Source organism: Peribacillus sp. NPDC096540 (assembly GCF_050278525.1).
Classification (GTDB): Bacteria; Bacillota; Bacilli; order Bacillales; family DSM-1321; genus Peribacillus.
In genome coordinates, this window is sequence record NZ_JBNNTG010000002.1 from 229,912 (window position 1) to 287,582 (window position 57,671).

At 37.8% G+C, this 57,671-nt stretch carries 53 protein-coding genes and 2 pseudogenes (2 of these 55 only partly in view); 40 read left to right on the plus strand and 15 right to left on the minus strand.

The features are described from left to right. Positions 1-521 carry the 5' portion of a glycerophosphodiester phosphodiesterase gene (locus tag ACQKMR_RS03170; protein WP_427695984.1) on the minus strand. The gene continues 298 nt to the left of window position 1, outside the view, so only the first 521 of its 819 coding nucleotides appear in the window; it begins with the start codon at positions 519-521; its stop codon lies off the left edge, out of view. A gap of 248 nt (positions 522-769) precedes the next feature. On the opposite strand from ACQKMR_RS03170, the gene ACQKMR_RS03175 reads away from it, so the two are divergent. Then, positions 770-2,086: an MFS transporter gene (locus ACQKMR_RS03175; RefSeq protein ID WP_427695985.1), complete on the plus strand. Its 1,317-nt coding sequence runs from the start codon at positions 770-772 to the stop codon at positions 2,084-2,086. A gap of 55 nt (positions 2,087-2,141) precedes the next feature. Here ACQKMR_RS03175 and ACQKMR_RS03180 read toward each other — a convergent pair whose 3' ends face one another. Beyond that, on the minus strand, positions 2,142-2,558 hold the full coding sequence (locus tag ACQKMR_RS03180; protein WP_427695986.1) for an organic hydroperoxide resistance protein: 417 nt from the start codon (positions 2,556-2,558) through the stop codon (positions 2,142-2,144). 197 nt (positions 2,559-2,755) lie between these two features. On the opposite strand from ACQKMR_RS03180, the gene ACQKMR_RS03185 reads away from it, so the two are divergent. From ACQKMR_RS03185 to ACQKMR_RS03200, 4 genes are read left to right on the plus strand one after another with little or no spacing between them, the layout of a single operon-like run. Continuing rightward, positions 2,756-3,139: a GntR family transcriptional regulator gene (locus ACQKMR_RS03185; protein ID WP_427695987.1), complete on the plus strand. Its 384-nt coding sequence runs from the start codon at positions 2,756-2,758 to the stop codon at positions 3,137-3,139. Next, positions 3,136-4,035 carry an ABC transporter ATP-binding protein gene (locus tag ACQKMR_RS03190; protein WP_427695988.1) on the plus strand — a complete coding sequence of 300 codons (900 nt, stop codon included), beginning with the start codon at positions 3,136-3,138 and terminating at the stop codon, positions 4,033-4,035. The genes ACQKMR_RS03185 and ACQKMR_RS03190 overlap by 4 nt, the downstream gene beginning before the upstream one ends. Continuing rightward, positions 4,010-5,962, plus strand: coding sequence for a DUF6449 domain-containing protein (locus ACQKMR_RS03195; RefSeq protein WP_427695989.1), 1,953 nt, complete (start codon positions 4,010-4,012; stop codon positions 5,960-5,962). Before ACQKMR_RS03190 ends, ACQKMR_RS03195 begins: the two co-directional genes overlap by 26 nt. A gap of 19 nt (positions 5,963-5,981) precedes the next feature. Then, positions 5,982-6,518 carry an RNA polymerase sigma factor gene (locus ACQKMR_RS03200; RefSeq protein ID WP_427695990.1) on the plus strand — a complete coding sequence of 179 codons (537 nt, stop codon included), beginning with the start codon at positions 5,982-5,984 and terminating at the stop codon, positions 6,516-6,518. 57 nt (positions 6,519-6,575) lie between these two features. Here ACQKMR_RS03200 and ACQKMR_RS03205 read toward each other — a convergent pair whose 3' ends face one another. Beyond that, positions 6,576-6,779: a cold-shock protein gene (locus tag ACQKMR_RS03205; RefSeq protein ID WP_056530714.1), complete on the minus strand. Its 204-nt coding sequence runs from the start codon at positions 6,777-6,779 to the stop codon at positions 6,576-6,578. Positions 6,780-7,303: 524 nt separating this feature from the next. Between ACQKMR_RS03205 and ACQKMR_RS03210 the strand changes: the two genes are divergently transcribed. The 3 genes from ACQKMR_RS03210 (at position 7,304) to nhaC (ending at position 11,430) form a co-directional block, all read left to right on the plus strand. Then, complete coding sequence (locus ACQKMR_RS03210) at positions 7,304-7,426, plus strand: hypothetical protein (protein WP_427695991.1); 123 nt, start codon at positions 7,304-7,306, stop codon at positions 7,424-7,426. 320 nt (positions 7,427-7,746) lie between these two features. Further along, complete coding sequence (locus ACQKMR_RS03215; RefSeq protein ID WP_427695992.1) at positions 7,747-9,321, plus strand: peptide chain release factor 3; 1,575 nt, start codon at positions 7,747-7,749, stop codon at positions 9,319-9,321. 729 nt (positions 9,322-10,050) lie between these two features. Next, positions 10,051-11,430, plus strand: a complete 1,380-nt coding sequence (gene nhaC, locus ACQKMR_RS03220; RefSeq protein ID WP_427695993.1) for a Na+/H+ antiporter NhaC — start codon at positions 10,051-10,053, stop codon at positions 11,428-11,430. A 161-nt stretch (positions 11,431-11,591) separates the two neighbouring features. Here the strand turns inward: nhaC and ACQKMR_RS03225 are convergent, their stop codons facing one another. Then, the gene (locus tag ACQKMR_RS03225) at positions 11,592-12,785 is read right to left on the minus strand and encodes an FtsW/RodA/SpoVE family cell cycle protein (protein ID WP_427695994.1); all 1,194 of its coding nucleotides are present in this window, start codon (positions 12,783-12,785) and stop codon (positions 11,592-11,594) included. 322 nt (positions 12,786-13,107) lie between these two features. Here ACQKMR_RS03225 and ACQKMR_RS03230 point away from each other — a divergent pair, with 322 nt between their 5' ends. The 5 genes from ACQKMR_RS03230 (at position 13,108) to ACQKMR_RS03250 (ending at position 19,295) form a co-directional block, all read left to right on the plus strand. Next, positions 13,108-14,208: an SDR family oxidoreductase gene (locus tag ACQKMR_RS03230; RefSeq protein ID WP_427695995.1), complete on the plus strand. Its 1,101-nt coding sequence runs from the start codon at positions 13,108-13,110 to the stop codon at positions 14,206-14,208. A 16-nt stretch (positions 14,209-14,224) separates the two neighbouring features. Further along, positions 14,225-15,784: an aldehyde dehydrogenase family protein gene (locus ACQKMR_RS03235; RefSeq protein ID WP_427695996.1), complete on the plus strand. Its 1,560-nt coding sequence runs from the start codon at positions 14,225-14,227 to the stop codon at positions 15,782-15,784. A 274-nt stretch (positions 15,785-16,058) separates the two neighbouring features. Next, positions 16,059-16,823 (plus strand): TerC family protein, encoded by a 765-nt coding sequence (locus ACQKMR_RS03240; protein ID WP_427695997.1) that lies wholly within the window; start codon positions 16,059-16,061, stop codon positions 16,821-16,823. Positions 16,824-17,190: 367 nt separating this feature from the next. After that, complete coding sequence (sigI, locus tag ACQKMR_RS03245) at positions 17,191-17,934, plus strand: RNA polymerase sigma factor SigI (protein ID WP_427695998.1); 744 nt, start codon at positions 17,191-17,193, stop codon at positions 17,932-17,934. Then, positions 17,931-19,295, plus strand: coding sequence for an anti-sigma-I factor RsgI family protein (locus ACQKMR_RS03250; RefSeq protein ID WP_427695999.1), 1,365 nt, complete (start codon positions 17,931-17,933; stop codon positions 19,293-19,295). Before sigI ends, ACQKMR_RS03250 begins: the two co-directional genes overlap by 4 nt. A 37-nt stretch (positions 19,296-19,332) precedes the next feature. On the opposite strand, the gene ACQKMR_RS03255 is transcribed toward ACQKMR_RS03250, so the two are convergent. Then, a complete protein-coding gene (locus tag ACQKMR_RS03255; RefSeq protein ID WP_034314196.1) occupies positions 19,333-19,524 on the minus strand; it encodes an alpha/beta-type small acid-soluble spore protein in 192 nt (63 codons plus the stop codon). A 233-nt stretch (positions 19,525-19,757) separates the two neighbouring features. Between ACQKMR_RS03255 and ACQKMR_RS03260 the strand changes: the two genes are divergently transcribed. The 14 genes from ACQKMR_RS03260 (at position 19,758) to ACQKMR_RS03325 (ending at position 33,596) form a co-directional block, all read left to right on the plus strand. Then, positions 19,758-21,110 carry a TrkH family potassium uptake protein gene (locus tag ACQKMR_RS03260; protein ID WP_427696000.1) on the plus strand — a complete coding sequence of 451 codons (1,353 nt, stop codon included), beginning with the start codon at positions 19,758-19,760 and terminating at the stop codon, positions 21,108-21,110. Positions 21,111-21,381: 271 nt separating this feature from the next. After that, positions 21,382-22,635 (plus strand): ATP-binding protein, encoded by a 1,254-nt coding sequence (locus ACQKMR_RS03265; protein ID WP_427696001.1) that lies wholly within the window; start codon positions 21,382-21,384, stop codon positions 22,633-22,635. A 94-nt stretch (positions 22,636-22,729) separates the two neighbouring features. Continuing rightward, a complete protein-coding gene (locus ACQKMR_RS03270) occupies positions 22,730-23,956 on the plus strand; it encodes an acyl-CoA dehydrogenase (RefSeq protein ID WP_427696002.1) in 1,227 nt (408 codons plus the stop codon). Next, positions 23,953-24,726 (plus strand): SDR family oxidoreductase, encoded by a 774-nt coding sequence (locus tag ACQKMR_RS03275; RefSeq protein WP_427696003.1) that lies wholly within the window; start codon positions 23,953-23,955, stop codon positions 24,724-24,726. Before ACQKMR_RS03270 ends, ACQKMR_RS03275 begins: the two co-directional genes overlap by 4 nt. A 36-nt stretch (positions 24,727-24,762) precedes the next feature. Beyond that, positions 24,763-26,382 carry a long-chain-fatty-acid--CoA ligase gene (locus ACQKMR_RS03280; protein WP_427696089.1) on the plus strand — a complete coding sequence of 540 codons (1,620 nt, stop codon included), beginning with the start codon at positions 24,763-24,765 and terminating at the stop codon, positions 26,380-26,382. A gap of 62 nt (positions 26,383-26,444) precedes the next feature. Next, complete coding sequence (locus tag ACQKMR_RS03285) at positions 26,445-27,014, plus strand: TetR/AcrR family transcriptional regulator (RefSeq protein ID WP_427696004.1); 570 nt, start codon at positions 26,445-26,447, stop codon at positions 27,012-27,014. 39 nt (positions 27,015-27,053) lie between these two features. Next, positions 27,054-27,938, plus strand: a complete 885-nt coding sequence (locus tag ACQKMR_RS03290) for a 3-hydroxyacyl-CoA dehydrogenase family protein (RefSeq protein ID WP_427696005.1) — start codon at positions 27,054-27,056, stop codon at positions 27,936-27,938. Continuing rightward, positions 27,935-28,717, plus strand: a complete 783-nt coding sequence (locus tag ACQKMR_RS03295; protein WP_427696006.1) for an enoyl-CoA hydratase — start codon at positions 27,935-27,937, stop codon at positions 28,715-28,717. The genes ACQKMR_RS03290 and ACQKMR_RS03295 overlap by 4 nt, the downstream gene beginning before the upstream one ends. 16 nt (positions 28,718-28,733) lie before the next feature. After that, complete coding sequence (locus ACQKMR_RS03300) at positions 28,734-29,135, plus strand: acyl-CoA thioesterase (RefSeq protein WP_427696007.1); 402 nt, start codon at positions 28,734-28,736, stop codon at positions 29,133-29,135. Between the two features lie 30 nt (positions 29,136-29,165). After that, positions 29,166-30,227: a phosphotransferase family protein gene (locus ACQKMR_RS03305; protein ID WP_427696008.1), complete on the plus strand. Its 1,062-nt coding sequence runs from the start codon at positions 29,166-29,168 to the stop codon at positions 30,225-30,227. A 4-nt stretch (positions 30,228-30,231) separates the two neighbouring features. Continuing rightward, positions 30,232-30,990: a 2-phosphosulfolactate phosphatase gene (locus tag ACQKMR_RS03310; RefSeq protein ID WP_427696009.1), complete on the plus strand. Its 759-nt coding sequence runs from the start codon at positions 30,232-30,234 to the stop codon at positions 30,988-30,990. Positions 30,991-31,026: 36 nt separating this feature from the next. Further along, entirely contained in the window at positions 31,027-31,806 is a 780-nt protein-coding gene (locus ACQKMR_RS03315; RefSeq protein WP_427696010.1) for an SDR family NAD(P)-dependent oxidoreductase, read from the plus strand. Between the two features lie 17 nt (positions 31,807-31,823). After that, on the plus strand, positions 31,824-32,603 hold the full coding sequence (locus ACQKMR_RS03320) for an enoyl-CoA hydratase/isomerase family protein (RefSeq protein ID WP_427696011.1): 780 nt from the start codon (positions 31,824-31,826) through the stop codon (positions 32,601-32,603). 15 nt (positions 32,604-32,618) lie between these two features. Beyond that, positions 32,619-33,596 (plus strand): quinone oxidoreductase family protein, encoded by a 978-nt coding sequence (locus ACQKMR_RS03325; RefSeq protein WP_427696012.1) that lies wholly within the window; start codon positions 32,619-32,621, stop codon positions 33,594-33,596. An 88-nt stretch (positions 33,597-33,684) separates the two neighbouring features. Here the strand turns inward: ACQKMR_RS03325 and ACQKMR_RS03330 are convergent, their stop codons facing one another. Next, on the minus strand, positions 33,685-34,020 hold the full coding sequence (locus tag ACQKMR_RS03330; protein WP_427696013.1) for a DUF3905 domain-containing protein: 336 nt from the start codon (positions 34,018-34,020) through the stop codon (positions 33,685-33,687). Positions 34,021-34,142: 122 nt separating this feature from the next. Between ACQKMR_RS03330 and ACQKMR_RS03335 the strand changes: the two genes are divergently transcribed. The 3 genes and pseudogenes from ACQKMR_RS03335 (at position 34,143) to ACQKMR_RS03345 (ending at position 36,107) form a co-directional block, all read left to right on the plus strand. Continuing rightward, complete coding sequence (locus tag ACQKMR_RS03335; protein WP_387587178.1) at positions 34,143-34,301, plus strand: hypothetical protein; 159 nt, start codon at positions 34,143-34,145, stop codon at positions 34,299-34,301. Continuing rightward, the gene (locus tag ACQKMR_RS03340; protein WP_169787512.1) at positions 34,301-34,447 is read left to right on the plus strand and encodes a hypothetical protein; all 147 of its coding nucleotides are present in this window, start codon (positions 34,301-34,303) and stop codon (positions 34,445-34,447) included. The genes ACQKMR_RS03335 and ACQKMR_RS03340 overlap by 1 nt, the downstream gene beginning before the upstream one ends. Positions 34,448-34,763: 316 nt before the next feature. Continuing rightward, positions 34,764-36,107: pseudogene (locus ACQKMR_RS03345) on the plus strand (IS1182 family transposase). A gap of 97 nt (positions 36,108-36,204) precedes the next feature. On the opposite strand, the gene ACQKMR_RS03350 reads toward ACQKMR_RS03345, so the two are convergent. Together ACQKMR_RS03350 and ACQKMR_RS03355 are read right to left on the minus strand one after the other, a co-directional pair. Continuing rightward, positions 36,205-37,965, minus strand: coding sequence for a B12-binding domain-containing radical SAM protein (locus tag ACQKMR_RS03350; RefSeq protein ID WP_427696090.1), 1,761 nt, complete (start codon positions 37,963-37,965; stop codon positions 36,205-36,207). A 218-nt stretch (positions 37,966-38,183) separates the two neighbouring features. Continuing rightward, positions 38,184-39,209: an acyltransferase family protein gene (locus tag ACQKMR_RS03355; protein WP_427696014.1), complete on the minus strand. Its 1,026-nt coding sequence runs from the start codon at positions 39,207-39,209 to the stop codon at positions 38,184-38,186. A gap of 303 nt (positions 39,210-39,512) precedes the next feature. Between ACQKMR_RS03355 and ACQKMR_RS03360 the strand changes: the two genes are divergently transcribed. Then, positions 39,513-41,672 (plus strand): PAS domain S-box protein, encoded by a 2,160-nt coding sequence (locus ACQKMR_RS03360; protein WP_427696015.1) that lies wholly within the window; start codon positions 39,513-39,515, stop codon positions 41,670-41,672. Positions 41,673-42,318: 646 nt separating this feature from the next. Beyond that, positions 42,319-42,561 carry an aspartyl-phosphate phosphatase Spo0E family protein gene (locus ACQKMR_RS03365; RefSeq protein WP_053345125.1) on the plus strand — a complete coding sequence of 81 codons (243 nt, stop codon included), beginning with the start codon at positions 42,319-42,321 and terminating at the stop codon, positions 42,559-42,561. A gap of 650 nt (positions 42,562-43,211) precedes the next feature. Here the strand turns inward: ACQKMR_RS03365 and ACQKMR_RS03370 are convergent. The 3 genes and pseudogenes from ACQKMR_RS03370 to ACQKMR_RS03380 form a co-directional block, all read right to left on the minus strand. Then, positions 43,212-43,867, minus strand: a pseudogene (locus ACQKMR_RS03370) (ZIP family metal transporter). 170 nt (positions 43,868-44,037) lie between these two features. Further along, positions 44,038-45,261 (minus strand): MFS transporter, encoded by a 1,224-nt coding sequence (locus tag ACQKMR_RS03375; RefSeq protein WP_427696016.1) that lies wholly within the window; start codon positions 45,259-45,261, stop codon positions 44,038-44,040. 149 nt (positions 45,262-45,410) lie between these two features. After that, positions 45,411-46,910, minus strand: a complete 1,500-nt coding sequence (locus ACQKMR_RS03380) for an ATP-binding protein (protein ID WP_427696017.1) — start codon at positions 46,908-46,910, stop codon at positions 45,411-45,413. 155 nt (positions 46,911-47,065) lie between these two features. Here ACQKMR_RS03380 and ACQKMR_RS03385 point away from each other — a divergent pair, with 155 nt between their 5' ends. From ACQKMR_RS03385 to ACQKMR_RS03395, 3 genes are all read left to right on the plus strand, one after another. Then, positions 47,066-47,503, plus strand: a complete 438-nt coding sequence (locus ACQKMR_RS03385) for a MarR family winged helix-turn-helix transcriptional regulator (protein WP_427696018.1) — start codon at positions 47,066-47,068, stop codon at positions 47,501-47,503. A 301-nt stretch (positions 47,504-47,804) separates the two neighbouring features. After that, positions 47,805-49,499: a M3 family oligoendopeptidase gene (locus ACQKMR_RS03390; protein ID WP_427696019.1), complete on the plus strand. Its 1,695-nt coding sequence runs from the start codon at positions 47,805-47,807 to the stop codon at positions 49,497-49,499. A 392-nt stretch (positions 49,500-49,891) separates the two neighbouring features. Further along, entirely contained in the window at positions 49,892-50,935 is a 1,044-nt protein-coding gene (locus ACQKMR_RS03395; protein ID WP_427696020.1) for a YkvI family membrane protein, read from the plus strand. Positions 50,936-50,991: 56 nt separating this feature from the next. Here the strand turns inward: ACQKMR_RS03395 and ACQKMR_RS03400 are convergent, their stop codons facing one another. Both ACQKMR_RS03400 and ACQKMR_RS03405 read right to left on the minus strand, forming a co-directional pair. Next, positions 50,992-51,618 carry a hypothetical protein gene (locus ACQKMR_RS03400; RefSeq protein WP_427696021.1) on the minus strand — a complete coding sequence of 209 codons (627 nt, stop codon included), beginning with the start codon at positions 51,616-51,618 and terminating at the stop codon, positions 50,992-50,994. A 204-nt stretch (positions 51,619-51,822) separates the two neighbouring features. Then, the gene (locus ACQKMR_RS03405) at positions 51,823-51,999 is read right to left on the minus strand and encodes a YkvS family protein (protein WP_064505160.1); all 177 of its coding nucleotides are present in this window, start codon (positions 51,997-51,999) and stop codon (positions 51,823-51,825) included. 459 nt (positions 52,000-52,458) lie between these two features. On the opposite strand from ACQKMR_RS03405, the gene ACQKMR_RS03410 reads away from it, so the two are divergent. After that, a complete protein-coding gene (locus tag ACQKMR_RS03410; protein WP_416116716.1) occupies positions 52,459-52,653 on the plus strand; it encodes a hypothetical protein in 195 nt (64 codons plus the stop codon). A gap of 51 nt (positions 52,654-52,704) precedes the next feature. Here ACQKMR_RS03410 and ACQKMR_RS03415 read toward each other — a convergent pair whose 3' ends face one another. Continuing rightward, on the minus strand, positions 52,705-53,196 hold the full coding sequence (locus tag ACQKMR_RS03415; RefSeq protein ID WP_427696022.1) for a sigma-70 family RNA polymerase sigma factor: 492 nt from the start codon (positions 53,194-53,196) through the stop codon (positions 52,705-52,707). A gap of 403 nt (positions 53,197-53,599) precedes the next feature. Beyond that, positions 53,600-54,427, minus strand: coding sequence for a thermonuclease family protein (locus ACQKMR_RS03420; protein WP_427696023.1), 828 nt, complete (start codon positions 54,425-54,427; stop codon positions 53,600-53,602). Positions 54,428-54,611: 184 nt separating this feature from the next. On the opposite strand from ACQKMR_RS03420, the gene ACQKMR_RS03425 reads away from it, so the two are divergent. The 4 genes from ACQKMR_RS03425 to ptsP form a co-directional block, all read left to right on the plus strand. Then, the gene (locus ACQKMR_RS03425) at positions 54,612-55,241 is read left to right on the plus strand and encodes an ABC transporter ATP-binding protein (protein ID WP_427696024.1); all 630 of its coding nucleotides are present in this window, start codon (positions 54,612-54,614) and stop codon (positions 55,239-55,241) included. Next, a complete protein-coding gene (locus ACQKMR_RS03430) occupies positions 55,241-56,026 on the plus strand; it encodes an ABC transporter permease (protein ID WP_427696025.1) in 786 nt (261 codons plus the stop codon). Before ACQKMR_RS03425 ends, ACQKMR_RS03430 begins: the two co-directional genes overlap by 1 nt. Before the next feature lie 214 nt (positions 56,027-56,240). Then, complete coding sequence (locus ACQKMR_RS03435) at positions 56,241-56,507, plus strand: phosphocarrier protein HPr (protein ID WP_061462235.1); 267 nt, start codon at positions 56,241-56,243, stop codon at positions 56,505-56,507. After that, positions 56,507-57,671, plus strand: the 5' portion of a protein-coding gene (gene ptsP / locus ACQKMR_RS03440; RefSeq protein ID WP_427696026.1) for a phosphoenolpyruvate--protein phosphotransferase. It continues 554 nt past the right edge of the window; the window shows 1,165 of its 1,719 coding nt (coding positions 1-1,165); its start codon is at positions 56,507-56,509; the stop codon falls past the right edge of the window. Before ACQKMR_RS03435 ends, ptsP begins: the two co-directional genes overlap by 1 nt.

A 57,671-nucleotide genomic window follows, 5' to 3' on the forward strand; every position in this document is an offset into this window, starting at 1 on the left:
AGAATTCTTTTTTTATCTGAGGCATAATCCCCTCTGTTGCTTAATTCTTCTGCAAGTTTTTTTTCAATTCCAGGGTAAAGAGATGGATGTTTTATTTCTATTAATATTCCAACATCAGACCGGAAATTTTCTAATATCTCGCTAAGTAAAGGAACTCTTTCGCCCTTAAAACGAGCATGAAACCAGCTTCCAGCATCCAATTTCTTTAATTCGGCTACTGTGTAATCTCGAAGGTTTCCTTTGCCGTTTGTCGTTCGATCAAGTGTAGGATCATGATGAACCACTAGGACACCATCTTTACTAAGATGAATATCGACTTCCAGGAAATCAGCGCCCAATTCAATCGCTTTATAATAGGATGCCATCGTATTCTCAGGGCAATATCCAGATGCACCGCGATGCCCAATCTTGAGGGGGGAAGGCTGCATAGTGAAGTTGTCTGGGAAGTTACTTTTCGCTTTTTTAAAGTAGAACACCAACAGAACCAGTATAGTTACCAAGATAAGAAAAAATGCTATCACCTTGCACACTCCCTTTACGAACATTAGTCAAATCTTTTTGCGATCCTTACCCCTATCATAAATAAAATAATATAAAAGACCTCTTTATATGACATACTCTTTTCATAATCATGTATTTTAAGTGGTAAGGAATCATGAATTGAATTTTTACTTTTAACATGTAGCTAATAATTGTTTTTTACTTAAAAGGATTTTATAGGAATGTATGGAATACTTATAAATTAAGTCTATGATAAGGGGGAAGGCAGATGCAACTGCAATTGAAACCGAATTCTAAAAAGTGGAAGGGGAATCTAAGTTTATATTTTTCCCTTCCAATTCTCTCTTGGGCCTTTTACGATTTTGCCAATACGATTTTTTCTTCTAATATTAATACAATTTTCTTTCCATTCTTCCTTCAGGAACAAATCGGAGAAAATGCTGTTCTTGATCAGATTGCTAGCACCTTCATTTCTTATGCGAATGCGATTGCCAGTTTATTTCTTGTTCTGTTTTCTCCACTATTTGGTGTAATGATTGACCGAACAGGAAAGATGAAGAAATATATCATAATTTTCACATTGGTTTCAGTTGCCGCGACTTTTTTAATGGGGATTTTTGGTGGTCTATGGTTGGATGGAAATCTTCTTGGTATCCCAATTTCCTTAGTAATCGTCATTATTTTATTTGTGGTAGCAAAGTTTTTCTATCATTCAAGTCTTGTTTTCTATGATACGATGATGAGCGATCTAGGCACAAAGGAGCAATTGCCGCTGATATCAGGGTTTGGTGTCGCTGTAGGCTATCTTGGAACGCTTGTCGGTCTGTCCATCTATCCATTTATTGGTAAAGGTAGTTCACATGAAGCCTTTATCCCCACTTCTATCTTATTTCTGGTTTTTTCCCTGCCATTATTCTTTTTTCTAAAAGAAACTCCAAAACAGCAAAAGGTAAAGCAACCTTTTTTTTCGGGTTATAAGGAAATTATAGCAACATTTAAAGAGATGAGATCTTATCAATTAGTATTTACATTTATGATTGCGTATTTTTTCTTAAATGATGCAATTGCGACAACTATTGGCATGATGGCTGTTTACGCGAAGACCGTTGTTGGATTTTCTTCAGGTGGATTCATTTTACTTTATCTGGTATCAACGGTATCCAGTATTATTGGTTCGTTTCTATTTGGGTACATAACTAAGGCAAAGGGCGCACGGCTTGCTGTTACGTATGTGGGTATACTGCTCCTAGTCGCCTTATTTGTGGCGGTCTTTGCCCAAACGACTCTTTGGTTCTGGATTGCTGGGAGCATGTTTGGCATTGCACTCGGGTCGATGTGGGTAACATCCCGGACATTCATTATTGAATTGACACCAGTGGAGAAAAGGGGGCAGTTTTTTGGACTCTTTGCATTCTCAGGAAAAGTTTCTTCAATAATTGGTCCTCTTCTGTATGGAACAATTACGTTAATTTTCCATGACCTCGGTACATTGGCTAGTCGGCTGGCATTAGGTTCACTGATTATCATGACGGTAATCGGGCTATACTTCCTATTGAAAATGAAGAATTTAGAAGGAGTTAAATAAAAAAGAACGAGCTCAGCAAAGGCTGGGCCCATTCTTTTTTTTGAAAATTGGAGTTTTATACCAAAATCAATGTAACTTCGAGATTCCTACGAGTTGCTTTTGAATAGGGACAGGTCATGTGAGCTTTTTTTGCAAAGTCTTCTGCTTCTTCCCGGCTAAGTTCAGGGATAGAGACATCCAGCCTGACAGCCAATTTGAAACCACCGTCTTCTTCATCATTCCCAATTGTGACATTTGCGGTCACAGAAGTATCAACTTTCTTTTTTGCTTTTTGCAGGACAAGATTCAATGCACTGTCAAAACAGGCAGCATATCCGGCGGCGAATAACTGTTCCGGGTTGGTTGCCCTCTCACCGGATCCACCTAATTCTTTCGGTGATCTTACATCAAAATCAAGAATACCATCCTCTGATTTCACATGTCCTTCACGACCACCATGTACGGTAACGGCTGCTGTATATAATGGTTTCAATGGAAACAACTCCTTTTTATATTCTTAATTTCCTTAGTTCCCTATTACAAGTTTTATTAAACAAAAGAATGAGAGGTCGGATATGAATATGAGCTATTCAAATACTTCAAAAAAATGGTTTTAAATTGGAAGAAAATGTTTTATAATGAACTGTATTAGGGAGAGTAATACACTAAGTGCTGAGAGGGGGGTTGATGATGTTTGAGTTGGATGTGCAAAGTAGAAAACCTATTTATGAGCAATTGATGGATAAGATAAAGGAACTTATGATTAATGAAGTTTTGCAAGAACATAATCAACTTCCTTCTGTTAGAATATTGGCACAGGAATTGACCATCAATCCTAATACAATTCAAAAAGCTTACAAACAGCTTGAATTGGACGGGTTTATTTATACATTGCCGGGCAAAGGAAACTTTGTGGCACCTCCTAAATCTTTGAAGAATTCCTTAAAAGAAGAGAGAATAAAATCCGAACTTACAAAGGTTCTTGCTGAAGCTCTGTATATTGGAATTGATAAAAATGAAATCTATAAGTTAGTTAAAGAAATTAGTGCATTAGCCAAGGGGGGAGAGTCATGATTGAAATTAAGCAGGTGAGTAAATTATATGAAGGAAAAGAAGCAATCAAGGACGTAACCTTAATCATACATGAAGGCTCAATATTTGGGTTGTTAGGATCTAATGGTGCCGGAAAAACAACCCTTTTAAAAATGCTTTCGGGCAATTTAATTCAGGATTGCGGCGAGGTACTTATTGATCATTCCCACGTCTTTGAAAACCGTGAAGTGAAAAATCGTTGTTTCTTCCTTCCTGACACACCCTATTTCTTGGCTAACTATACTATTATGCAAATGGCAGGCTTTTATAGTCATATTTATAGTGACTGGAATCAAGAACGTTTCTATCAATTACAGGAAGTGTTTCCCATTCCACTTCAATATAAAATACATAAACTGTCAAAGGGGATGCAGAGACAGGTTGCTTTTTGGTTGGCTCTTTCAACAATGCCTGAAGTTCTCATTCTTGATGAACCCTTTGATGGCCTGGATCCGGTTATGCGCAAAAATGTGAAACAGTTGTTGATTCAGGATGTATCTGAACGGAAAATGACAATTTTGATTTCGTCCCACAACCTCCGGGAAATTGAAGATTTAGCCGATCATGTGGGAATATTACATAAAGGGGAACTTATTATCCAAAAAGATTTGGACGATTTAAAAGCGGATGTACATAAAGTACAGATTGCCTTCAAAAATAAGATTCCTCACGGGATTTATCGCGGAGTTCAAGTTCTTAATAAGGAGAGGCGAGGAAGCGTGATTGTTTGCATTGTTAAAGGTAAGAAATCCGAGATTAAATCCCATTTTAATCAGTTTCAACCAGAAATATTCGATATACTACCCCTTACTTTAGAGGAAATATTCATTTATGAAATGGGGGATATAGGTTATGTCATCCAGAATAACCTTGTTTAATAGAGAACTGATTATCTATATTTTCAGAAGTTCCGGCTGGATAGGTTTCCTTTATTTTATCGGCCTCACCTTTGCGCTGCCTTTGGAAATTTTGACGATTGTTTTAAATGAGAATAGTGAATATGTAAAATTCGAAAATCTTTTTTCCAGTCAGCAGATGATCCAATTCGTCTTAGTCATAGTTATTCCTGTGTTGCTTGCCATCTTCCTATTTCGTTTTTTGCAGATAAAACAAGCTTCGGACTTTATACATAGTTTACCAATTACTAGACGCAGCATTTATTTTCATATGATTGGAACAGGAATTGGCTTTATCATCCTGCCTATTTTGCTTACAGGCTTAATATTGCTATTGTTCCACTCGGCAATAGATGTAGAGAAGCTGTATACCCTTGCGGATATTTGGTCCTGGATGGGAATTACATTTTTCATGGAGGCAATGATCTTTTCAGTTGCTGTTTTAATAGGTATGGTTACGGGATTATCTGCCTTGCAAGGCCTACTAACTTATATCTCGCTTGCTTTGCCGGTTGGATTATTTGTATTGTTTGTTGCTAATGTGAAGTTTTTGCTAGCGGGATTTTCTGCAGATCATTATTTAAGTGCCAATATCAATAGCATTTCTCCATTATTAGCTGCGACCGAAATGGAAAAAATGGGACTTTTCTCTGTTAATATATTAATCTATGGACTATTAATCTTGCTTTTTTTATTGATTTCGCTGTTTCTCTATGAGCGGAGGAAGTTGGAGCATGTTTCACAGGCTTTTGTTTTTCCTATGATAAAACCGCTATTTAAGTTCGGATTGACGATAAGCATGATGTTGTTTACAGGATATTATTTTAGCGAAACTACAGGGAAACTAGGATGGATATTTTTCGGCTATATTGTCGGATCATTGTTTGGATATTATCTAGGTGAAATCGTCCTGCAAAAGACATGGCGAATCCGTGTCAATCTGAAAGGATACGTATCATTTGCAGCGGTTATTTTTTTGCTTGCCGTCATCCTAAAATTAGATTTTGTTCATTATGAGTCAAAGGTTCCTGATATAAAGATGATTAACCAAATTTATATTGGTAATAATTCGCTTGATGACTCTTCCAATAGTGAGTTCACTTATTTGAAAGAAAAAGAAAATATAGAAGCGCTAAGGTTATTGCATCAGCAAATTATCGAAAAAGGTAAAAAGGCTTCCATTGGTGATGTAAATAAAAATCATTCTATATTTCTGATGTATGAACTTAAGAATGGAAAACGAATAGCTAGAGAGTATCATTTGCAAAACTACGATTCATACCTGCCACTTCTGGCGAAAATCTATGAGTCAAGTGAATATAAAAAAACTTTTAATGAGTTATTAAATGTGTCAACTGAGGATGTTTCTAAAATCAATATAACTGCGAGCGGAGAATTGGACAAATCTGTATCCATTACGGATAGTCAGGAGCTTAAAGAAGCGGTGCATGCATTATCTGAAGACCTGAATAATCAGTCGCTGGCTCAAATGACAAATTCTTTTGGAGATTATGCGTCGATTGACATTCTTTTGGAGAATAACAATATTATTTATATGAATTGGGATTCTTCTTATACTCAGTTTTCGAATTGGATGGAACAAACTGGGAAAGCGAACGGGGCTAGGTTAATGGCTGATGATATCTCTTATATTCTTGTAGCAAAAACCGATCCACAAATTTATAATTCGATTTCTGAAAGTGAACTTGTACAGCGAATTGAAAATCAGTCAAATCGCTTAAAGCTTGATCAGACTTCGGAAATCGAGTCGGCCATTGATAACGCTCAAATCGATTGGGGCGGAGATTATTCAGCTGCCTTTTATTATAAAGATAGCAGAAATATTGATATCAAGAGCTTTTCTGGCGACCATGTTCCCGGCTTTGTTTTGGATCATTTTAACAAATGAGAGGGGAGGAGGAACGATTGTGAAAGAAAATCGTTATTGCAAAACTGAAGATTTCACTTTGGTTTATCAATCCTTTTATGAGCGGATTTATTATATAGCATTAGCGGTTATTAAATGTCCTTTCCTGGCAGAGGATATTACGCAAGAAACCTATATCAAAGCCTATAAAAAACTTCATACGATTAACAATAGGGAGAAGTTAGGAGCATGGCTAGCGTGTATCGCTACCAGAACAGCAATTGATTTTTCCCGTAAGCAAAAAAGGGGATGCCGATTAATTCAGCAGGAGATGGTGGATTGGGTAGAGTGCCAGGCATGCAGACAAGTGATAGTGGAGAACGCAATTGATATTTGGACATTAAAAGAAGATGTCTCCAATCTCTTATGTAAATTGACTCAAAAACAAAGGCAAATATTGCTATTGAAGGTAAATAGAGGATTAAAAGAACATGAAATTGCCTCTATACTTGAGATAAATCAAGCAACTGTCAAAGTTAATCTATATCGGGCTAGAAAACAGTTGAAGTACGTATTAAAAATGCAGGCCGTTGCTTAAAAAGGAAAGGATGCCGTCCAGGTCGGGCGGCATCCTTTTTCATATGGTTTCTATTCTTTATAGTTTAATGACGTTCTTAGCTTGAGGTCCGCGATTTCCTTCTTCAATTTCAAATTGTACTTCTTGACCTTCATCAAGAGTCTTGAAACCATCTCCCTGAATAGCGGAAAAATGTACGAATACATCATCTTCGTTTGGTACTTCGATAAATCCAAACCCTTTGTCACTGTTAAACCATTTTACTTTACCTGTTACTGTCATTCGATGAATCCTCCTAATAATATAAAAAATATTAATGGTGACTGTTTTTCCTTACAGGAAAAAATCAATTTCACACATTATCAAATGCCCTCAATTAAGTTGAAATATCATACGAAGATGCTTGATAATATGTGAATATTTACAGAAATTATTTCGATGTGTTGTTCTATAGCGGAACCTTCTGGAGCAATTTCCGGTTTTTAGTATATACCCATCTTATTAAAGGATAAAACAAGAGGATGTAATTTATACATAATCATTGGGGAAATTAATATTATGGAGGTTTTATTAGGGGGGAGGTACAATCCTAATGATGTGGAGGATTAAATTGAACTATGACATGCTTGAACATGATATGAATCTAAGCTTGCCTTAGTGCTGGCGTGAAAAAATTCACGACAAGATGATGAGAGCAATAGCTAATATTGATTTTATTCATGAGAAAATAGAAAAATAGCTCTTGGAATCAAAGTTTTTCAATAAGATATTTGGGTATAGGATAAGAAAGAAAGGACTGAACAATAATGAAGAAATTCTTAAAAAGAGCTGTCGTTTTTGCCGCTCCTATAATATTCAGAGCAGTAAAGAAACGTTGGAAAAACAAACGTAATCAAAAAGCAATGAAGACAGCAAGAAAAGTTGGATAAACTATAAGAAAATGAACGATAACCATATGAACTTGGATAAGAGGCGCTGATATAGCGTCTTTTGTTTTGCTATAACATCAAATCCACTTAAGGTGATTCATTCACCTCTACATCTTTCCTTCATATCGTGTTAAAATAGTAAGGTTGATTGAAACGAATGCCGAGTAGCCAAGGCTTAAGCCTTATGATATATTTTTTCATACATATATTGTGTATGTTGGTTTACATACAAAGAAAGGTTGACATTCCAATGTGAAAAATCTAATTAGCCTTCCTATAAATATATTTAGTGATGACTCCAATAATGAAAGGAACATTTTATGACTACATTAAAAGACGAGGTTCAATCCCGACGGACCTTCGCAATTATCTCCCACCCGGATGCCGGGAAAACAACTTTGACAGAAAAATTATTACTGTTTGGTGGCGCTATTCGTGATGCCGGGACAGTTAAAGCTAGAAAAACAGGGAAATATGCAACAAGTGATTGGATGGAGATTGAAAAGCAACGGGGAATTTCCGTTACATCTTCAGTCATGCAGTTTGATTATGATGATTTCCGTGTGAATATCCTCGATACACCAGGCCACCAAGATTTCAGTGAAGACACATATCGTACACTGATGGCTGTTGACAGTGCCGTGATGATTATCGATTCGGCAAAAGGGATTGAGGATCAGACGGTTAAATTATTCAAAGTGTGCCGGATGAGAGGAATTCCGATTTTTACATTTATCAACAAAATGGACCGCCAAGGGAAAATGCCGCTTGAATTGCTTGCTGAACTTGAAGAAGTCCTAGGCATTGAAACTTACCCAATGAATTGGCCTATTGGGATGGGAAAAGATTTTGTCGGCATTTACGACAGGTTCAATAATCGGATCGAACAGTTCAAAACAGAAGGCGATGAGCGCTTCCTTCCATTGAATGAAGAGGGTGAACTCGAGGTGGATCATGTGCTTAAAGATTCACAGTTGTACGAGCAAACTCTAGAAGAAATTATGCTGTTGACGGAAGCGGGGAACCAATTCTCTGAAGAAAACATTGCGAATGGTAAACTTAGCCCTGTATTTTTCGGAAGTGCTTTAACAACATTTGGGGTTCAGACGTTTTTGGATGCTTATCTGCAGTTTGCACCAGCTCCTCAAGCCCGTATGACAACTTCAGGTGAAATGAATCCTGTCAGCAATGATTTTTCTGGTTTCATTTTCAAGATTCAAGCGAATATGAACCCAAAACACCGTGATCGGATTGCTTTTCTTCGTATCTGTTCTGGTAAATTTGAGCGTGGAATGAGTGTAAATTTGAGCAGAACAGGTAAACCAATTAATCTTTCTTCTTCAACTCAATTCATGGCTGATGATCGGAACACGGTAAATGTAGCAGTAAGCGGAGATATTATTGGTTTGTATGATACCGGGAACTACCAAATTGGTGATACTATAACGACAAGTAAAGATATGTTTCAGTTTGAACGGTTACCTCAGTTTACCCCAGAACTATTCATGCGGGTAACAGCTAAAAACGTTATGAAACAGAAGCATTTCCATAAAGGAATTAACCAACTAGTACAAGAAGGGGCCATTCAGCTCTTCAAAACAGTTCGGATGGAAGAATATCTGCTTGGTGCGGTTGGGCAGCTTCAATTTGAAGTATTTGAGCATCGGATGAGAAATGAGTACAATGTTGAGGTCATGATGGAGCGTATGGGTAGTAAAATCACTCGCTGGGCCGAAGACGAAAAGCTTGATGAAAACCTTCACAGCTCAAGAAGTATACTTGTTAAAGACCGTTTTGAAAAATACGCATTCTTGTTTGAAAATGAGTTTGCACTTCGTTGGTTCCAAGATAAAAATCCTGACGTGGAATTATATAATCCAATGGATTTGAAATAATGGAGAAGCCCGTGTATACGCGGGCTTTTTTTTATTAGCTTGATTATTAATAAAATATCTAAAGATTTTTCAGATAGTTCCTTAGTCTACTTTTATGGCTATATTTACCTGTTTTCCGAAAAACAGGGTACATTGTCCTGATTAATCATTTACGAGATAAAACTTTTTCAGTATTTAGTGAGGATAAATCAATTAACTAAAGTATTGGAAGTAGCAAAATTAATTATTGAATCACACAAAAGGTTATTATGATGGAATGAATTAGTGGTGAATTATTGAATGTCACTTCCTTTTTTTTGCAGTAATAATCATGAAATCATCACCTTATAGGATTAGGGATGTGCGAGTACGTTGTACTGATCAAAATATTTTTAAGTTCACAACTCATAATAGGGGAACGGTTCATTTTTACATAATCAGGGACAAGCTGTGTAAGAAAAGCGACGGTAGAATCGCCACTTTAATTCCATGGGGTCAAGAAGAGAACCTATATTTAGTTTGTGAGTGTAAGAGATAATAGGAAAAATCTGTACACCCTTTTTGGAAATATCAAATTTATTAAGAATCAAATTCTACTAAAAAAGATATTATTCAAATTTGACAATCTCCCGAAACTCATTTATATTTAGCTAGTGCTTTAGTACTTAAAAGCGTTTCAGCGAATGTGAGGAATTGGAAGGTTCATCCTTACCTCACAGAATATACAACATGAAAGTGGGGAAATTTATCATGCGTCTGGAAGATGCTAAGCTAAAACTCTCTTTACCTGAAGCACTTGGGGTTTTGGCTATTCTTTTCTTGATTATTGCAATTGGAATCATACATTATGGACTAGCCCCTCATATCCCAATTTTAGCGGCTATCCTTTTTTTATTTGTTTATGGAAAAATTAAGAAGCTTCCATTTTCGATTATGGAGTCGGCTATCGTCAAAGGTGCAATTTCTGGTATGGGAGCAATCTATATATTCTTTTTTATCGGAATGCTAATTTCAATTTGGATGGCAAGCGGGACGATTCCAACCATTATGTACTATGGATTTGACTGGATTTCTGGTGAATCTTTTTATGCTGTCACTTTTCTTGTGACTTCACTACTTGGGCTCTGTATCGGGAGCTCACTTACAACATCGGCGACAATCGGTGTTGCTTTTATCGGGATGGCTGCAGCGATGGATTTATCGTTGGCAATCACAGCCGGTGCAATTATTTCCGGTGCATTTCTTGGGGATAAAATGTCTCCACTATCCGACACAACCAACCTTGCTTCGGAAACAGTTGGAGTATCATTATTTGAACATATTAAAAATATGCTTTGGACAACGATTCCAGGTTTTCTAATTTCACTAATAATCTTTTACTTCCTTTCACCGGATATCAAAATGGGTAGCGTAGTGGAAATTGAAGCTATGACCAAAGCTTTGGAAACGGAAACGAATATAAGTATTTGGAGCCTGCTTCCGTTTGTCATTGTTTTAGGCATGGCTTTGAAGAAGGTGTCGGCGATTCCGACATTGTCGGCAGGAATTATTTCCGCTGCTATCATTGCGTTTATACAAACGCCAAATTTCACGATCAATAAGCTTGCAGATATTTTATATGGTGGTTTTGTACTCGAGAGTGGAATGGATCAGCTTGACTCAATCTTATCGCGGGGCGGAATTGAAAGTATGATGTTCTCCGTCTCGATGGTCTTATTGGCTCTGGCCATGGGCGGATTATTATTCGAGTTAGGGGTTATTCCATCTATTTTAATTGCTGTACAGGATTCATTGACGAGTGTAGCGAAAGTAATTTCTGCTACCGTATTTGCAGGAATCAGTGTGAATTTCTTAGTAGGAGAGCAGTACTTGTCAGTGTTACTGCCAGGGAAAGCATTTCAGCAAAAATATGAGGACTTGGGCTTGCAAACAAAAACGCTTGCGAGGGTGCTAGAAGATTCGGGCACAGTTGTTAATCCTCTTGTTCCTTGGGGTGTCTGCGGTGTATTTTTAACACAGGTATTAGGTGTTTCAACCTTGGAATATGCTCCATTTGCATTCTTCTGTCTGCTTTGTCCTTTTCTTAGTTTAATTGCTGGCTTTACGAAAATCGGGATTCATTATAAGTAAAAAACAGGCGGTCGATTATGACCGCCTGTTTTTTTACTTGAATTTGATTCCAGGTTATATTAATCACAGACACAGCAGTCTTCTATAATTACATAAATGCTGTAAATAAAAACCCCCAACATATTGAAAAACAGAATGCCAGGGGATAAAAAACTAGAGTTTTATTTTGAAGAAGCGATCTCATCTTTTGGGATGGACACGACCTTTTCTTTCTGTTCAAGTATATTCATTCGCATTATGACGTTTTGGAATATGCCCATTGAAACCATAAGCAGTAGTAAGGAAGAACCTCCGTAGCTGATAAATGGGAGGGTAATTCCGGTAATTGGAATGAGTCCAGTCACACCGCCAACGTTGATGCCTACTTGAATGCCAATCATGGATGATATGCCGATTAATAGCAGACTTCCAAATGGATCTTTACATTTGGCTGAGAGCATAAAACCCCTCAAGACGATAAAACCTAGTGTCAAAAGAACGAAAGCTACTCCGAATATTCCGAGCTCTTCCGCAATGATGGCCATGATAAAATCTGTGTGTGATTCAGGCAGGTACCCGTATTTTTGTACACTGTCCCCTAGTCCGACACCTGTAACGCCGCCTGAACCTATTGCGAACAATGAATTCACGAGCTGATATCCGTCTTCTCCTGCTGTACCAAAAGGGTCTGCAAAGCCGGTAAAACGAGACACTTTATTTTCAGATAAAACGGATGAGAAATTACCTGTCACAAGAACTCCTAAAGCAAAGATACCTACGAACACTAGTGTTATTAAAAAGAGTTTAAAGATACTTTTAAAAGACATGCCAGAGGAAATGATTATGGTACTTGAAATAAGGAAAATGATGGCTGCCGTTCCATAGTCCGGTTGAATCCCGATTAAAAAACAAATAAATACGAGAAAGAAAATCGGAGGAATAACGGCTTTATCAATACTATTGATACGATCCTGTCTTTTTCCGTATATAGCTGCCAGGTAAATAATCATGACCAGTTTTGAAAATTCTGCTGGCTGAATAGATTTTGTGCCCAATTTAAACCAGCTCGTAGCATTTCCTGCCGTATGGCCGAAGGTTAAGAGAAGCAAAAGGATCCCGGCCATTCCAAACATCATAAACATTAAAAACTTTTTGTTTTTGTACATCTTATAAGGAAGAATCATCGTCACAATCATTGCTAAGAATGAGATGATAAAGGCAGTTTTTTGTTTCTCAAAGAAGAAATCCATGGACTGGCCGTATCGAGCAACTGCAGTAATCATGCTCGCACTATAAATCATGACTAAACCAAACAGACATAGTAATACGACAGCGATAAAAATAGGGAAGTCGTATGCTTTAATTATTCTTTTCACTTGTGCGCTCACCTCAAATATGTATGCGCGAAAAAATCGCCTTCTTATATAGTAACGGAAAATCGACTATATAGATAATAATTTTTATCCAATATCATAATTTATCCTCTAAGACTTAATATTAAACCCCTATTTTGATAAATTTATAGACAATCTCCTAGATTACTCTTTCAAAGAAGAATCCTACTAGGTACCTTCGATAGAAAATGTGAATACTCCTTCAAAATGGAAGTAAAATATAAAATTTTACTATTATATTCCATTTGAATAGTAATAATATGTAAAGTTGCTTACAATCAAAGTAAACTGAGGGGGATAATCTATGGAGCATGTTTATTTATTCATAGGATTTCCGGGTTTCATCAGTAATCAGTTGATAATGGAGCTTTTAAGGCGTGATGAAGCTTTAAATAAAATCTACCTGCTTGTTTTGCCTGAACAAAAGGTAAAAGCAGAAGCAGAAATCAAGACTATGGAAATTGAACGGGATGGAGCAAAAGTAATATTTGAAATGGTGATAGGAGATATAACGAAAGAAAATCTGGATATTACATTTGATTTAATTCATAAACTTCAACAAGAAATTACCCATGTTTTTCATCTTGCAGCGATATATGATTTAGCAGTCCCTGAAAAAATTGCTCAGCTTGTTAATGTCGTGGGTACGAAACATGTAAATGAATGGGTTAAAGGGTTAATTAAACTTAAGCGATATACCTATTTTAGTACGGCTTATGTTGCGGGTATCCGGGAAGGGAATCTATACGAGCATGAATTGGTCTTTCCAAAAAGCTTCAAGAACCATTATGAACGGACTAAATTTGATGCCGAATTACTGGTAGAGGAGCTTAAAAAAGAGATTCCTATTACCATCATTAGACCTGGAATCGTAAAGGGGCATTCTCAAACGGGGCAAACGATTAAATTTGATGGTCCCTATTTTATCCTTAATTTTCTTGATCGGTTAAGCCTTCTTCCTTTGTTTCCATATATTTCTTCAGAGAGGGAAACAGTCGTGAACCTGGTTCCAATTGATTATATTATACAGGCTACTGCATATCTGGCATTATATAAAGAAAGTGCTGGAAAAACGTATCATTTAACCGATCCTAATCCATATACGGCTACTGAAGTTTATGAACTTTTTGTTGGAGAATTATATAAGAAAAAACCAAAAGGTGATGTACCAATGGTATTGAGTCATGCGTTTTTATCAATCCGTTCGGTGCGGACGTATCTAGGAGTTGAAAAAGAAGCCTTGGATTATTTTACTTGGAAGGGGCGGTTTAATAGCACTGAAGCCCAAAAAGACTTAGCTGGTTCTGGAATAGTTTGCCCTAATTTCAGGGATGGTGTTCCTGCTATGGTTGATTTTTATTTAAGGTATAAAAATGATAAAGAGTATCAGATTAAAATAAGATAAAACAAGGAGAGAAGTTATGGATGAATTACGTACCAAATGGGAAGTGTTTTCTCCGGCAACAGGTGAGAAGATTGCCGAACTTGATGAAACGCCACTGGATTCTATTCCTCATTTCTATACGAAATCAAGACAAGCGTTTCAGACCTGGTCAAAACTTCCTATCAAAGAGCGTCTGCAATATTTAAAGCGCCTTCGTCTACTGATGGTTAAAAAAATGGATGAAATAGCTGAGGTTATTTCAAAAGATACAGGCAAAGTTAAAATTGAAGCGCTTGTCGCGGATATCATGCCAACTATTGATGCAATTAAGCATATTGAAAAACATGCAGTGAAAGCTCTTTCTAGACAGAAGGTTTCCACACCATTAATGTTAATAGGGAAAAAATCTTATATTGATTATATGCCCCGTGGAACTGTTCTCGTCATTTCACCTTGGAATTATCCGCTTCAACTAGCAATGGTACCAATCCTGAATGCTCTTGCCAGTGGGAATACTGTCATTGCGAAACCTTCAGAGGTGACACCTTTAGTGGGAATGTGCATTGAAAATCTATTTCATGAAGCAGGTTTTCCAGAGGGGACAGTTCAGTTTGCTCATGGAGGGAAAGAATTAGGTGCGTCATTAACTGAGCAGAAACCGGATTATATTTTTTTCACTGGATCTGTCAGGACCGGAAAAATGATTGGTGAAGTTGCAGCAAAACAGCTGATTCCTAGTACTCTGGAGCTTGGCGGAAAGGATCCGATGATTGTACTACGTGATGCAAACTTGGAACGGGCTGCTAATGGAGCACTTTGGGGGGCTTTTACAAATAGCGGGCAGGTGTGTATGAGTGTTGAACGAATATATGTGGAACGTCCCGTTTATAAGGAATTTCTGACTTTGCTTAAAGAAAAGGCGAATTCTTTAAAGCAGGGGACACGATTATCGGATGATATCGGTTCAATGACTTTCCCGGCTCAGATTGATATTGTTGCTGGACACCTAGAGGATGCGCTTAATAAGGGTGCCAAACTTGAATCCGGAACCTTACCGAATGATTGGAAAACGGGTCAGACCTATTTTATTCCGCCGACGATATTGTCTAATGTCAATCATTCAATGAAAATTATGAAAGAAGAAACGTTCGGTCCAGTTTTGCCAGTTGTACCTTTCGATACGGAAGAAGAAGTGGTCAGGCTAGCAAATGATACTGAGTACGGACTTAATTCGAGCGTTTGGACGATAGATGCGGTAAAAGCAAATCGGGTAGCATCCCAGTTAGTGACAGGAGCGGTAACGATCAATGATGTGTTGATAACGGTTGCTAATCATCACTTACCCTTTGGTGGTACAAAGCAAAGTGGTATAGGCCGTTATCATGGCGAACAAGGAATGCGGATTTTCTGTCATGAAAAAGCCATCATGAAAGACAATGGAAAAAAGAATTCGGAAATACAATGGTATCCATATGAAGGGAAGTATACGAAGTTTTTATCACTGTTCCAACACTACTTTTCTGAAAAAACCAACTGGATTCAATTTGGCAAAGAATATTTACATTTAATTAAGATCTCCAAGGAAAAACGAAAATAGATATCTAGAATTTCTAACTTAAAGAAAAAAAGATTGTAATTTTAGCCAGTAGCACGTATACTATTATTATATTTAATAACTGATTTTCCTTTTACAAAGGGGAGTAGCGTTAGGGTTCGCCCTAAAACAAAGTCGTCATTACGTGAGTGGAGACATTCATCGGCTTTGTTGACATGATTTCATGTTTAGCAAGACCTTTGCCTATATGGCAGAGGTCTTTTTATTTTGCCAATGCCAATAGCGAGGGAAATACAAACTATTGGGGGTTGAATACATGGAAGCATCAATATTATTGGAATATGGCTGGGTACTTCTTATCTTGGTTGGATTAGAAGGAATACTCGCTGCAGATAATGCAGTCGTTATGGCTGTCATGGTTAAACATTTACCAAAAGAACAACAACGAAAAGCCTTGTTTTACGGTCTGATGGGAGCTTTTGTTTTCCGCTTTGCAAGTTTATTCCTTATTTCCTTTCTTGTCGACGTGTGGCAAGTTCAAGCAATCGGTGCTATTTACTTACTTTTCATTGCTTTTCAGCATATTTACAAAAAATACGCTGGGAAAGGTGAGAAGGAAGTCACTAAACCCAAGAAACAATCTGGCTTCTGGATGACAGTGGTAAAGGTAGAGGCTGCTGATATTGCTTTCGCGATTGATTCCATGTTGGCTGCTGTTGCACTGGCCGTTACACTTCCTGCAACAGGTTGGATGAAAGTTGGCGGAATTGATGGGGGGCAATTCGCGGTTATGTTCCTCGGTGGTATGATCGGGTTGATTATTATGCGATTTGCAGCTAATGGATTTGTGAAATTGCTTCATCAGCGTCCTTCACTTGAAACTGCAGCATTTTTAATTGTAGGTTGGGTTGGAGTAAAGTTAGCGGTATACACACTTGCACATCCTTCGCTAGCTGTGATTGATCACCATTTCCCGGAATCAACACTTTGGAAATCGATTTTCTGGGTTGTATTAATTGGAATTGCTGTAGGTGCATGGATCAGATCAAGCAAAAAAGAGAAACAAATACAAGAAGCATGAAAAAAATCAGGCGTGCAAGTCGCGCCTGGTTTTTTTATTTGTAAATTTAAATCTATTATATGGGCTTTGTGGTGTGACCCACAAAAATTCAAACGCTTTTACGAAGGATATGTTAAAAGAAGTAAAGTTAAATTTGGGTAAAAAAAATGACGATTGTCCCATTGATTTGTGAGATAACTAGAAAAAAGTTATTTTACTGTAATTACACTGTAATAAACGAGAAAAAACTAAGTATTTTTTCATGTGGATATATTTTGTGATTTCAATATCCTTGAAAAATAGTTCTTTTGGTACTGTCTTTTAGACTCCCTCCGCTTAAGATAAATATGTTGATCGTTTTTACGTTCAACAGGAGCGAGGTGAGCAAATGCTTGGTTTGTTGTTTACAGCAATCAAAAAAAAGCGTTCTTTAGAAGAAACTGTTTTGAAAATTCAACAAGGTGATATTAACCTTCGTAACGATATTATAGAATCATTCAAGCCTTTTATAGCTAAAGCCGTCTCGTCAGTATGCAGACGTTACATATACGAATCAGATGATGAATTCAGTATTGGATTGATTGCTTTTAATGAGGCGATAGATAAATATTCCCCGGAGAAAGGCCGTTCTTTGTTGGCATTTGCCGAAACCCTTGTTAAGCGCAGGGTTATTGATTACTTAAGAAGCCAGTCAAGAAGCAAAGAAATTATTCTGGATTTTTCTCAAAACGAAGAAAATGATCAAAGCCAAATATATCTGGATAATGAAAATTCGATACAGGAATACGAAAAACAAAAGGAATCAGAAAAAAGAAAAGAAGAAATTCAACTTTATATAAGCCATCTACAGGATTTTGGTCTGTCGTTTGATGATCTAGTTGAAAACTCTCCAAAACATGCGGATGCTAGGAAGGGAGCAGTGATGATTGCTAAATTGTTAATGGACGATGACGACTTGAAAGACATCCTGTTTACAAAAAAGCGGCTGCCAGTAAAACAGCTTGAGGGAAAGGTGGATGTAAGCAGAAAAACAATCGAACGAAACCGAAAGTACATCATTGCTGTTGCAATAATTATAAACGGGGATTTTTTATATTTGAATGATTATATAAAAGGGGTTATTAATGGATGAAAAAAGGAGTTATTCTTTCAATAAATAAGCGTTTTGTAACCATATTAACCCCTGAAGGCGAGTTTCTAAAAACCAAAAGACAGGAAAGAACGTATGAAGTGGGCGAAGAAATCACTTTTTTACCTGTTAAACCAAAAGTTACTTTATCTTTTTCTAGCTTATCTTTCAAAAAAAAGGCGGTACTTAGTATAGCATCGGCCCTTCTGATTCTCTTTTCTATTCTGCCATCCTATTCTTCTGAGCATGTCTCTGCATATATGACAATTGATGTGAATCCAAGTATTGAACTAGAGCTGAATGATCATTTAGAAGTTCTCAAACTTACCGGCTTAAACGAAGATGGTAAGCTTGTAATTGGTCAGTTGACGAACTGGAAAGGTAAAGAAATTAAGACGGTCACAAACCGAATTGTTGAAAAAACAAAGCAACTCGGTTATTTGAAAGGAAATAAACAAATAGTTGTTTCTACAACGTTATTGGAAAAAGATAAAAAACTGGATAAGAATTTAAAAGAAGAGATTAAAGAAATTTCAGAGCAGGAAAATGATTCACAAACAAAGATGAAAGTTATTCAAGCAACGAAAAGTGATCGGAAGCAGGCTAAAGAACAAGGCATATCTACCGGAAAGTATGTTGAAAAGAAATTGAATGAGGATAAAGAGAAGGTTAAAATGAACAAAAGGGAACCTGCAACGGATAAAAATGTCGAGGGTGATACTGAAACCTCGGATGAGAAGAGAGAATCGCAGAGCAAAAAAAACAAATCGAATCAAGAAAAGGAAAAAGTGAACAATTCAATTGAGAAAAAGGGGAAAACAGTAAAACCAGAAGAGCCAACTGAACCAACTGAACCAACTAAACCAAGGGTACTGGAACAACAATATAAGCAAAAGAAGGAAACATCAGTTAAAAAAGAAAAAAATGGACAAAATAAAGGGAAAAATACCTTTCAAGAAAAAAACAAAGAGAAAAATACCTTTCAAGAAAAAAACAAAGAGAAAAATACCTTTCAAGAAAAAAACAAAGAGAAAAATACCTTTCAAGGAAAAAACAAAGAAAAAAATACCTTTCAAGGAAAAAACAAAAAACCGAACGAAAAATCAAATAGAGGCCATAGCAACCATTCAAAAGACAAGCAATCGAAAGAGCAGAAGTGGGTGAAACCAAATGAAAAGACTGAACAAAGAATCAATGAAAGAGGACACCCATCAGTCAAAGAAAAGGGAAAAGAAAGTGAAAAAAATAAAGACAATCGTGTAACGCCTGAAACTAAAAAGAAAAATAAAACTGAACGGGATAAGCGGGAAAAGAATAATAAAGATAACAGTCAGGGACGGAATCTTAAAAAGAGTCCAGCTTAAAAGCTGGACTCTTAGCCATAGGTATTCAATTGTAGATTTATTGACCTTTAAGTTGAGATTGAGCTTGCTGTACAAGACGTTTTGTAATTTCTCCGCCAACTGAGCCATTGGCACGAGCTGATGTATCGGAACCTAATTGTACACCAAATTCTGATGCTATTTCATATTTGATTTGTTCTAGTGCTTGTTCAATTCCAGGAACAAGAAGGTTGTTACTGCTGTTAGCCATTTTAATCTCCCCTTTACGTTTTCAACGGCTTTTGCCGCTGTAATGATAGTATAAGTAGAAAAAAGAGTTTTACTTATGTAAGTTGTATCGAAGTTATTGGTAAACCTGCCTTATTGTTGTAAGTAAGTCAGTTTCAAAAGGGAATGGAAAAAAGAATGAAAAAAGGGTACACTATATTTTTAATGTTTATGTGGTTTACATAATTATAAAGGAGTAAGAAAGGAAAACTCTGTATGGTTGCTATCAAAAAACTATTATCAAAGTTAACACCTGCACAGCTTATCGTCGGTTATTACTTTTTGGCTGTCAGTATCTCGACCGTACTGTTGAGTCTGCCGATTGCTCTAAGGCCAGGTGTAGAATGGGGACTAATGGATGCTTTATTCACAGCCGTAAGTGCAGTTAGCGTTACAGGTCTAACAGTTGTTAGTTTGCCCGAAGTGTTTAATGAGGTAGGCTATTTCATTCTTATGTTTGTTCTCCAATTTGGCGGTATTGGCATTATGACGCTTGGAACCTTTTTCTGGTTGATTTTGGGTAAGAAAATCGGCTTGAAGGAAAGAAAATTGATTATGACCGATCAAAACCAATCGAATCTTTCGGGGCTTGTTAAATTATTGATTCAAATCATTCAGATATTTGTCGTAATTGAAATGATTGGAGCTCTTGTTTTAGGCATTTACTTTCTGAATTATTATCCGAACTGGAAAGAAGCCTTTTTAAATGGCTTATTTTTAGCAATAAGTGCCACCACGAATGCTGGTTTTGATATTACCGGTACTTCAATGATTCCCTTTAAAGGCGATTATTTTGTACAGTTTATCACGATTATCCTGCTTACCCTTGGAGCTATTGGATTTCCGGTTTTAATTGAGTTGAAAGAATTTTTATCCAATAGTGCACGTACTTATAAGTTTCATTTTTCTTTGTTTACAAAACTGACATCAGTTACTTTCTTGTGCCTTATAATTGGGGGAACTATCTTTATCTTCCTGCTGGAGATGAACGGGTTTTTTAAAGATAAGAGCTGGCATGAATCATTTTTCTACTCTCTTTTTATGTCATCGAATACGAGAAGCGGTGGCCTAACAACGATGAATGTGAGCGATTTCTCAGAACCCACCCTTTTATTGATGAGCATTTTGATGTTTATTGGAGCATCTCCTAGTTCAGTGGGAGGAGGTATCCGGACAACAACCCTTGCTATAATGATTCTCTTTTTATGGAATTTTATGAGGGGAAGACGTTCTATTAAAGTATTCAAACGAGAGATTCATCCTGATGATATTCGTAAGGCGACAGCAGTTATGATTATGGGATCCCTATTATGCATTATGGCAGTCTTCATTTTAGCAATTACTGAGAATTTTACTTTGATGCAAATCATTTTTGAAGTATGTTCGGCTTTCGGTTCTGTGGGTTCTTCAATGGGTATCACTCCCGAACTAAGTAATATCGGTAAAATTGTAATTATGATTATCATGTTTATTGGTAGGGTCGGAATTACGTCCCTTCTCTATATCATTGGTCATAAAGAAGTTACGGAGAATTACCATTACCCAAAAGAACGCGTCATTATTGGATGATGTTTTAGCTATATCAGAGACCTTTCCATTGTGGAAAGGTTTTTTGAGCTGTTTGCAGGAATCGAAGTAATTATGTTGAAATGTACCTATAGATAATCATTTACCATTTTAATGTAAGATATATGCTGAATTCAGACACTAACTTGCTAGAATTCAATTGAATTTATTTTTTTATTATTTTGGTAAGGAGGTGGAGGAAATAAAGAAGTATGTTGGAAGGATTTTTGTTCCTGCTCTATTTTTTATATTAATATTGCCATTTATAGGATGGATGTATATTGAAGTACAAAAAGTTTCCGCCCTTGCAGGAATATATATAGTCGCTATTGTATCAATAGCTTGGTTATTTGGCGCTATCTATGATAATAATCGAAAAATGATTGAGTTATTGAAGGATAGTGAAGGGAGATATCGAATTTTCTCTAAGTACTCCAAAGAATTGGTCAATAGTTTCAATGAAGTTATTTTCCAAACTGACGAGAAAGGAAAATGGCTATATTTAAATCCTGCCTGGAAATTGATGAGTGATGCTACTGTTAACGAAACTCTCGGGCTGCACTTTTCTAAAAGTATGGATAATATTTCGTATGAACAAGTTTTGAAAACGTTCGCAGAATCCTTTCATCAAGGGAAAAAATATTTTCGTGTGGATATTAAATTGAATAATTCGAAAAAGGAGACGACCTGGGTCGAAGCATTTGTCAAATTAATTTATGACGAGGCAGGGGAATTCATCGGAACGGCAGGGATATTATCAGAAATTAATGAACGGAAGAATGCAGAGGAGAAGCTTGTAAGTCTGAATGAAAATTTAGCGATTACTTCAAGTAAATTATCGACGGCAGCCCAACTTGCTGCAGGTATTGCACATGAAGTCAGAAACCCCATGACAGCGATTTTAGGTTTTGTAAAACTGATCAGAGATGGTGGTGCGAATAAACAGGAATATTATGACATTATTTTTTCGGAAATAAATCGAATCGAGCAAGTCCTAAATGAACTATTGCTGCTTTCAAAGCCAAGTGAAGAGAAGCTACTTAAGAAAGATTTTAAAAAAACCTGCAATCATGTTATAACTTTGTTGGAAACTAATGCCGTTCTAAATAATATTCAAATTCATAAAAATTACAATGAACAGTCGATTTATATTTATTGTGATGAAAATCAAATCAAACAAGTACTAATAAACCTTATTAAAAACTCCATAGAATCGATGACAGATGGCGGAAATATATTTGTGAATATATATGAAAAAGACAATGAAGTTTATATAAGCATATTGGATGAAGGGGAGGGGATTCCTGAAAACTCTCTTCAAAAAGTTGGTGAACCATTCTACACTACGAAATCAACGGGAACAGGATTGGGACTTTCTGTATGTTTCAAAATTATTGAGAAACATGGTGGTAAAGTATTCATTACAAGCGAACTAAAAAAAGGTACGAAAATCGTTTGTGTATTCCCGATAGTTGAACCAAGAGATATGGATGTTCTGAAGCAAGGGAGTGAATTAACAGAAAATTAATTTGTTTAATCATTGAAAAAAAAGGAAAAATAGTTGTATACTGTAAAATAAATAACATACTAACCGGTTAGTAAGTTGAAAGGGAGGAATTGATTTGAACTTTGAACATACACCAAAAGTAAAAAAACTGGAAAAGAAGTTAACAGAATTTATGGAGAAATACGTATACCCAAATGAATCGGTGTATCAAAAGCAGCTCGGAAAACAGAAAAGCCGCTGGAGTGAAATACCGCCGGTTTTATCTGAATTAACTGCAAAAGCAAAGGAAGAAGGACTCTGGAATTTATTTTTACCTGAAAGCAATTATGGAGCTGGTTTAACAAATCTTGAATATGCGCCACTTTGTGAAATTATGGGGAGATCGATGATAGGACCTGAAATTTTCAACTGTAATGCGCCTGACACTGGGAATATGGAAGTATTGGTCCGTTATGGTACTGATGAACATAAAGAGCGCTGGTTGAAGCCGTTGCTTGCTGGGGAAATACGCTCATGCTTTTCAATGACAGAGCCAGAAGTGGCATCTTCTGATGCAACCAATATTGAGTGCCAGATTGAAAAAAACGGTAGTGAATATGTAATAAACGGTCGGAAATGGTGGTCTTCTGGAGCAGGTGATCCACGATGTAAAATTGCTATTGTTATGGGTAAGACTGATCCAGATGCTTCTAAGCATGAACAACAATCTATGATTCTCGTACCGCTGGATACACCGGGGGTCAAAATTGAGAGAATGCTCCCTGTTTTCGGTTATGATCATGCTCCGCATGGACATGCTGAAATAACTTTTGAAAACGTGAGGGTTCCAAGCGAGAATATTCTTTGGGGTGAAGGGAAAGGTTTTGCTATTGCTCAAGGAAGGCTCGGACCTGGAAGAATACATCACTGTATGAGGCTTATCGGAGCTGCAGAAAGAGCGCTTGAAGAATTATGTAAGCGCATTCAAAGTCGTGTCGCTTTTGGGAAACCATTAGCGAGACAAGGTGTGATTATGGAATGGGTTGCAGATTCCCGTATTGAAATTGAGCAAGCTAGGCTTTTGACTTTAAAAGCTGCCTATATGATGGATACTGTAGGGAACAAGGAAGCGAAGGCGGAAATTGCCATGATAAAAGTGGTTGCACCTAACATGGCATTAAAAGTGCTGGATCGTGCCATCCAAGGATTTGGCGCAGCAGGTATATCTGATGATTTCCCTTTTGCGGCTCATTGGGCAAATGCCAGGACATTGAGGCTTGCCGATGGTCCGGATGAGGTACACCGTTCGCAAATCGCTAAAATTGAACTTCGCAAATACCAAAAGCATGAGGTGAAAATATGAAAGCGACTGACCTATTTGATTTAACCGGAAAGACAGCGATTATTACCGGTGGAGGAAGAGGACTTGGAGAACAAATAGCGATAGGCTTTGCCGAAGCAGGGGCCAATGTGGTTCTTTGTTCTAGAAAGAAGGAGGCATGTGATGAAGTTGCATGGCATATCGAGAAGCTGGGAGTGAGGGCGCTTTCCATCAAATGTGATATTACCAACCCGGTAGATGTACAAGAAGTAGTGAACGTAACTTACCGAGAATTCGGATCTATAGATATTTTAGTGAATAATAGCGGGGCATCCTGGGGAGCTCCAGCCGTCGATATGCCCCTTGAAGCCTGGCAGAAGGTCATGAATGTCAATGTGACTGGAACTTTTATCATGAGTCAGACTGTAGGTAGGATCATGATTGAACAGGGGTATGGAAAAATCATAAATATTGCTTCTGTCGCAGGACTTGGCGGGACGGACCCAAGGGTGCTCGATACAATTGGCTATAATACGAGCAAAGGGGCAGTAATTACCTTAACAAAGGATTTAGCCGTTAAATGGGGCCAGTATAATATTAACGTAAATGCGATAGCACCAGGATTCTTTCCGACAAAAATGACCAAAGGTGTTCTTGAGAAAGGGAAAAATCCTATCTTGGAATCCACTCCTCTTAGAAGGTTAGGGAGTGATGATGATTTAAAAGGGGCTGCGATTTTCCTAGCCTCAAATGCTTCCGATTACGTGACTGGGAATATCTTAGTTGTTGATGGAGGTTCCCATGCAATGTAAGAAAAGTAATTAAATATGGTTGGAGGGTATGTAATGGTGAATGAAAAAAAGTGGCTGTCAGTATATCCTGATTCAATACCAAAGGAAATAAAAGTTCCTGAATTTCCGATGCAGCAGATCCTTCATAACACATTTCAGTCTTATCCAAACAATACAGCGATTACTTTTTATGGTCGAAAGATATCTTATCATGAGCTTTTCTTTGCATCACAAGCTTTCGCTTCAGCTCTTCAAAAAAAAGGTGTCCAAAAGGGTGATCGTGTAGCAATAATGCTCCCTAACTGTCCACAATACGTCATTGCTTACTACGGCTCATTGACTACAGGTGCCATTATTACACAAATCAATCCAATGTTGGTTGAAAGAGAGTTGCAGCATATTTTACAGGACTCCGGTGCCGAAACAATTGTGGTGTTAGACGGACTATATCCAAAAGTGAAAAGTGTGCAACAGAATGTAAATGTGAAAAATATTATTGCTGTCAGCCTCCAGTCATCTTATGCAGATTTCCAACCTGATATTTCATTTGATCAGTTTATAAAATCAAGCGACGGCAACATTACTCCAGTAACAATTGATCCGGGATATGATATAGCCGTTCTTCAGTATACAGGAGGCACAACGGGACGTTCGAAAGGTGCGATGTTGACACACAGTAATATTCTGGCTAACGTAGTTCAATCTTATGAGTTCTTCAAGCATGAATTAAAAATTGGCTGTGAACGAACGTTGTCTGTCATACCACTTTTTCATGTGTTTGGAATGACATCTGCAATGAATCTATCGGTGTATATAGCGGGTGATTCAATAATGTTGCCACGGTTTGAAATAGAGGAAGTACTCGAAACGATAAAGCGTGAACAGCCTACCACTTTCCCTGGTGTACCTACTATGTACGTCGCGTTGACGAACCATCCTAAGGCTGAAGAATATGGTATTGGCTCGATTCGGCTCTGCAACAGCGGGAGTGCACCGATGCCGGTGGAACTACTCCGTGAGTTTGAACGAAAATCAGGGGCGAAGATAATGGAAGGCTATGGTCTTTCGGAAGCTTCCCCAACAACACATTGTAACCCTGTATTTGCTGAAAGAAAGCCCGGAAGTGTCGGGATTGGTTTCCCGTCCACTGATTATAAAGTGGTGGATTTAGGAGAAGGAACAATGGAAGTAGCTACGGGTGAAATGGGTGAGTTAATTATAAAAGGTCCGCAAGTGATGAAAGGTTATTGGAATATGCCTGAGGAAACGGCGGTGACTCTGAAGGATGGCTGGCTTTATACAGGTGATATTGCCAAGGTTGATGAAGGCGGGTATCTCTATATTGTCGACAGGAAAAAAGATTTGATTATTGCAAGCGGCTATAATATTTATCCGCGTGATGTAGAAGAAGTGCTTTATGAGCATCCGGCTGTTCAAGAAGCGGTTGTTATCGGAGTTCCGGATGCCTATAGAGGAGAGTCCGTTAAAGCAGTGCTTGTTCTTAAAAGGAATCAGAAGGCAAGCGAACAGGATATCATCGATTATTGCCGTGCAAACCTATCGGCCTATAAAGTCCCGCAACTTGTTGAATTTCGTGATGAGCTTCCGAAAACAAATGTCGGAAAGATTTTAAGGCGAGCTTTAAGAGAAGAATTTTCTAAAAATAATATGGCTTGATAGTACGAAAAGCGTATGATATCAATTCACCTGAAATTTTAACAGAATGCGAGGATGCTTACATGAAAGAAAAAATGACAGAACATAGCATACGTTTATTCGAAAAGAAGGGCTTTAGTGAGACGTCTATTCAGGATATTGTTGAATCAATTGGAGTGACAAAGGGAACGTTTTATTATTACTTTACGAGCAAAGAACAGTTACTTATGGATATTCATCTGGCTTACATAGATGAGCTCCTTAATGAGCAAGAAAAAATCATTCAGGTTCCTAGAAAAAGCTACAAAGATAAGCTTTTCGATATGGTTTATATGCTTTTAAAGAGTATCAAAACTAATAAATCAAGCGCTACGGTTTTTTTTCGTGAAATGAAAAATCTAAGTGAAGAAAAACTGGCTCAGATCCTTCCTAAGCGTGATGAATTCCGTAACAAAATTGAGCAGTTGCTGATTGAAGGTATCGAGAGCGGAGAGTTTCGCTCCAATCTCGATCCATCTATCATCTCGTTTGCGATTTTGGGTGTGACCAATTGGAGCTATCATTGGTTTGATCCAGATGGGGAAAAAACAGATCAGGAAGTGGCAAGGATTTTTATGGGAATGATTTTGCAGGGAATTGAAGCAGGAAGATAAATTACATACTAACTAGTTAGTAGAAGGGAGAATGACTTAATGCCAAACAAGCAAATTCATTCTATAACCGTAATTGGAGCCGGCCAGATGGGGCATCAGATCGCGATGCTTGCAGCGCTTGGAGGATTCGAGACAGTTCTCCAGGATGTGCAAGAAAATGCATTAAAAAAAGCTAAGGAAAAATTGGAAGATATTTTGGCTAAGTGGGTCCAAAAAGGGAAATTGACTGAAGATCGTAAACTGGCAGCCTTCAGCCGTCTTCAATATACTACCAATTTGGAGAAGGCGGTAAGCAGGGCGGATCTTATAATCGAAGCAGTTGTAGAAAAACTTGATGTGAAACAGGAAGTTTTCGCCAAACTAGAGCAGTTAGCACCAGCAGAAACAATTTTTGCAACTAATAGTTCAACTATCGTCAATAGTCTCCTTTCGGGTGTGACAAATCGTCCAGATAAGTTTATTAATATGCATTTCTTTTTTCCACCGCTAGTAATGGATTGTGTTGAAGTTGTCATGAGTGATCAAACATCTGAAGAAACAGCAAAGCTTGCAATGGAAGTAACTCAGAAAATGAACAGGACAGGCATTTTATTAAGGAAAGAAATATCAGGTTTTGTAGCCAATCGAATTTTAGGTGCGCTACAGCGTGAAGCCTTATTTCTGTATGAAGAAGGAATCGTTGATTACAAGGATATCGATATAATTTGTCGAAAAGCATTAAGCCATCCAATCGGCCCGTTTGAACTGATGGACTTATCAGGTATTGATGTAAGTTATTTTGTCATGCAACAGCGATATGACGAAACTGGAAATCCTGAAGATAAACCAAATGTTTGTATTGAAGAAAAGGTGAAACAAGGACATTTAGGACGGAAAACAGGTAAGGGCTGGTATGACTATCCAAACAAAGGAGTGAAAAAATGATGAGAAATCTAGTGAGAGTGGAAAAGGAAAATAAGCTTGCTATTGTAACCATAGATAATCCTCCATTAAACGTAATCAGTAAAAATGTATTTAAGGGTTTGTGGGAAGTATTTACTGAGCTTGAAGAAGATAATGAAACGGTAGCAGTACTTATTACTGGTGCAGGAGATATTGCATTTGCTGCTGGTGCGGATATAAAAGAATTTCCACAAATGATGGGAAATCCGAATATGAAAGAAACTGTAAGGGAAAGTCATGCAATCTTAAATCAAATTGATCATTTTCCTAAACCGACGATTGCTGTCTTAAACGGTTTGACTTTAGGAGGCGGATGCGAACTAGCTCTAGCCTGCGATTTGCGCGTAGCCGAAGCACAGGTGCAAATCGGCCTGCCAGAAGTGAAATTAGGCTTATTTCCAGGAGCTGGGGGTACACAGCGTTTGTCTAGACTTGTTGGGAATGCAAAAGCAAAGGAAATTATATTTACCGGTGATCCACTTAATGCAAAAGAAGCAGAAAAGATAGGGCTCGTCAATACAGTCGTCGAGCAGGGATGCGGGTTAACAGAGGCAAAAAATTTAGCCTCACGAATGACGAGACATTCACTTCAGGCGCTTTCGAGAATTAAAAAGGCTATAAATGAAGGAAGCGAATCCACACTTGAACAAGGATTAGAGATTGAAACAAATCTTTTTGAAGAAATCTTCCAAACTGAAGATGTGAAAGAAGGAGTTTCAGCATTCTTAGATAAGCGGAAACCTGCTTTCTTACATCGATAAAACCAGGAGTGATCTAATGCATGATTTAAAAGTTAACGTACGCTTTTCAGAAACGGATGCATTGGGCCATATCAATAACACAAGTTATTTTATTTACCTCGAAGAAGCCCGCATGAAATTTTTTGAAGCGTTGGGATTAGCAACAAATGTCGAAGAATGGAATTTTTTGCTTGCTTCTACAAAATGCGATTTTATTTCTCAAGGGTATTTTAACCAGCTATTAACTATTCGGACATATTTGACAAAGGTAGGCACGAAAAGCTGTGAAATGGTCCATGACATTTATTGTTCACAAACTGGAGAGACCATTTTAAAGGGAAGTGCGGTCTTAGTTTGTTTCAATTTTACTGAACAGAAAAGTGAACCTATTCCTGTAATGATAAAAGAAACGCTTATCTCACATCTTGTTCATATCTAGAATTACTAAAGTGTAAAGGAGTGTAGGAAAATGGTTGATGATACGATACCTGTTCGTTCCGGTGAGGAATTGAATTTAAGAACATTAGAAGATTTCCTGAGAAAAAATGTCTTGGACCTACCAAATGAGCCGTTAGAACTTCAACAGTTTTCTACAGGGTATTCCAATTTGACCTATCAGTTGAAGATGGGAGAGTGGGAAGCTGTGTTAAGGAGACCGCCGCTTGGTCCTGTTGCTCCAAAGGCACATGATATGAAACGGGAACACCATATTCTTTCATCAATCAACCCGTATTTTCAAGCGGCTCCTGAACCTATACTGTTTTCGGATGATGATTCAATTGTCGGATCTCCTTTTTTTCTAATGGAAAGAAAACATGGAGTTGTAATAGATTCTAAGTTTCCCGAAGGAGTCGAACCGACTTCAGAGAGGTGTCGTCAGCTTTCTTATGTCATGGTTAATCAGCTTGCTGACCTACATTCAATTCCCTATGAGAAAACGGGATTAGCGGAAATCTCCAATCCTGAAGGGTTTATCGAGCGCCAAGTACACGGCTGGATTTCGCGATATGAGCGGGCAAAAACAGATGAAATCAAAGAAGTAGGGACGCTTATCGATTATTTGCAAAAGAATATACCTCAGTATAGCCAAACTTCCATTATCCATTATGACTACAAGATTAATAATGCAATGTTTAACCAAAACCTAAGCGAAATGGTAGGATTATTTGATTGGGAAATGTCCACCGTCGGCGATCCCCTAGCTGATTTAGGAGTTGCTTTGAGCTATTGGACTGATAGCAGTGACCCTGAATTGATTAAATTCGGTTTGGGACAAGTGTCAGTTACAACCTTGGATGGTTTTCTGACTCGACAAGAATTTATTGAAGCCTATGCAGTGAGAAGTGGCAGGAATGTTTCCAACATCGATTTTTATTTAACCTTTGGATACTTTAAGTTAGCTGTCATCCTTCAACAAATCTATTATCGTTATAAAAAAGGACAAACAAATGATCTCCGCTTTTCTAAACTTGGAACAACGGTCAAAAGCTTAATCACCCATGCAGCTCATGTTGCGGCGAAGGAAGCTTGAGAATATGGGACATATACAAAACATACATTTGCTATTAAAAAAAGAAGAGATAGATAAGGAAAAGCTTTTAGAAGGAGAGAAAGTGGCCATCATCCTGGATGTTTTATTAGCGACTACAACTATCATTTCATCTCTGCATAATGGAGCCCGACAAGTAATTCCTGTCCTTAACCCTGTAGACGCGCTATTGAGAAGCAAGGAATTGGATCATGAGGATTATTTATTGGCAGGAGAACTTAAGGGTAAGCCGGTTGATGGATTAATGTATCCGAGTCCGACGCTTTTGAGTAAATTAGTTCTCAATAAAACGCTTGTATTATCTACGACTAATGGGACGGTTGCACTGAGAAACTCTGCTGCAGCCAAAAAGGTGTATATAGCGTCCTTGTTAAATAATCCCTCTGTTGCTGAAAAAATAAAAAAAGATCATCAGACCGAAACGATTATTATCGTTTGTTCGGGGAATTCGGGTGAATTTAGTTTGGAAGACTTTTACGGAGCAGGTCATTTGATAGATTGCTTGATTACTGGAGCACAAGGAACGTTCAGTCTGAATGATGCAGCAATTGCTGCTTGCACTTTTTATCAGACGAATACCGACAATACTTTTGATACTCTGCAATCATCATATGTTGGGCAGCTGTTTGAGAAACATGACTTGATTGATGATTTGAAATTGGCTTCTCAAAAAGGTTCGATAAATCTTGTTCCTGAGTTGATAGATGGGAGAATCGAAGCTGAATTGAAAAGGCAAGAAACGTAATAACAAGTTATCAAATCCAGTTGAAGAGGTGAAGGAATGAGGTTTTTACAGTCAATAGCGGTGGTAACAGGTGCAGGATCTGGAATTGGAAAGGCTACAGCGATGCGCTTATCGGACGAAGGAGCAAAGGTTTTATTAGTGGGCCGGACGAAAGGAAAGCTGAAGGAAGTAGCTGCTGAAATCAATGCCCGGCGCACAATTCCCGTGGCCGATATTTTTCCTGCAGATGTGACGGATGAGGAAGATATAAAAGAGTTGGCGCTGTATGTAAAAGAACAATATCGGAATCTTCATATTTTAATCAACAACGCAGGTGGATCGAAATCCTCGAAGCTTTTGGATACCTCTACAGATGATTGGGATATGATTCAAGATGTCAATTTAAAAAGTGTCTTTCTTGTTTCGAAGTACTTAGGAAAGGTGATGGAAGAAGGTGTTAGAAATGGGAATGGTGACTCCGTTAACCGGGCAATCGTGAATGTTGCTTCACTTTCAGGACATCAAGCTGGAGCATTTATCCCACATTACAGCTCCGCTAAAGCAGGAGTAATCAGTTTGACTAAATCTCTAGCACTAGAATTAGCTGGAGTTGGCATACGTGTCAATTCCGTATCACCTGGGTTTATTGAAACACCCTTAACAGAGGATGGTCTGCAGAATGAAAAGTTCGTAAAGTCCATTCAACGGAACACGGCCCTGGAAAGAGTAGGTAAAGCGGAGGAAATTAGTAATGTCATTACGTTTGCTGCTTCGCCGGAAGCTTCCTATATGACAGGAACCGACATTTTGGTCGACGGCGGCTGGTTGATTAAGTAGAAAAAGGGGATGGGTAAATGTTAAAAGAACACTTATTAACAGAAGTAAATAATAATGTATTAATCGTGACTTTGAATCGTCCTGAAAGCTTGAATGCCTTTAGCCCAGATATGATCTCAAACTTAACGAAAACGATTACCGATGTTAAGCACAAGCCTAATATAAGGGCCGTTGTCATCAAAGGGGCTGGACGTTCTTTTACTGCAGGAGGAGACGTTAAGTCGATGGGGCAAGCCTCGGCAGGACAATTGTATGATCATGTTGGTAAAATGAATGATTGCATTTTGGCGATGGATTCTTCTGAGGTTCCTATTATCGCTGCAGTCCATGGATTTGCGGCAGGAGCTGGTTTCAATTTGGCACTCGCATGCGATTTAATTGTGGCTTCCGATGATAGTCAATTTGCTATGAGTTTTTCACAGGTGGGCTTGATTTCAGACGGAGGAGGATCGTACTTTTTACCAAAATTAATAGGTCCTCATCTTGCAAAGCAGCTCTTCTTTTCGGCTGAACCGATTTCGGCCGAACGCTTATATCAGTTAGGTGTCATTAATTATTTATTTCCACTAAATCAACTAGAAGAAGAAACGTTGAAACTTGCTGACAAGCTTGCCAGTGGACCGACAAAGGCATTTGGAATGATGAAAAAACTTGTTACTCATTCATTTACGGCCACACTAGATGAAATGCTCGAACAGGAACGAATTACCCAAACCTTGATGGCGTCTACAGAAGATCATCTAGAAGGAGTTGCGGCATTCAAAGAAAAGCGTAAACCTGAATTTACTGGAAACTAACAAGGGGGAACAGTGATGAAAGCCATTCAATTTAAAGAATACGGTGGACCGGAAGTACTGAAAATGACTGATAAAGAAAAGCCGGTGCCAACTGGACATGAAGTGCTGATTGAAATTGACTGTGTCGGCGTTAATTATGCCGATACAGCGAGAAGGGAAGGGCAATATGTGGTTCCTACACCACTACCTTTCATACCAGGTGCGGAAATAGCTGGAGTGGTGGTGGAGGTTGGTGAAGAAGTAACCAAAATCAAACCGGGGACAAGGGTCGTGAGTCTGATTGAAGCGGGAGGATATGCCGAATATGCCTTATCGGATGAATTCTCTGCAATTCCTCTTCCTGATGTGATTCAGTTCCATGAAGCTGTTGCCTTACCGCTACAAGGGTTAAGTGCCTATCACATTTTAAAAACGATGGGACGCCTGCAACAGGGGGAAACGGTGCTTGTCCATGCAGCTGCAGGTGGTGTTGGAACGATTGCGGTCCAGCTTGCCAAAATCTTCGGGGCTGGAAAAGTAATTGCCACCGCAAGTACTGAGGAAAAGCTGGCGCTAGCTAAAAAGCTGGGGGCCGATATTCTCATCAATTACACCAAAGAAGGTTGGGAGCAGGAAGTGCGTGAGGCCACTGGAGGAAAGGGTGTCGACGTCGCACTGGAAATGGTTGGTGGAGACATATTCAATAAAACACTGAAATGTTTGGCTCCATTTGGCCGACTTGTTGTTTTTGGTAATGCTAGCCGTGAGGCATATACGATGAACCCACAGGTTTTAATGCGCCGTAATCAATCTGTGGTAGGTTTTTTTCTGCCGCAGATTATGAAAAAACCAGATTTGCTGCTACCAAGCATCAAAGAGCTTTTTTCTTACTTAGCTTCAGGTAAGCTAACGCTGACTATTGGAGGTATTTATCCGTTTGAACAGGCTGCTGATGTACATGGAGAAATGAACTCCCGTCAAACAAAAGGAAAGTTGATTTTGCAGGTTAAATAAGGAAGGGGGGTGTTCCGGACTTACCGGGGACACCCTTTTTTTTGTGGGGATTACAAGTGAATTTTGGGCTATAAAACTCGTAAGACATTTAGTCCGTTTTAATACTTACATCTTTGTCAGGGTGCATGAAAGGGGCTTGTGGGGCTCTTTTTGCCTCTAACAGTTCGCGGTTTTCAGCTGAGTTCCATCCAATATCATTAGTTGGGTGGATCCATTCGTCTCCAGCCATGATTTCTGGGTCTGTATCTTCGCTCCAATTTTCGAGTGGTGAGTTTTCTGATGCATATTTGCTGTCCCCAATGACGACTCCATACTCATTAACAAAAGGAGCTTGCGGTTTTATCCCGGTGCCTTTAAAGCTCGGTGCGTTAATTTGGTGAGGTTGGGTATCATTTATTATTGGATTATCCAGTTTCCTTTTCATAAAGTATCTCCCTTTCGTTTTAGGGTTATTTTACTCGACTACCCATATATTATCCCTGAATAATTTTTAGCGGAATTACCCCATTCTAAAAAGTAAAACTTTTAAAAAAAGGTGGAATGAAAATGAAACGGAAAGCCAATGTAGATGGAGCAATCAAAGCAAGTACGACGCCAAAGAAAAACCAAGCAGAAGAGGAATATTCAAATGAATTCGCAGTTGAAGAAAACGCCATGAAAGGTGCCAACCGTAATTCAAAGCAAGGCAGAAAAGGTAGAAGTTAATGGATAAAAACAAACGTAACTCTCAAGAAAAACGGGTAGAAGAAATTGTACGAACGGAATTCGGAATGGAATTCAGTGGTGATATGAATGCATCCAAGATCTATGAAATATTGTCTACAGAAAATAAAAAACGTGAAAATAAATAGAGAATAAAGGACGGACCCTTTTTGGGATCCGTCTCAGACTGTAGACAAACTCGATAATAATTGAGCTTGTCTACAGTTTTTTTTAGGTTTTTAAAATTTGACCGTTGATTGGAACGTAGGGCACTTGCTTTCCGCGGGCGGCCCGGGAGCCTCCTCGGCGCCATTGCTCCTGCGGGGTCTCCCTTGGACGCGCTCTTCCCGCAGGAGTCTCGACCTTCCGTTCCAATCAACTTAGTTTTAACATTTAGATAGAACTCCTTTTGCCTACATTCTTTTTTGTTTTAAAATAGAAGTATTAAAACTTGAGGTGATAAGGATGCTTTCTAAACATGATTCTATTCAGCGAGAACAACTTGAAATGATTACTTTAGATCAACTGGTGCCATCGAACCATTTGGTTCGTAAAATGGAGGCAGAATTGATTTTTCTTTCATTTATGACTTGGTGAAAGATATGTATTCAGAGGTAGGGCGCCCAAGCATTGATCCAGTTATTTTAGTTAAACTGACATTCACTCAATATACCTTCGATATTCGTTCGATGCGTAAAACGATTGAAGAAGTTGAAACCAACATGGCTTACCGTTGGTTTTTAGGTTACGGTTTCCATGATAAAGTGCCTCACTTCTCTACGTTCGGGAAAAATTATTAGCGACGCTTTAAAGATATTGACCTGTTTGAACAGATTTTCTATCGCATCTTAATGAAAGCTTCCGCAAGAAAACTGATAAGTGCAGATCATGTATTTGTTGATTCCACACATGTGAAAGCCAGTGCGAATAAGCGGAAATTTGAAAAGAAAATCAACGCGAGCCTAACAAGGACCGAAGAAGAAATAAATCAAGATCGTGAAAACAGTGGAAAGAAGCCTTTTCCATCAGATAAATTTATCAAGGAAGAAACCAAGGAGATTAAAGAAAGTTCAACTGATCCTGTGAGTGGCTACTATGTGAAAGATGAACGAACAAAACAGTTTGCCTATTCGCTTCATGCGGCAGCAGACCGCAACGGATTTGTGTTGGGGACGATAGTAACACCCGGAAATACGCATGATTGTCATATCTTAGAGCCTCTGGTTGAACAAGTGATTGAGAAAGTTGGAAAACAAGAAGCTATTGCCGCAGATGCAGCTTACGAAACACAAGCCATTACAAACTACCTTTTTGGCAAACAAATCACACCAGCTTTACCTTATACACGTCCTCGAACAAAAGAAGGATTCTTCCGTAAGCATGACTATGTTGTACGAAGAACATTTTGATTGTTATCTCTGCCCATCGGGCGAGATTTTAAAGCACACAACAACAAATAAAGAGGGCTATCGTGAGTACAAATCATCCAAATCCATTTGTGCGACTTGTTCATTTTTATCACAGTGTACAGAAAGCAAAGACCATCAGAAAGTGGTGACACGCCATATTTGGCAAGAATATATGGAAGAAGCAGATCATCTGCGTCATCATGAAGATGTAAAACCTATATATGCGAAACGTAAAGAAACGATAGAGCGTGTATTCGCAGATGCAAAAGAAAAGCATGGTATGTGTTGGACTACTTTAAAGTGACTTAAAAAATTGTCGATGCAGGCGATGCTTACTTTCTCTACCATGAATGTAAAGAAGATGGCCAACTGGACTTGGCGAGGGCCAGAAATGGCTTAAATAATGACCTCGGAGAGGTCACTATTCTCTATAACTGCTTCAAATCCAATAAAAAATCAAAAAGGTTTCGGAATGAGACCATTCCGAAACCTTTTTGTTATAAAATGATGCTATCAGATTTTGAAAGAGAAAAAATGGATGAGCCTTTTCCGCTCGGATCAAAATAAGCAAGCATAATCGATGGTTTTTTAACAATTGTTCCATCTACTAAATATGTTTCTAAATCAAAGGGAAGTTCTTCAAGTAATGTGTGTTTATGAATCTCTTTTTCATTTAGTCCCAAGGCATTGAAAGAAGATCCAAGATGCTCAGGTTTGTTTAGAATTTCTTCATAAATCTCTTTGCGCCCTTGTTTATCGAGAGAAGCATCCCACCAAGGTTTACGTGGTTTGTATTTTTGATTCATGAAGTAATCCAATTTCATGAGTCCGATAATGGTTTTCAATTCAGCTGATTCTCTGGAAGATAAAAACTGCTGTAATCGACGGAACAAGTCTTCCAGTTGATGTCCTATTCGTGACCAGCCTTGTTCATCCCAATAGGTACCGAAATCTTGGAAAAAGTCGAATGGTGAGTTAAACACCGATTCAACCAGAAACTCTGTCGTATGATCCATTCTATGATCATTCCAGTATTTTTCGAGCACATCTTCAACTTGTTTAATACGGACAATGTCGTCAAAGGACAAAACATTATTCCCAAGAATTTCATATGGAGCATGATCACTGTAAATATATTCGTGTTCATTGGCACGTATCCTTAGACCTGTCCCACGCAGCATTTTTAAGAAACCAAGCTGCATTTCTTCGGGTCTTAGTTCGAAAACATCATTAAAGGTCTTCCTGAATGAATGATAGTCTTCCTCAGGCAATCCAGCAATCAAGTCAAGATGCTGATCAATTTTCTGACCGTCTTTAACCATGGTGACTGTCCGTGTTAATTTTTCGAAATTTTGTCTTCTCATGACCAGATCATTTGTATGATCATTCGTCGATTGTACGCCGATTTCAAATCGGAACAACCCAGCTGGTGCATTGTCATTCAAAAACTGGATAACTTCCGGACGCATGATGTCCGCTGTGATTTCGAATTGGAAAACCACGCCAGGATGATGCTCGTCAATTAAAAATTGAAACATATCCATGGCATAGCTCCGGCTGATATTGAAGGTACGGTCAACGAACTTAATAGTTCTTGCACCATTTTCCATAAGGTACCTAATATCTTCTTTGATCTTTTCCCGATCAAAATATCGGACACCTACTTCAATCGATGAAAGGCAAAATTGACAGCTAAACGGACAACCACGGCTTGTTTCGATATAGGTGACACGTTTGGATAGCTCGTCACGATCTTCTTCCAATCGATAAGGGGAAGGGAGGGATTTCAAATCCACCTTGCCATTCTGTGGCTGAATAACTTTTTTTCCATCCTGTCGATAGGCAATCCCACCGACTTTTTTATAATCGTTAGCACCTTCAATTTCAGATAAAAGAGCTTTGAAAGTAACTTCTCCCTCGCCTATTACGATAAAATCAGCTCCGGGAATCTGATCAAGCCATTCACCAACATCATATGTGACTTCAGGTCCGCCGAGAATGATAACCAATTCTGGATTGATTTTTTTTAGCATTGCCACGACTTTCATTGTTTCCTCGATGTTCCATATATAGCAGCTGAACCCGATGACATCAGGTTTTTTGGAATAAAGGTCGCCAACGATGTTCATAATTGGGTCTTTTATCGTATATTCTGCCAGCTGTACATCATAATCTGGCTGAGCATAAGCTTTTAAATATCGAATGGATAGCGATGTATGGATGTATTTTGCGTTAAGAGTACTGATTATTATATTCATGTTAAAGGGCGTAAAAGAAACGCCTGGCTCCTTTCGTGTACATGTCTTTTTAAGCCAACAAGCACTAACGAGTAATTTTACCATAGCCTGCTCCATTTGAAAAATGCGTTATTGTAAATGAAGGGGAATCTATTGCCTTTGCTTTTTGGCTTGAATGTTGGTAGGGAATAGTGTTTGAAAAAAACGAATAAAGCAGAAAATGCTTTATCCGTTTTATTTTAAAATGCTTGTTTAATATACTCTTTTGTTTTAGTCATGAAACGTTTTGTTTTGGTTGCTTTCAATTCGATGATTGGCTGGGCCATTGTAACAATCATTTCGCTTGACAATAACACAGTGATCAAGAATGAGAGGCCGGCAAGCATGATAAAACTCTCTGTATTACTGAAGTAATCCTGTATCGTGCTTTCACGGAAGAAACGAATGAAGAAGCCGTGCAGCAGGTAAACATATAATGTTTGTTTCCCCCAATTGGTAAAGAAATATTGTCCGCGTGGGATGAAGGATAGAAAGCTAAACACTGAAATTATACTCAATCCATAAAAGCCTAGGCGTTTAAACATAGAAACGATTGTCGCTTCTTCAAGCTCGGCATAAGGTTTCGAACCGAGCAGCCATTTATAATTGATATCGGTATTTAAATAAAAACCGATAAAAATCACTAACATGATACCAAGTGAAGCCAAACGGACTTTGGGCGTGAATAATCTTTTTAAATGATCCTTGCTTAAATGATACCCAATTAAAAACATTGGGAAAAAAACGAATGTCCTCGATAGACTCAGATAATTGGAAATATTGTCAATATAACCAATTAATAAGGCGATTAGAAAAGATAAACCTATCCCTACGATTGGGTTTAGCTTTGAAAAACCAAGAAGCATGATATTCCAACAAAATAAACTGATTAAGAACCAAAGAGACCATTGGGGATCGAGTAGGTCTACAGAGATGGCAGGACGATCATATAAAAAATAATAGTAAACGGAATATATTAATTGGAAAATAATATAAGGTAAAATCAACTTTTTTGTTATTTTGGATAAGTATCCTTTTTGGTAAAAACCTTTGGCAAAGAATCCTGATACAAGAATAAAAGCAGGCATGTGAAAGGAATAAATTGTTTTATATAGAGCGTAAATTGTTTCACTGTCGTGTATATACGTATTCAGCAAATGTCCAAAGACGACAAAGGCCATGAGAATGAACTTGGCGTTATCAAAGAAAAAATCACGTTGTTTCATATTTGCCTCCATTAATAAATTTTAAGGGTGCTTTGAAAGCATAGTTATTTATATACCCTTAATCGATAGAGTTAAATCTAATTTTATTAATTTTATTAATTTTATTAATTTTATTAAAGCAATCTTAAATTAAGCTTAACGCTAAGTATTAATCGATTCAACATACTATAATTTAAAGTTAAGTAAAATTATGGGTTTTGATAGGTGGTCTGATTTTACTGATTTTTGAAAATACCGAGGAGAATTAAGATAGGTGTCGAATAAATTTGGGTAAGTATTGGTCTTTTGAAAAGGGGTGTAAATATGAATACAGGTTATGAGAATGAAACGAGATATAAACAAGAAATTTTAATATTAAATAAACAGATTGAAAGATATAACGACATTTTCAATTCTATGTTAGAGCCCTATATTAGGGTAGATGAGGAACTGAGGTTCACTTATATGAATGAGGCAGCTTGTACTCTGTTTGAAACATCGAGAGAGCAGCTGGAATTACTGAAGTTAACTGATTTTCTTCAAATCATCCCTTTGAAGGAAGAAGAATTCGGCTCACAAAGTAGCAGCGAGGAAAGAGAAAAGAAAATGATTCAGCTTCATACAGGAGCGCTAAAGCAAATTGAATTCATTCGTATTGGAGCACCTTCCGAAGGACAGCAAATTTATCGTTTGGAGGATGTGACATTGGATGTTTCATCCTCCCGGGAAACATTAATGTCACGGCAGATGTTTTTGGACATTTTTGATACAGCCATTGAGAGCATCGTACTTTTCGACAGCTCTGGAATAATCATAGAAGTGAATCATGCATTTATCCATGTCATGGGCATTCCGAAAAAGGATATTGTCGGAAAAAATATGACGGATCTCATTTCCCAAAAGTATAAGTCATATTGGGAAGAAGGTATTCGAAGAGTCTTCAGTGAGTCGAACTTCAGAGGAGAGGTAGAGATATTAGTCCATGATGAGCCACATCCATTTATTTTTTCACTCAGTTCCACAGTCGGAAATGAATTATTTATGTCAGTGTTTCGAAAACTTACTGAATCGAATTTAATAGAAAAGAAGTTAGAGACGAGCGAAAGGATTTTTGCAGAATTATTTGACCAGTCAATGGATGCGATAATATTTTGGAATGATGACGGAATCATTTTTCGAGTAAATCATTCAGCCTGTAAAATATTTGAGTCTAGCAGGGAAGATTTGATAGGCAGTTATATTTGGAAATATGTCTACAGCAATAATCAACATTTTAATCAGATGATGAATACGTTTGAAAGAGACACCCAGGTCAGGGGCGAACTGATTTATAAAATGCCGAATCATCAAATTAAATTACTTGAATTAACTGCAAAAAAACATGAAGGTGATGGTTATAATGTGACAATCTTTCGGAATGTCAGCGAGCGATGGCTGATTGAGAAAGAATTACGGGATAGTGAAAAGAAATTCAGGAAAATTTTTGAGGGAACATTAGATGGCTTGATTTTATGGAATGAAAAAGGGTTTACAGACATTAATGAGGCGGGACAGGGAATTTTGGGGATTTCGAAGGATAAACTTCTTTCTTTTACTGTTAAGGAGTTTATTGAAAAAATACCTGGGAATGCAGCTGATCTGAACGCTCATATTGAAAAAGTCTACAAACATGGGGTTTACTCATCTATCATCCCGATAATGTTTGAAAATGGAAGAGTTAAGCATATTGAATTTTTAACTAGAGAAAATTTATATTCGAGCCTGCATTTAACCATTTTTCGTGATGTGAGTAAAAATCTTGAAATGCAAGAGCAAATTCGGAAATCAGATACCTTAAATGTTGTTGGTGAACTGGCTGCAGGGATTGCCCATGAAATTAGGAATCCAATGACGGCTTTAAAAGGATTCATCCAATTGCTTGAGGATGGTGTCAAGGGTGATTTCTCTACATATTTTCATGTTATTACCTCTGAAATTAAGCGGATTGAAACCATAATCACTGAATTTTTGGTGTTGGCAAAGCCTCAAGCACTTAAATTTTTCAAACAAGATGTTCATACAATTCTGAAGGAGACGCTTGAGTTGCTTGCCGCTCAAGCTCTACTGGAAAATATTCAATTTGAGACGAACTTTGAAGAAGAAGAGTTTACTGTTTTCTGCGAAGCAAATCAGCTAAAACAAGTATTTATTAATATTATTAAAAATGCATTGGAAGTCATGCCAGATGGTGGTTCTGTTCGTATTAAGACGAGAAGATTTTCCGAGAAGTACGTTTGTATATCCATTATCGATCAAGGGATGGGAATCTCGACGGAAATGCTGAAAAAGTTGGGTGAACCTTTTTATACGACAAAGGATAGAGGGACAGGGCTGGGACTTATGGTTAGCTATAAAATTATTGAGGAACATAATGGCTATATCGAAGTGGAGAGTAAAGTTGAGAAGGGGACTAGCTTTCATATATATTTACCATTCGAGAGTTAAACAGGAGGATGAAGATAGGTTGCTTGCAATTTGAAGAGTAGCAGATGAATTTTCTTCCCCTATTTTGTTATTTTTTCAGAAAGCATAAGTAAGTCTGAATGTTAAGAAGGAATCACTCTTCGATGGATTCCTTTTTTGAATTTCATTCCTCAACGCTAATTTCATTGAAATTAACGGAGGACTCAAATTTAGAATCTAATTGAGATTTACAGGTTTAATGTAAAATCCAACGGTTATTGCTTGCCATTTTGTTAATGAAGTTCTATCTTTCCTTGAAGTGAATGAATCTCTTTAAGGCACTCTATTAACTTATTACTTATTGATAATTTCGTTCTAGTTTGCTATGGTGGTAAACTGTCGAAGTATTTTAGCAAGTAACAAAACAGTGAAAATTAAATATGAATAATATTGGCTCAAGGTTCAGAGTTAGCAGTATGTATATCTATTTAAGACTTAGGATCCTAAATCAAAACAAGTAGATTATGATAAGAAATTCTCGTCATATCATGTCCGCTGAAGGGTCAGGCTTTATCGCAATTTAAGAAGTTTTGTCTTTTTTTGCGAATCTATTTACATATAAGGCATATTTTGTAATACTTCATTATTATAATGTAACTTTAAAAGGGCAGGAGTAGTGAGTGTTGTTATGAATTCTAGGAGTACTACTGAAATTTGTTCTGAAATTCGAATGAAGCGTTGGGAAATGATGGAGTTGGCAAAAATGTATGGGATGAGTCATGAGTATACCCTTCGCCAAAGCGAGCAACTTGATAAACTGATAAATGAGTATTTAATCCTTCAACATCATTCGTCAGTTGAAGTGAGAAATAAACGAGAAGAAATGGTTGTTATTGTACAGAAGCCCTTTAATGATGATTTTACATTTTAAATGGATCTGAATGAAATGACTTTGTAAATTAGAAATGGAAAAAAATAAAAGGGGAGTAAACTCTCATATGGTGTATATATTTTTTTCAATCCTGTTAGTAATGAACTAAGGAAACATAAGATCAAGGATGGAATATATATAAATATTTAAATGCGGAGAGAGAAGTCGGGCAGCTTTGTTTTAAGAGAGTGATGAACGTTGTGATGTGCTGTCTGCTTATATGATTTCAAAAGATTTGATACAAAGATCATTAAAAATAAGGGGATAGTTTATATTTATTTTTCTCTTAGTTTGGACAACTTGCAGAGGAGTGAACAGAGGAAGGCTCTGAGGACATTCTTTGTGTTGCAGGAAAAGTTCAATTTGGTTAAAAAACTAGAAAAGTTCAATTAGTTGGTAAATTAGAGTGTTAGGTTTATATGTCGGAGTAAGTTAACTCAACAGAGGTACATAGTATTCTTTTATGATTGAGTGGTTCAATAACTATACCACTTTCTAAATATACAGAAAATTATAGGTGTTTACTTGTATGAAGGCAGCTTCATAAGTGTTTCTGGCTTAAATGACAACTTTAAAAAGTTTTCATTAATTTGAGATGCAAAAAGTAAAGGCTGACTCATTTTAAAGGGCCAGCCATGAACGCACGAGAATTATAAAATTTCCAATAATATAACTATAAACAATAGGCCGACAATGAATGAATAGGTGGATGTGCGTTCATTTCCATCCCCATGGCTTTCAGGGATTAACTCCTTATAGACGATGAAAAGCATAGCACCAGCTGCGAAAGCGAGACCGTATGGAACTAAAAAACCAATGTAAGAAGTTAAATAAAAACCTATTAAGCCTGTGATTATTTCGATGGTACCGGTTAAGGTGGCTATGATGAACGCCGTAAACTTTCCGATTTTTTGATTAATTAAAAACAAGGCGAAGCAATTAAATTGCCCGTATCAGCCGCATCTGAGGCGTAACTGACCCCAACAGAGAGACCTTCCGGGATATTATGCAGTGTAATGGCTGTAATGATAAGCAAAGCCTTTTCATCGAATTGAATGCCACTTTTCGTATGACTGAGGTCGATATGTGGAATGTTTTTCTCCATAATCGTTAATGTCATGACCCCGAGAAAAACCCCAATAACAAGCTGAATATACCCCCTAGTGGCTAAAGACTCGGGAATCAGGCTCAGTATCGAAGCAGCCATCATAATACCGGCGGTAAAGGCCAGGAGCGTGTCTCTAAAACGATGTGTGATTGAACCTTGAATGAACAAGATCGGTAACGCACCTGCTCCTGTAGACATAGCAGATAGGATACTGCCTTATAAAACTCCACTCATAAATTTCTCCTTTATATTGTACTTATCGTTACTTTTTTGTGTTTTCTGAGTGAAACAATAATTTATTGTATTGAAATGATAAAAATAGGTTCCAGGAAATACTCATTTGGTAGTACTGTTATTCTTTATGTGTATTATTCTTCGGCATACCATTTTTTAAGAGTGAAATCAGTTGGTAGCAACAAACTTATGATTCCTAATAATGGCAAGAATCCTACAAGTTTAATCATGGATGCAATTCCGATGACATCTGCAATTGCCCCCAATGAGACAGACCCAATGGCGCCCATTCCAAAGGCTAGCCCGACGGTCAAGCCTGCCATTGTTCCTACTTTGCCTGGAACTAATTCCTGTGCGTAGATTACGGTAACCGAAAAGCTGCTCATAATAATAAATCCCGCAATCAATAATAGGATAAAGGCGGCAGTAGGCGGGACGAATGGCAAGAGAGCGGTTATAGGCGTACTGGCAGCGAAAGAAAAGAAAATCACGTTTTTGCGGCCGAACCGGTCCGCAAGAGGTCCGCCAAAAAACGTTCCTACAGCCCCTGCAGCTAAAAAGGCGAATAGGAAAATCTGTGCGGATTTTATCGTGAATAAATGCTGCTCGATTAAATAAAAACTGTAAAAGTTCGTCATGCAAGAGACATACCAGGAACGGGCAAAAATAATGAATAAAATTAAGACCAGAGCTTTGGCCACTTTATGGGAGCGCTCTTTATTAATTACTTTAGCTGCAACCTTTTTCGGCTGGAAGTGAACCAGCTTTTGAGAATACCATTTGGCAATATACAGTAATAGCATTACGGCTGTAAAGGCAACTAACGCAAACCAAAGTGCACCTTTTTGACCAAATGGAACAAGTACGATGGCTGTAATGAGAGGGGCGAGAGCTTGACCGCTATTCCCACCAACCTGATAAATCGATTGTGCCAGGCCTCTCCTAGGACCTCCAGCCATGTATGCAACTCGAGAGCCTTCCGGATGGAAAATGGCTGACCCAAAGCCCATTAGAATGACTGCACCAAGGATTATAGTATAGTTTGGTGCCAGTGCGAGTACGATGACTCCAATTAAAGTGCTGGTCAATCCAATAGGCAATGCATAGGGAATGGGCTTTTTATCTGTATAAAAGCCAACAGCTGGCTGTAAAAGCGATGAAACGATATTTAAGCTGAATGCAATCATCCCTAGCTGTGTATACGTTAGAGACATTGATTTTTCAAGAATGGGAAACATGGCCGGTACAACGGCCTGAAGGGAATCATTCATTAAATGACATAATCCTATTATTATCATGATCTTCAGTGTCATATCTTTTTTTTGTGGTTCTGGTTTAATTGCAGTGATACTTGCCATATGTATATTTCCTTCTTTCTAAAATAAGAATCTTACATATTACAATCATTCGTTCACAAGTGTGCTCTGGTGTATTAGACCCTTGTTTAAAGCAATTGTTAGTTTTCGTATTGCCAAACATATGAGAAATAAACTCATAAATAATAGTATTACTCCAAGTTGTCATCCAATATTGGTAAACTAATAATAACTGTTGTACCTTTTAAAGGTTGACTAGTAATCTCAATCGATCCTTTAAATAGTTCAATAATTCGCTTGCACACGAAAAGACCTAATCCAGTTCCTTCTTTTTTGGACGTGTAGAATGGTTCGAACACTTTACTGATGTCTTTTTCATTCAGCCCATGACCGGTATCGATGATTTCTATTATTGCCTTTTCATTTTCTTTATAAATTTTTATGGTTAACTTTTTGTCTAGATCCATTGCCTCCAGGCCATTTTTTGTAATATTAAGAATGACTTGTTTGAGTTGGTCCTTTGTACAATAAACCCTGATTGGTTCCCTTACAATGTCCCATTCCACCTTAATATTTAAGTAACGTGCTTCGGATTCTATTATTGGTCTTAATTCAGCAATAATACTGCGAATATCGTATAAGGATAAAGTATGTGCTATGGGTTTTCCTAAAATTAAAAACTCGCTGACAATGCTATTTATTCGTTCAATTTCTTTCATGATGACAGAATAATAAAACTGGTCTTGTTCTTCAGGGTGTTTTTCAACAAGTAATTGGACTAGCCCCTTAATGCCGGTAAGTGGATTTTTTATTTCATGTGCGGTACTAGCCGCCAGTGTACCGACAAAATCAATCTTCTGCATTTCGGTTAATTGCTTTTGTTTTTTCTTCTCTCTACGAACGAATAGTTCCTCCACAACTGTATATATCATGTGAGTTATAAAGAACGCGAAAAAGACAAACATTAAAAAGACATTCATGTTAATGGTGTTAAGCCGGTCGGGCATTTTAACGGATAAAGTCCAATCTACTTCGGTCAAAGGAACATTCACCCATGTAGAATTTTCAGTAACTCCTTCGGCATTAATATCCAGAATGCGAGTTTTATTGCTTGTTTCTAGTTTCAACGATTGATCAGGGATAAGCATTTTTAAAACGTTTTCGATGTAATCCAACCTAATATGTGCCAACAAAAAACCTTGAACATTTTTATCGTGATCCAAAATAGGTGCGAAAATGGTAAAATAATTAAAACTTGAGTTATTTAGCTCCCGCTTTCCAACAACAACGGCTTTTTGAGTTTCCACTGCCTTATCTATATCATCCTGTTCAATTAAAAAGTAATGAAAGAAATCCTTATTTGTCCCTGAGATAGAAATGCCATCTTGATTTAGCCAATATACTCCTGCGTACCTCGGATCTTTATCTTTAATCCAGTGCATAAGAAGTTTTGTTTTTTTATCATCCATATAAAGAACAGAACTACTAAGACTTAGCAGTTCCAGATTTTCTTTCGTTTCACTGATAAATTGGTCTATGTATTCTTGACAAACTGATCCAACCCACTCAGCTTGCTCTTGTCGTTCTTTATGGATAGATTGTTTTAAATACATCCAATAAATGATAGATAGAATAATTAATGGTAAAATAACAATAAGCAGATATTTGGTAAATTTATGCCTAGTTTTCATGATTGTCACTACTTTAGCTTTTTTTTCTAGTATATCAAACTGTATGATTAAACAATAGTACATACTGATTAGGCAAATTGACAAAGAAGACGTAATGTCATATAATAACTTTTAATTCAAGATATTTTAATTAAAAATTTTAAGGTTGTGAAGTTATGGAGAATAATAACATCCAACAGTCTTTAAAGCTGTTTATTGTGATGTCGAGAGCCCATCGTTCCATTAATGATGTTGTAAATAAACATATAGCCGAAGAGGGTTTGAATCCAACAGAGTTTGCAGTACTAGAATTGCTTTATCATAAAGGTGATCAACCGCTTCAGCAAATAGGTGGGAAAATCCTGCTCGCGAGCGGTAGTATAACATATGTCGTGGATAAGCTCGAACAAAAGGAATATCTACAGCGGATAGCATGTAAAGAAGACCGCCGTGTAACCTTTGCCAAAATAACGGAAAAAGGAAAGGCCTTTATTGAAGGTGTATTTCCTGAGCATGAAAAAAGAATCGATGATATCATGAGTGTTCTTACAAAAGAGGAAAAGGCTACTGTGATAGAATTACTTAAAAAAATTGGTTTTTCCGCTCAAAAGTAGCTTATTAAACCAGCGCCTTAATTAATAAATTAGGTGCTGGTTTTTTGTTGTCTTTTAATCGATTTCTCTAGCAAAAATAATCCTGTTGGTTTACCTGGTTGGTATTCATATTCAAGGGGGCATGTATAGGGAAATCCGTATTTGTTTCAAGGTATAAGCAGGTTTTTCTTTTTGCTGTGGCGAATTTAACTATATTAGGATAACCATTAAAAGGAGGATATTTTTTTAAGATGGCTTTTATTGATGGTAGTTGTGGTTTTTAGGGAAAATTCTAAGAAAAAATGTAAAAAGGAGAGTACATATGAAATTTAATGAGTATGAATATAACCGTCCTGAAATGGATGAAATTAAATCGAAGTTCACGAAGTTTTTGAAGAAGTTTACGGATGCAAAAGAAGTGGACATTCAAGTGGAAGCGATGGAAGAAATAAATGAAATTCGAAATTACGTAGGTACCATGTTAAATTTGGTCTATATTCGACATTCCATTGATACAAATGATGAATTTTATAAAGCTGAGAACGACTATTTAGATGAATTCTCACCTGAAATGGAGGAGCTGACTTCCATATTTTATACTGAACTTGTTCGGTCGAAGTTTCGTCGGGAGCTTGAGATGAAATGGGGGAAACAACTATTTGACCTGGCAGAGGCCCAACTCAAAACGTTTTCGCCGGAAATTATACCGCATCTGCAAAAAGAAAATAAACTATCAAGCGAATATTCACAGTTAATCGCCTCTGCAAAAATTGAATTTGAAGGAGAGGAGCGTACACTTGCACAGCTTCAGCCTTTCATGGAGTCAGCAAATCGTGAGTTAAGAAAAAATGCAAGTGAAGCATATTACAGTTTCTTCGAAAAACATCAGGCAGAATTGGATCGAATATTTGATGAACTTGTGAAAGTGCGGCATGAGATTGCGACTACGCTAGGGTATAAAAATTTCGTCGAGCTCGGATATTATCGTATGACAAGGACTGATTATAATGCGGAGATGGTTGCTGCATTCCGTAAGCAGGTGAAAGAGGATGTGGTACCGCTTGTTACCCGCTTGAAGGAACGTCAGCGCGAACGGCTTGGCTTGGAAAATCTTTGCTATTTTGATGAAAATTTTCAATTTAGAACGGGGAATGCGATCCCTAAAGGTGATGCTGAATGGATCATTGAAAATGGTAAAACCATGTACCGTGAACTTTCACCTGAAACGAATGAGTTTTTTAATTTTATGATAGATAACAATTTGATGGACCTTGTGGCGAAGAAGGGAAAAGAAAGTGGTGGTTACTGTACGTTCATAGAAGATTACAAAGCTCCATTTATCTTTTCTAATTTCAATGGTACTTCCGGAGATATCGATGTTTTAACACATGAGGCTGGTCATGCATTCCAAGTATATAGGAGCCGTAACCTCGATATTCCGGAATATAACTGGCCTACATATGAGGCTTGTGAAATCCATTCGATGAGCATGGAATTTCTTACATGGCCATGGATGGAGCTGTTTTTTAAAGAAGATACAGAAAAGTATAAGTTCTCTCATTTAAGTAGCTCACTTGTATTCCTGCCATATGGAGTAGCTGTGGATGAATTTCAGCACTTCGTCTATGAAACTCCTGACGCTACTCCTCTAGAAAGAAGACAGGCGTGGCGTAAAATCGAGAAGGATTATTTGCCACACCGTGATTATGAAGGAAATGAATTTTTGGAAAATGGAGGATACTGGCAGCGCCAGAGCCATATCTATCAGTCTCCATTTTATTATATCGACTATGCATTTGCCCAAATCTGTGCTTTCCAATTTTGGAAAAGATCAGTGGAGGAGGATGTGACGGCTTGGGAGGATTATTTGAATCTGTGCCAACTTGGAGGAAGCAAGTCTTTTCTTGGTCTCGTAGAATCGGCGAACCTGAAGTCGCCATTTGCTGATGGGACTGTTCAGTCCGTGGTCAATGTGATCGATGAATGGCTTTCCTCTGTCGATGATCAAGCTTTATAAAAGCTGATTGAGCTGAGTTTTAAATTGGAATATTTTTTGATAGTATCACAATAAATTCCATGATGAGCCACAACCTAATCGTTGTGTGAACGCTTGAGGATACTTTTCCTTAAGCGTTTTTATCGTTGCCTGCCAAGTGAACTAACATATATCTATTGTTTTAGTCTATCAGATACCTATTCATTCCTCATTAACTTTAGCGCTTTGTTTAAGGTTAATGTTCTTAGTAAGTTTAAAAGGGGCACCTCTAAAGAGAAGTCTACGTTACATATTGTTTGTACAAGTCTAATATCAGCAAGATTATTTAACAGAGCCTAAATCAATGGGGAATATTACTTGGCTTGTCTTAAATGCCTCCACCTGACATATAAATGTAGGGAGGAGGGGAAAGTATGCTGTCAAGGTGGTCAGGGATTTTTCAGATTGCAGCAGTTTATGTGGGTACTGTCGTAGGAGCTGGTTTTGCAACTGGAAGAGAGATTGTCGAGTTTTTTACCCGCTATGGCATTTATGGATTTATCGGGATTTTAATAGCAGGTTATATTTTTATTTTTACCGGAACTAAGATCATGCTTATTTCTGCAAGGATCAGAGCTGCTTCTTATGAAGAGTTCAATCAATTTTTATTCGGGAAGAAGTTAGCAGGAATTATCAATATCTTTTTCCTTATCATGCTGTTAGGTGTGACGGCCGTTATGATTTCGGGCTCAGGAGCCGTTTTCGAGGAACAACTTGGCGTTCACAAAAGTGTGGGAAGCTGGTCTACGGTCATTTTGGCATCATTAGTTCTGATGATGGGTATGCGCGGCGTTTTTACAGTCAATTCTTTTGTTGTTCCAATCATGATCTGTTTTAGTTTGATTCTCTTTTTTTCTACTTTGGGGAATGGTGATTTTTTGTCTTTTCTTACGCAAGTTCCTGATGAGGGGATTTCCTTGAAAGTGATTTTCTCCCCATTTGCATATACAGCCTTTAACCTGGCTTTAGCGCAGGCCGTACTAGTTCCAGTTGCATATGAAGTCCGCGACGAAAAGGTAATTAAGCACGGGGCCATCCTTGGTGGTATCTTTCTCACAATAATCTTACTAACAGGGCATTTTTCACTTATGACACTTCCTGATGTAACTAGCTATGAAATTCCCTCGGCGGTTATTATGAGAACTGCGGCCGGGCAGTTATATTGGATGTTTATTTTGGTGATTTACGGGGAAATCTTCACTTCGGTCATTGGGAATATTTATGGACTACAAAGGCAAATTAGCAGCTATGTTAAAGTACCAAGCATGCTAATCATAGCTGTTATTTTTTTAATAGCTTTGATCATCAGTGAATACGGATATGGAAGGCTATTAGGATATATCTATCCGGTCTTTGGATACATAAGCCTGCTTTTTTTAATGCTGGTCTGGAAAAGCAAGGCAGGGAAGGAGAAATGAAAAATGGAGGGAAAAGAAGGTATGGGCTTTCCCCTCCGGCTGGAGTAAATGAATTATTATTTTTTCATCAGCGTTTTAGCCATCTCTAGAAAGGCATCTCGGTAATCTTGATTCTTTTTCGTGAACATTGTTAAGCGGACAGGGGCTTTTTCATCTTTGAGTAAAATGGATGTAACCACATCATCCCCGCTTACGACTTCATATCCTGACCCGTTATCAACGTCAAGTGCTGGATCTTCAATTTTTTCTGAAAGACTTTTCAGTTGGGTTTGGACATTTTCTTCCACTTCATCCCACTTGACATCACCCGTTAATAATTCAATTCTCATAAAAATAGAGTCATCTTTAGTCAGGAATACTATATCTTTACCTGGTTCCTCAGCACTTAACTTATATTGCTGCAGAACATAGAGGCTGAATGGTTGATTATCACTATTTTTTAAGAAAGCTGTTTCTTCTTTAGCCTCCCCATTACTTGTATATTGCAGGTTTTTCTCCATTAGTCTTACTTTGTTGTTATGGCCGGAACTGCTATCATTGTCATTAAAAGCACCGCCTTTGTTCTCTTCCTTCACTGAATCTTCCTGTGGCTCAGCAGTCTTGTCATCTGTGGTTGTCCCACAGCCAGTCAGCAGAATTGCAGCCATTGTGGCACCACCTAAAAAACGTGTCCAATTATTCATCTTTTTTCCTCAACTTTCTGGATTGTTTTCTTATATGTGTTAAATGATTTCATGCCTTCCAAAGGTCTGGTGATAATTCGACTTTTATGAATTGACGGTATGAAATAAAAAAAGTTACAAAAAATAACAGATTTGAACGAATTATTAATTACCAAAAGTGAAAACGGAATGGTTTTAGAAACCATTCCGTTTGAGTACATTATATTACCCTATGATTTTATAGTTCTTATGATTGACAACGGTTTTCTGTTCAAGTTCTAAATCACGGTAATTTTCCATATACGTGACGTCCACGATTACTGAGTTCTCGTTCACTTTCTCGACGATTCCTTTTAAGCCTTCTCTAAATTCAATGATATTTCCGACTTCCGCTTTCTTCATGGTAATCATCCTTTCCCATTTCATTTTCAATGATCAAAAAGTAACTATGGAGTAATTGGATTATTCGAACATCTTGCCGTTTAGATTTTGACCTGGGGAGTGCAATCAAGAGAATTAGATATCTCTTCGGTCGGCAGAGCAGTAGGGTACCTTAAAAAAAAGTAAAAATTCTTTTAATGTAGCAGTAGTAATGATGTGGCATATTTTGGAATCTCGAATGTGCGCAGCTATGCCAATTTGTATGTAACTAGATGGTACTTAAAATGCCAATCATTTTACATTATGATATTTTACTATACAGTTTGCACTATTTTGGGGGATTCGTAAAGAATAATGTAGTAAAGTAAGGCACAAAAAAATTCTGATTTAAATATTGAGTTAAGCTTATGGTAAAATAGAAACGGAATTTCTCCTGTCTGATTATTATAGAAACGATTAAAAATTAAGGTGGATATTAGTATGAATGCTCAAGAAGCGAAAGATGTACTTGATAAGTTGGCAAACCGTGAAATGGACGAATTCAGGATTAAAAAGGAAGACTTTTTAGGTTTTCGTGAAGTGCTTGTGAAAAGAGAGGACTTTAAACATTTTCGAGGAAATGCCCAGCATAACGGTGAAATAATTTATACTTATTTAGAAGAAGCGAGAAGTTAAGGGAATGGACATTAGGGGTGGCTCATTATGATGAACCACCCCTTTTCCTATTTACAAGGTAAAATCCGTTTTTTTTCTCAGTTTTAGGAGGGCTGATTTGCGCCATGATTTGACTGCTGCAGTGGTTACCTGATACATATCAGCAATTTCGGATAGGGTTTTGTTACCAATAAATGTCTGAATGAGCCATCGTTGCTGGTTTAGTGTCAAGGTTTCCGTATAGATTAAGATATTTTCTAAAAAGAAAGCCTCCTCGTGCATGGCAAAAGGGTCTTTAACTTCAAGGATAGCGGAATCAAAGGGCATGATGTGTGTTTCATATTTATGATGACGCTTTAGTTCGTTAATGATCCTGCCTTTTATTACGGTGTCAGCAAAGTTCGAGAATTTTCCGTTTTCTTCATTGAACTTCTCATATGACTCCCATAAGGCGATCAAACCAACTTGAAAAAAATCATCCTTATTTTTATAGATGGAGAGAGATCGGATAATATGATGAATCATCGGGGTGAATTCATTCGTTACTGCTGAGAAATTTTCCATTAGGCTACACCTTTGGAAAAGTGCACTTTACATGTATTCCCGGGTGCTTTTACCTTAAGTAATTCTCTCAGCAATAGCGAAATAGCATAATGTTAAAATGGATGAAATAAAAGCTGAGTTTTGTGACATTTAATGGTAATTTAATTAATTAAAAAGTGGAATTTAGCAGTATTGAAAGGATTTTTTGTCTGTTCGAGATGGTCAAATAAAAAAACACATCCAAATGTTTGGATGTGTTAAATAAATACAAATTCATTTTTTCGATAGGTTTTTAAATCTGGATAATGATTTTTCATCTGAGGATGTTCTTTTCTTTTTCCAGATAATTTACCCTAGCAGTTTAATGTTATCACTTGTTTTTGATGCGAGATGTAGCAAAAATAATTCAATGTGATGTATTTTGTTAACGCTGTGATTTACGGAATCCAGCATTTAGAGCGTCTTGTTCGGTACAAAAAAGTTCTTCTGGTTTAGTTATTTCGTAATATTGGCCAGTGGGAATGTGATAGATTTTATCTCCCTTTGAATTTATATTACCTTTAATTTCGGGTTTACTGCAAGATGAATTTTTAGCGTTTTTTTTCTCTGTTACTACATCAGTCTTCGAATTATCAAATCCTTTTGAGGTTGCATAGTTTTCAATCGACCAGATGCCTATTTCTTCTTTTTGGGCTTTTTTCTGAATCTCCTCTAATTCATCAATATATTTTGTGTTCGGGGCATAGACATAGGCGACACGGGCTAGTCCTTTTTCAAGCAAGAGTTTATTCACCATTTTTCCATCCACATAAAAATAGGCCAGAAGGCGCCCATACTTATCTCTTTCACCAATGCCTGTTTCTACTTCCACTTCCGAACCTGCAGGCATTAACTCTTTGGTGAACTTGCTTGCTTCTGGTCCAAAAGGCTGGACCGGTTTGGAGGGATGCACGGTTTCTGGTGTATCTATTAAAAGTAGCCTGACCGTTTCTTCATTTCCATTTGACATTTTAATTTTTACTGTATCTCCGTCCACTACCTTGACAATCTCGGCCGTGAACGTCTTGCCTTTTTCTTCATTAGAAGAATCGCTACTGGATTTTGTGTCTTGATTGGACGTCGAATCCTCTTGTTTGGATGATTCATTAATTAGGTTATCTGAAACCTCCTGGCAACCAGTTAAAGTTATCATGCAGATGGCAATCAGGAGAAGCGCATGCAGATAAGAATGAAAAAAGGTATTTCTTTTCATTATAAAGCCTCCAGTTCAAAGATATTTTCCATGTAGTCATGGATATGTGGGCAGGAATAATACTAACCTATTAAAATCGGAAAGAAAATGAAAACTCATCAAATTTTTACATACTTTACTATTCACTATGATGATTGTTTCTTATAATAAAATTGTGGAGTATGAAAGGTAGGCGCGAAAAAGTATGTTTAGGCTTGAAAAGATTAGATATAAAGGGATTTTAAATATTGATAGTCTGAAAATTTCAGCAAATGTGGTTACTTGTTTGGCTGGAGAAAGTGGAGCAGGAAAAACTTCACTGCTTCGATTATTGAACAGAATGAATGAACCGGACAGCGGCTCGGTCTTTTATCAAGATCAGCTGCTAGATAACCTTAATCCTATAGAGCACCGTCGGAAAGTCACGATGCTTTCTCAGACACCATTCATTTTACCCGGCACGATTGAAGAAAATCTTCAATTGGGCCTAGAATTGACAGAAAGAGAAAAGAAAACGAAGGCAGAGTTCATGAAAGCCCTTGATACGGTTCTACTGCAGAAGTCTTTATCCGATGATGCGGAGGTTCTGTCCGGTGGTGAGAAACAAAGGCTGGCTCTGGCAAGATTACTATTGTTAAAACCCGAAGTTTATTTACTGGATGAGCCTACAGCTGCGCTAGATGAGGAAACAGAATTGAAGGTCATGAGCAGATTTATAGCAGAAGTGAAGCGGGAAAAGGGAACGGTCATCATGATTACTCATTCCAAACAACTTGCGGACTTTTGTGCTGAAAAGATGATCATTCTGAAAAAGACGAAGGAGGGGGACTATTAATGGAAAGTAAAGGGATAATAGATATTGAGTTCTGGCGGCTATGTGCGGCCTATATATTTGTTGTGCTGCTGCTTATTATCGTGAAGTGGCGCGGCATTTCGAGGGAAAAGCAAATCATACTCGCTACGGTTCGGATGACAGTCCAACTCATTCTCGCGGGTTATGTATTGACGTATATATTTGAATATCCTAACCCATTACTTTCTATAGGGTTTTTATGTGCAATGTCCCTGTTCTCAATACATAATATTTTTAAGCAAATATCATTTACGCTTAATAAGAAAATCAAACGAATGGTTGTTCTAAGTATGCTAACAGGGCCCATGGCCGCTTTGTTTTATTTTAATGTTGTCGTCATTCATTTCACGCCATGGTATGAGCCGCGTTATTTTATCCCAATTGCTGGAATGATTGTCGGGAATGCGATGACTGGAGTTACGTTAGCGTTAAAAAACCTGCATGACGGGATTACCAGTGATCGTGAAAAGGTAGAAGCAATGTTGATGCTCGGAGCCACTCCAGCAAAAGCGGTCAAAAAATATGTCGATGCAGCATTTGACTCAGCCGTGCTTCCCACTCTGAACAATATGCTCGGGATGGGAATTATTTTCCTACCAGGAATGATGACAGGGCAAATCCTGTCGGGGATAAGCCCTCTCATCGCAATTGAATACCAGATTGCCATACTTATCGGGATTCTCGGGAGTGTTTCATTAACAGTTGTCCTTTTCATTATGCTGAGTTTCAGAGCGTTTTTTACCAAAAATGCACAGATGTCCATTTAATCATTGAAGAATCTGAAAAGTAATAGTTGCAGTTCTAACTATATTTTTGTACTATTTTTTAGGTACCAGATAGTTTTGGTTTGTTTGTTGGGAATGATAATGCTATTCTGATAAGGAAAAGGGCATTTCTTTTTTCATTTCTTTCCTGATTGGATAGAGAAAACCCCTTACATAACCTATTTTTGTTAATTTATCTTAAAGGAGATTGATTTATATGGTAGAAAAAACATTTACAGTAACTGCAGAAACAGGAATTCATGCTCGTCCGGCTACATTGCTTGTACAAGCTGCAGGAAAATTTGATTCAGAAATAAACCTTTCTTATAAAGAGAAAAAAGTGAACCTTAAGTCCATTATGGGTGTAATGTCACTAGGTATTGGCAAAGGGGCAGAGATTACGATTTCTGCTGAAGGAAGCGATGAAAATGATGCACTGAACACACTTGCTGAAACATTGAACAGAGAAGGATTAGCAGAATAATGTCCACTTTGATAAGTGGAATAGCAGCTTCAAACGGAATAGCCATCGCTAAAGCCTATCGACTAATTGAACCAGAATTATCAGTTGAAAAAAGAAGCATAGAAGATGTTGGGGCGGAAATATCCCGTTTTAAGGAAGCTATTCAAAAATCAACAGTTGAATTAGAGATAATCAGGGATAAAGCTGAAAAGGACTTAGGGGCAGATAAAGCCGCTATTTTTGACGCACACCTACTTGTTTTGGCTGATCCGGAACTTATAACTCCAATTCAGGATAAAATACAATCAGAAAACGTCAACGCTGAGTTCTCCTTAAATGAAACCGCAAGCATGTTCATTACGATGTTTGAACAAATGGATAATGAATACATGAAGGAACGTGCAGCGGATATCCGTGACGTCACCAAACGGGTGTTGTCACATCTTTTAGGTGTTCATATTCCAAATCCAAGCATGATTGCTGAAGAAGTGATCATCATTGCGGAGGATTTGACTCCATCTGATACAGCACAGTTGAATCCAGCTTACGTCAAAGGATTTACGACTGATATCGGTGGACGTACATCCCATTCAGCCATAATGGCGCGTTCATTGGAAATTCCAGCAGTCGTTGGAGCAAAGTCAGTAACCTCGTCCATTGAAAATGGTGACTTGGTCATTATTGACGGGTTAAAGGGTGAAGTGCACATCAACCCTACTCCTGAACTCGTGAAACGCTACGAAGAGGAACATGAAGCCTATGCTTTGCAAAAGGCTGAGTGGGCGAAACTGGTCCATGAACAAACGGTTACACAAGATGGTCATCATGTGGAATTGGCTGCCAATATTGGTACGCCGAAAGATCTAGAGGGCGTTCATCAAAATGGCGGTGAAGGCATCGGGTTATACCGTACGGAATTTCTTTATATGGGAAGAAATGACTTTCCAAGTGAAGAAGAACAGTTCGAGGCATACAAAGCGGTGCTGGAAGGAATGTCAGGAAAGCCTGTAGTAGTCAGAACGCTTGACATAGGCGGAGACAAGGAGTTGCCGTATTTAGAGCTTCCTAAGGAAATGAATCCTTTCCTTGGATACCGTGCGATTCGCCTCTGCTTAAATGAGCAGGAGATTTTCCGGACACAGCTCCGTGCCCTGCTTCGTGCAAGCATCTACGGAGATTTGAAAA

Coding starts and splice junctions, on each gene's coding strand:
- ACQKMR_RS03405 (WP_064505160.1), bottom strand. CDS start 51,999: ATGAAGAAAGCGGAAGTCGGAAATATCATTGAATTTAGAGAAGGCTTA.
- ACQKMR_RS03295 (WP_427696006.1), top strand. CDS start 27,935: ATGATGAGAAATCTAGTGAGAGTGGAAAAGGAAAATAAGCTTGCTATT.
- ACQKMR_RS03205 (WP_056530714.1), bottom strand. CDS start 6,779: ATGACAGTAACAGGTAAAGTAAAATGGTTTAACAGTGACAAAGGGTTT.
- ACQKMR_RS03190 (WP_427695988.1), top strand. CDS start 3,136: ATGATTGAAATTAAGCAGGTGAGTAAATTATATGAAGGAAAAGAAGCA.
- ACQKMR_RS03395 (WP_427696020.1), top strand. CDS start 49,892: ATGCTGTCAAGGTGGTCAGGGATTTTTCAGATTGCAGCAGTTTATGTG.
- ACQKMR_RS03240 (WP_427695997.1), top strand. CDS start 16,059: ATGGAAGCATCAATATTATTGGAATATGGCTGGGTACTTCTTATCTTG.
- ACQKMR_RS03235 (WP_427695996.1), top strand. CDS start 14,225: ATGGATGAATTACGTACCAAATGGGAAGTGTTTTCTCCGGCAACAGGT.
- ACQKMR_RS03300 (WP_427696007.1), top strand. CDS start 28,734: ATGCATGATTTAAAAGTTAACGTACGCTTTTCAGAAACGGATGCATTG.
- ACQKMR_RS03375 (WP_427696016.1), bottom strand. CDS start 45,261: ATGGCAAGTATCACTGCAATTAAACCAGAACCACAAAAAAAAGATATG.
- ACQKMR_RS03215 (WP_427695992.1), top strand. CDS start 7,747: ATGACTACATTAAAAGACGAGGTTCAATCCCGACGGACCTTCGCAATT.
- ACQKMR_RS03380 (WP_427696017.1), bottom strand. CDS start 46,910: ATGAAAACTAGGCATAAATTTACCAAATATCTGCTTATTGTTATTTTA.
- ACQKMR_RS03400 (WP_427696021.1), bottom strand. CDS start 51,618: ATGAATAATTGGACACGTTTTTTAGGTGGTGCCACAATGGCTGCAATT.
- ACQKMR_RS03185 (WP_427695987.1), top strand. CDS start 2,756: ATGTTTGAGTTGGATGTGCAAAGTAGAAAACCTATTTATGAGCAATTG.
- ACQKMR_RS03420 (WP_427696023.1), bottom strand. CDS start 54,427: ATGAAAAGAAATACCTTTTTTCATTCTTATCTGCATGCGCTTCTCCTG.
- ACQKMR_RS03355 (WP_427696014.1), bottom strand. CDS start 39,209: ATGAAACAACGTGATTTTTTCTTTGATAACGCCAAGTTCATTCTCATG.
- ACQKMR_RS03265 (WP_427696001.1), top strand. CDS start 21,382: ATGTATATTGAAGTACAAAAAGTTTCCGCCCTTGCAGGAATATATATA.
- ACQKMR_RS03285 (WP_427696004.1), top strand. CDS start 26,445: ATGAAAGAAAAAATGACAGAACATAGCATACGTTTATTCGAAAAGAAG.
- ACQKMR_RS03330 (WP_427696013.1), bottom strand. CDS start 34,020: ATGAAAAGGAAACTGGATAATCCAATAATAAATGATACCCAACCTCAC.
- sigI (WP_427695998.1), top strand. CDS start 17,191: ATGCTTGGTTTGTTGTTTACAGCAATCAAAAAAAAGCGTTCTTTAGAA.
- ACQKMR_RS03415 (WP_427696022.1), bottom strand. CDS start 53,196: ATGGAAAATTTCTCAGCAGTAACGAATGAATTCACCCCGATGATTCAT.
- ACQKMR_RS03350 (WP_427696090.1), bottom strand. CDS start 37,965: ATGAATATAATAATCAGTACTCTTAACGCAAAATACATCCATACATCG.
- ACQKMR_RS03175 (WP_427695985.1), top strand. CDS start 770: ATGCAACTGCAATTGAAACCGAATTCTAAAAAGTGGAAGGGGAATCTA.
- ACQKMR_RS03320 (WP_427696011.1), top strand. CDS start 31,824: ATGTTAAAAGAACACTTATTAACAGAAGTAAATAATAATGTATTAATC.
- ACQKMR_RS03260 (WP_427696000.1), top strand. CDS start 19,758: ATGGTTGCTATCAAAAAACTATTATCAAAGTTAACACCTGCACAGCTT.
- ACQKMR_RS03305 (WP_427696008.1), top strand. CDS start 29,166: ATGGTTGATGATACGATACCTGTTCGTTCCGGTGAGGAATTGAATTTA.
- ACQKMR_RS03365 (WP_053345125.1), top strand. CDS start 42,319: ATGAATTCTAGGAGTACTACTGAAATTTGTTCTGAAATTCGAATGAAG.
- ACQKMR_RS03210 (WP_427695991.1), top strand. CDS start 7,304: ATGAAGAAATTCTTAAAAAGAGCTGTCGTTTTTGCCGCTCCTATAATA.
- ACQKMR_RS03360 (WP_427696015.1), top strand. CDS start 39,513: ATGAATACAGGTTATGAGAATGAAACGAGATATAAACAAGAAATTTTA.
- ACQKMR_RS03290 (WP_427696005.1), top strand. CDS start 27,054: ATGCCAAACAAGCAAATTCATTCTATAACCGTAATTGGAGCCGGCCAG.
- ACQKMR_RS03315 (WP_427696010.1), top strand. CDS start 31,027: ATGAGGTTTTTACAGTCAATAGCGGTGGTAACAGGTGCAGGATCTGGA.
- ACQKMR_RS03255 (WP_034314196.1), bottom strand. CDS start 19,524: ATGGCTAACAGCAGTAACAACCTTCTTGTTCCTGGAATTGAACAAGCA.
- ACQKMR_RS03435 (WP_061462235.1), top strand. CDS start 56,241: ATGGTAGAAAAAACATTTACAGTAACTGCAGAAACAGGAATTCATGCT.
- ACQKMR_RS03310 (WP_427696009.1), top strand. CDS start 30,232: ATGGGACATATACAAAACATACATTTGCTATTAAAAAAAGAAGAGATA.
- ACQKMR_RS03250 (WP_427695999.1), top strand. CDS start 17,931: ATGAAAAAAGGAGTTATTCTTTCAATAAATAAGCGTTTTGTAACCATA.
- nhaC (WP_427695993.1), top strand. CDS start 10,051: ATGCGTCTGGAAGATGCTAAGCTAAAACTCTCTTTACCTGAAGCACTT.
- ACQKMR_RS03385 (WP_427696018.1), top strand. CDS start 47,066: ATGGAGAATAATAACATCCAACAGTCTTTAAAGCTGTTTATTGTGATG.
- ACQKMR_RS03390 (WP_427696019.1), top strand. CDS start 47,805: ATGAAATTTAATGAGTATGAATATAACCGTCCTGAAATGGATGAAATT.
- ACQKMR_RS03425 (WP_427696024.1), top strand. CDS start 54,612: ATGTTTAGGCTTGAAAAGATTAGATATAAAGGGATTTTAAATATTGAT.
- ACQKMR_RS03195 (WP_427695989.1), top strand. CDS start 4,010: ATGTCATCCAGAATAACCTTGTTTAATAGAGAACTGATTATCTATATT.
- ACQKMR_RS03325 (WP_427696012.1), top strand. CDS start 32,619: ATGAAAGCCATTCAATTTAAAGAATACGGTGGACCGGAAGTACTGAAA.
- ACQKMR_RS03230 (WP_427695995.1), top strand. CDS start 13,108: ATGGAGCATGTTTATTTATTCATAGGATTTCCGGGTTTCATCAGTAAT.
- ACQKMR_RS03335 (WP_387587178.1), top strand. CDS start 34,143: ATGAAACGGAAAGCCAATGTAGATGGAGCAATCAAAGCAAGTACGACG.
- ACQKMR_RS03340 (WP_169787512.1), top strand. CDS start 34,301: ATGGATAAAAACAAACGTAACTCTCAAGAAAAACGGGTAGAAGAAATT.
- ACQKMR_RS03410 (WP_416116716.1), top strand. CDS start 52,459: ATGAATGCTCAAGAAGCGAAAGATGTACTTGATAAGTTGGCAAACCGT.
- ACQKMR_RS03275 (WP_427696003.1), top strand. CDS start 23,953: ATGAAAGCGACTGACCTATTTGATTTAACCGGAAAGACAGCGATTATT.
- ACQKMR_RS03430 (WP_427696025.1), top strand. CDS start 55,241: ATGGAAAGTAAAGGGATAATAGATATTGAGTTCTGGCGGCTATGTGCG.